Below are 57,671 nucleotides of genomic sequence, written 5' to 3'. Positions count from 1 at the left end.
ATTCACACGGTATTCTTCATCAGTTAAATTATTAACATTTAAACCAAGACTTATATCTTTTGTAGCTTGATACTTTGCCATTAAATCAACGACAGTAAATGATCCTTGCTTATTGGCATCATAAGCTGCTCCAGTTAGTGAAGAGTCAACAATCTCACTTTGCCATCTAATACCACCACCGACTTTTAAACGTTGCTCTAAAACTGGTAGTTGGTATGTTGTATAGAGCTTAAATTGCTGTTCTGGCATATCTAATCCAGTTCTATTCCCTTGGGCTTTTGTCTTCACCTGCGTATAGCCAGCATGTAGATTCCAGTCAGGTAAAATTTCCCCACTTGCCTCTAATTCAAAACCACGTGTTTTAGCTCCACTTATCCCAGTGTAATATGTTTCATCTTTATGATCACCAGAACTAAATGTTCCCGCTTTTTGAGCAACATTATCAAGTTTTGACTCAAAATAAGCTGCTGTAAGATTTAGCTTGTCATCATAAAAAGAAGACTTTAGACCACCTTCATAACTGATCCCTTCTATTGGATCTAAAACTTTATAATTGATGTCTCGAGAAGATTGAGGCATATAAATATTGGTGTAGCTCGCGTAGGCTGTAACGAATGGATTAATGTCATATGTTATCCCCGCATAAGGCGTTACGGCATTTTTTGAGTAATCAGCTGTCAAATTATTCGCGCTAATGTCCTTAAACTCATAACCTAGACCTCTGGCCCCAACAATAATATTTAGCTTATCAAGAGGATTAAATCGTGTGGCCATGTAATAACCATATTGGCTAATATCTGTTTTATTACGAGTACCATTACTTGTGTACAAGCCATCAGGAACTTCAATATTCCCATTCCATGTATCAAGATCAACCCACTGAGTCCCTGATTTTCGGCCGTAATTTGGGTCATCAGATTGTACGTTTTGATAACTTGCACCTACCATCAACTGATGTTCGCGTCCAAACAATTGATATGGTCCTACTGCTGAAAGATCAACGCCATGCATTTCAGGCTTTAATTCCTGATAACCAGCTGTGACTGAACCTGTATTATTTAAATAGTTTGCAGTTCCAGGACTAGTAGAAGATGCAGCAGCACTTCCAACCACAGCATATACAGCATCGGTATCTTGCGTAAGATAATTATAATTACCCTGTATTTTCCATCCGTTATTGAATCGATGTTCTAATTCCACAAAAGCATTTAATGTATCTACATCACTGTATGCCCATCTTGCAGCAGCATTATCTTCACGAGTACGTGTACTTGCTACGCCATTACTATAATTAGTAAAACCATGCACGGTTAAACCGTTTGATTTAGCACGTTGAAATAGTGCCCCCACATTTAATGTAGTATTTTCCCCTAAATCTGCACCAAGCGTGCTATAAAATAATGCAGACTGTGAGTCTCCCCAATTCATAAAAGAATCGTAATTATTATAAGATAGTACAGTTCTTCCTCGGATCGTCCCTGAATCATTTAAAGGACTTTGCACATCAACAGTAGTACGGTAACCAGCCCATTTATCATCAAAAGCTGAAGTACTAACGTTTACATTTCCTTTAGCTACATTTGAATCTGCTAGTTTACGTCTCAAATTAATTGAGGCACTTGGATTACCAATACCCGAGCTTAACCCTGTCGCCCCTTTAACAACTGTTATATTTTCATATATCGCAGGATCTAAAGTACTTAATGACATTCCTGTACGTCCACTTGTAACAGGTGCAGACACTACGCCATCAATAAGAAAATTATTTATTTTTGATCCTCGAGCATAGTAACTCGCATATTCCCCACCACTCCCCACAGCACCAGTTGCCCCATATCGTTGTTGATAGATACCTGGTGTCTGGTCTAATACTTCACCTAATGTTTTTAATTGCTGGTCTTGAATTTGTTCAGCTGTGATTACGCTAACGGACTGCGGTGTTTCCTTTAAGGAAAGATTCAACTTTGTAGCAGCAGCCGATTTCTTAACGGTATAACCATTTTGATCCTGTTCAGAAGCTTTTAATTTGATTGTAGGCAAAACAACTTCTGCATGCAGGAGAGTGCCAGTACTTGCCAACAGCATAATTGAGGATATTGCTTTAACTAGTTTCTTTTGTTGTGTAATTAACATACCACTTTCCATGGAGAACAAAAACGCAACAATAGTAAACTAAATGATAATCATTATCACTATGTTTTAAATAAAATACATGTTCTATTCATCGGATATTTAATTCTCAGCTAAGCCCAACAACACAAAAAATAGGAGGCTGTAGCCTCCTATTCATATTTAATGCTCATCCGAATAAGCATTAATTGAGTTTAATATCTCATTTCGAGCTTTTTCCACATTCCCCCATCCTTGAAGCCTCACCCACTTACCCTCTTCTAGATCTTTATAATGTTCAAAGAAATGTTGAATTCGATCTAGAATCAATTTATCTACATCATGAATATCCAAGATATTTTCATAAAGTTTAGAAAGTTTCGAATGTGGTACGGCAATAATCTTTGCATCGATTCCGTGCTCGTCTTCCATGTACATAACCCCTACTGGCCTACTTCTAATAACAGAACCTATGGCAACAGGATATGGAGAAAGCACTAAAACATCTAAAGGGTCTCCATCTTCACTAAGAGTCTTAGGGATATACCCATAGTTTGCAGGGTAAAACATAGAAGTTGTAAGGAATCGATCAATAAATATTGCATCAAATTCTTTATTCATTTCATATTTGACTGGATCAATATTCTGGGGAATCTCGATAATGCTATAAAAATCTTCAGGAGGATTCACACCTGCTGGAATGTTATTGAAGCTCATAATTATTCCCCTTATTGGTTTCCGACCACACCAAACTGCATAGGTGTTTTTACATAAAAAATTGAAATATTCTGACTATTGAGATAGTCAAATAGTTGAGTAGTTTCTGCCTCATCTAATGCAAACTGGATTTGTACAGGTTGATCAACAGCATCAAAAAAATGCATGGAATGCAGTTTACCTGTGTGATCAATTCCTTCTGAACCATGCAACACCGTGACGCCTCTTAACCCTAACTCCTTGGTTAGATTTACCAACCACTCATGGATAGGTTGATTATGATAACGTTGGTTTAATTCAGTATAAAAAGTTATGAGAAATCCGTTCATATCTTTACTCCCTTAAAATTCTTTAATGCAAAGTTAAAGGGGAATTTTTCAAAGACATCATGGAATGAGAGTTTATTAACCCAAAATTTCGTTTCATTGGAGATATTTGAGTTAATAGGAAATAGTAAAATAGACATAAACTTTCTCCTATTACCAAGAACATAGAGAAAATTCAAATAAAGCAGGATACATTGAAATTAGATACTTCATTGCAAGACTCCGATTTAAAAAGCAGAGCACGCAACTACGTACCCTGCTTAGGGTAACGTAGGTATCATCAGCCGATAATGGCGGTTTGTAGAAGGAGGATAGCCATCTCCTTTTCTAAGATATTAATACTTTTTTAAAAAATTGCAATTTCAAGTTATCTGAATCGTAATATTTAATAATTGTATAAAAGCCCTCCCTAGAGAGCTCTTAAAGACGCGGGTTCAACTCCCGCCATCGCTACTGAACATTAATTTCTATTCAGCAAATGATAACGATCCATTGGTGGTAAATGCCAAGGATGAGTATCTATACGTTTATGTAGCTCTGCTCTCTTATCTTTTTCAATGAATGACCAAGCAACAAAGCCACCATCATTGAAATAGTCATGGATTGCTGCGGCCATGTGTGGATTGATTCCTCTTACAGCAGGTCCAAATTGCCTCCACCACCCGCTTAACCAAGCTAGGTATATCGCCATGGCTCTAACATTGGTATCTAATCCTGTATTACCGTTTTTATTGCTCATAAAAGCAATTAGGTGGTGTACATATTCAACTGCTACAGGAATCATGTCGTACGGAATCTCCTCAATGTGATCTATATTGAACCGCTGATGAATTAACTTCCATGCATCACTTGAGCTGAGGTGTTTTGTCTTAGCTACAAGAAGAGCATGTGCATCATGTAAAGAGGTACGTTCCGATTTGTGAGTTTTCGCAACGGGAGCACCAACTTCTTTATCTAAAACATCAAGTACCCATTTCCTGAACTGTTTTGCTACGGATGTGCGTGCAAAGAAGGTAATAAGGTGACATCCCCGCGAATTAAAAATCCTATTATCCATTTCTACTGAACCTGTTTTTCTAACGACACTCATTTTGAGGGTCGTTGTCATCTCGCTGGTAAACTCATCCTTATTGCGCTCATAGATTTGAGTTACTGCATCTGTTTTTGCATATCCAAGTGCTTTTGCTAACTCACTTGCTGTCAGCCAGATTTGCTGATTGTGTTTAATAGGTTGAAAATTTACATCGTTAAAGCTTAATGCTAAACTAGCCATAGTTCATATCTCACTGTTATGACTACATCAAAGCCCCATCCGCCAAGACTGTGGGCTTTTTTGTTGCCTATTAATTTCATGCTTTTACATTCTCTTGTTTAAGAAATTGTTCAACAGCCTTATTAATTAAATAATTCATTGAACGCTCTTCTTTTACCGCACTCTCTTTCAAACGCTTATGCATTTCAGGTGGAATACGAATTGCAACCTGTGTATCTGTACGTGCCATTTTTCTATTGACTCCTTGTGAAGCACCGTGATCACATTAAAGCACAGTGATTTATTGATGTAAAGCACAGTGATGCAATACTATCTAATATATATTAGATAGTGGATTTCACATGGCGCGTAATGATCCCCAGATGAACCTTCGTGTTCCAGTAGAACTAAAAGAAAAAATTGAGAAAGCCGCATTTGATAATGGGCGAACAATTACTGCGGAGGCTGTCTTTCGTCTTGAGGAAAGTTTTCTAGCAACTACAACCACAAATAACACCTCACAAGCCGATGTTAAAATAATCCCATTAAAAGATGGTAAAAAGCGTGTCATTTATGGGAAATTGCTGAATACACTTGATTTGGATTACACACAGGAACTTTCAAGTCTTCGTGATGATATCCATCTATCTCTGGAAGTTTTGAGTAACTCTTCTTTCTGGAATTCATTGAAGTTTTTTAATAAAGACGTTCTGGTTTATAAAGGCAACAATCATATTGACGTTGTAGATAATGGTAAAAAAAGTCTTGGTTGGTTGATTGTTGAAGATCATTATGTACACCCATCAAAAAAAACTGAAGAAAACTAACTTTAGTTAGAGTTTAAACAAATATTTAAGTTAGTTTTATAGTTTTAGAAAAAATGTAAAACTAACTTAAAATTATATTAAATACAAAATAGATATAAAGGGAAAAGGTTTGGATTTCTATAATCTCAATTGGACAGCAGTAGTTGGTATCGCGGGTGCTATATCTACTTTGACAGGTGTTTTAATTACAAATTTTTATAACTCTAGAAACAATGATAAAAAAATTAATTTTGATTTAATGGATAAAGATAGGGAAAGAAAATTTAATCTGAGAAAAGAAATATATTTAGATGCTGTAGATTCGATAGTTGAATTTGAAATTATTCTAGGGAGTGTCTCCCAAGCTGAATCCTTAGATTCTTTCAATGAATTTCAAAAAGGTTTAACAAAGAAGCTTAAAAAACTAGAATTGATAAGTGATATTGAAATATCTATAAAAGTTGGAGAGTTAAGTTTACACTTTAGAAATTTGATTAATTACATTATTATCAACAAATTACCTTTAACAAAACAACAAATTCATCTAAGTGATTTAAATGCTGAATTTAATGAAATTATTAAAGATATTAAAAAATTACAAATAGAACTATCCAATGCATCTAACTCTAAGGAGGAAATTAGTATAGAAAATAGCCTAAAAAGGTTATTTAGAATACATTCACAATTAGAATCCAACCTAACAATACAAGCAACTAGTCTATACAATAAACAAAAAGAGTTTGGTGAGTATATACTGGGAGAATTTGAAAAATTAGCTTATATTATTGGAACTATTTATAATGGTTTCAGAGTTGATTTTGGTTTAGATTTATATGATAAGGAAAAGCATGACTTATCTGGTTACAAAGCAATAAAAAGTAAAATTAATGATGAGTACAATAAAGCTATTAATGGAAAAAAATAAAAATATATTGTACAAATAAAAGAAAGTGCCCTTAAGCACTTTCTTCTACAATTCTCAGCTTAGGTCTTCTTGGAATATCTAATCCAACTAAATTTTCAAGAAAATCTGCGTTTACATTCAATTCAGTAGCAATATCTTCAGCAAAGATTTTCTTTTTTGCGAGCATAACAAAGCAAGCTTGAAGGAGTTCAGGCTTCTCCTTAGAAATTAAGTGATCTTCTTTCTCCGTAATTGCCTCACCTGTTTTCTTCAGGTAGATCACTCCACTAGTGTATTGCTCTTGCGTCAATAAACCCAATTGTTTAGCACGATATAAAATGGCTGCCTTACTTACCTTCCAAGTTTGTTTAAACTCACTCAACTTAGTCCAGTTATAACGACCATTTTTGTACCAAGTCGGAAAGTGCGTACGCATCATGACTTGAGGAATTAGCAAAGCAGAAGCAAAATGATTGGCCTGAGATTCTGTTAATCGGTCTCCAGTAACAATACCATCATGAAGTACAAGGTGGCCAAGCTCATGAGCCAGATCGAAACGCTGACGGCAAATACTTTCTTTTGCTTCATTGCGTACAAAAATCGGACGCTTTGTAGCTAATGATAAGGCATCTACTTCATTTGATACCGAAGGGAATGTAGTTACGATAATGCCATGTAATTCGCAAAGACGAACCATATTACTTATCGGCCCTAATCCTAGTCCCCACTTTTCACGACATTTTTCAGCAATAGACTCAATGACCATATCTTGAGAAACAGGTTCATCATCTGAATTATGGATATCATATTTTGGTAATCGTAGCTTTGAATCCAAGTATTCAGTTAATCGCTTTATGTACTCTCCTCTAGCAATAACGATCTGTTTATAAGAATTTTTTGCTGTGCGGTTACTTCTAAAATGAATCTGCTCTTCCTGTAAAACAGGTTTTAGTTGCATAAAAAACGACTGTGGCACATTAAAAAAATGCGCCATTTTATCAATAAATTGATCATTGGGTTGAGTTTGCCCAGTTTCAACTTTATGAAGATATTGACGTGTATAGTCTAGCTTGCCACCTAATTCTTCTAAAGATAATTCATTGAATTGTCTAAGAAGCTTTAGCTCCAAACCATTAAACTGTGTGTTCATGGCTATTCATCTTACAATTAGTTGTTTACAGCTTCGGAATCATCGTCATCTTCTTTTTCATTATCCATATCAGGATCTTCAACTAATGGTGAACCTAATTCTACTGGTTTAGGTGTCTCAGGCTCAATTAAATGAATATGATTCAAGCCGGCAATGCTACTAGAATCCCAATATGCCACGACCTCATTTGCCAAGTTATAACCTACAAATATCACCAATGGTTCATCATCTAATGTTTTTGGTTCATTTAAGATAAAACGCCAATAGTGAGGCTGCTGATCATCAAGAGGAAATAAACTCATACTCTGCAATTGCTGCATAAAGTATTTCTTTTTCTTTGGATTCTCGAAGTCATCTTTTAAAAATCTGATTGTCGCGCTTCCGATTTGGAAAATAAACTTTAAAGACCCATTTACCAAATGAACATCTACTGGGCATTGTTTTGTCATGATCAAATTTAAAAAACGATTATGGGTACGATCAAAAATACTTGTTCCACGCCCATAATTTGAATCATCTTCAGTGCTAAGTAGATAGAGAATATCTCTATAGATATTCAACATATGTTGAGCGAAGAAACTGATAACCTCATCAGTTAACTGTGGTTCAAAATCAGAAGGATGACGCCATTCCATAAAAATTTATCCGCAATAAATGGTGAAATGTTGGGTTAGGTTTAATTTATTGCTATTTTTTAGATCTGTCAACCAACTTTTATTGCTAAAATTAAAATTTGTCAACTAAAAGTACTTTTATAAGAAATAAGACAAATTAGGAAGGCACTTTAGATAACTACTCTTTCGATCATCTAATAAATTACTAAAGCCCTCACTTGAGGGCTTTTACGATTTCTATCAGTTCCAAACTATCTGCATCCTTATTTATTCAGATGCTCTTGTACAATAAGATCACTTAAAAGTTTAATAACTTCTGAGCGTTCATCTAAGGAAGTTTCACTCTTTCTCACATAAATGCTGATAAATACAGGTGCGTGAGTTTCCGACCATACCATTGATGTTAGACCTCTAACACCATAATCACTGGCACCCGTACGATCTGCAATTTTCCATCCTTTAGGCAAAGCGGCCCTTAACATATTGTCAGCTACTTTGTTTCCTATCATCCATTCTTTTAGTTGTTGTTTTGATGCTTCAGACAGTACATTACCCGTTAATAACTTTTTCATACTAGCATTCATAGCATTAGGGCTAGTTGTATCTCGAATATCACCTTCGGGATTAATGACAAGATCTGGTTCATATCTATCTGATCTTGTAACTTCATCACCAATTGAACGCATGAATGATGTTAAGCCTACAGGTCCACCTCCAACTTTTATTGCAAAATTTGCTGCTGTATTATCACTGTATGCAGTTGTGATTTCACACGCTTGTTTGATTGTTAGTTTTTTATTCACATAATCTTTGACAATTGGCGAATAAGTAACGAGGTCTTTTTCTTGAATCATTTTTGAATGATCTAAAGTCAGTTTTTTTGCATCAACTTTCGCCAACACATTTGCACAAGCAAGAGCTTTTACAGTACTATCTAGCGGAAAGCGTTTATCTCCATTGATAGAAATCAATTTATCGTCCATATTCAAGATAGATACACCAATCTGCCAACCCTTTTCAGATAGTGTTTTGACCTGCTCTTCAAGGGTAGCAGCCATTGTTACTGACATCGAAGAACCGAACAAAACAACAGTCATAATAGATTTCAAGAACGATTTCATTTTGCATCCATATATTAAGAATTAAGCGCTATGAAGTATACAACTAGAAGTTTTATTATTAAGTTAATCAAATGTTTTTTTAGCCATTATTCAAAAACTTAAATGCATTCAATAATAAAGCCCTCATCAGAGGGCTTTTACACATATTCCAACATGAATATTGTTGTTTATAGTGTGAGCTGTGCAACCAGATAACAGAATACACAGCAAAACCAGAAACTTCATAGTAAAACCCGATTAGCGATCCAACCATAAAAGAATTGCTCTTGCGTGGGATTACGTTCATAGATTCCAGTACCAAGGTGTAGGGCCTACAATTCAAATAATTCCTGATTTATATAAGCCCCTCAGAAGTTTTCTACACAGATACCTACAATTGCATTATTATTTTAATTGAAAAAAGTAAGTCTTATGGTTTCAGGGATATTAACCAAAATATGCAAGATAAAATATTCCTCTTTAATCCCGTCACATTAAAGACCAGCACTTTGATCTAAAATATTTGAAGTAGACAGCCCTCTTGCACACATCCCTGCAATCTTTTTAGCTTTTGCAGCCACATCGTGATGAGATCCGTCAATTGCTTGTAAATTTATGATATTTGACGTCCAAGATAATTGAATCAACTTGTCATGAAGTACCTTTTGAGAAACCCAAGGCACAATACGGTCATTTAAATCCCCTACTACAAATACTCTATTCGCTGGGTGCTTTGGTGTAAGTGCAGTTATCGCATCTACAGCTTCAAATAGTCTTGGGTCAGGTGTCTTCCCCAATGCTTCAGCCAGTATTTTTGGTGATGAAGGGGCTGAACTTGGGACAGCGCATAATATATCAGTCCTTTTTGATAATAAGGCAGATACAATATGACCACCACCACTATGTCCAACTAACACATAGTTAAGGATTTGATGTCTTTGCTTAATTTTGTTTAATGCTTCAGACATTAATAGAGATTCTAATGGTTTTCTAGCACCATTATGTACACCAGATGATCCATAAATTCCTGGACGAGCTACAAATATATATGGGAAATTATATAACGCTGTTGACTCAGTGACAGCATTATTAACCATGTCCTGTGGTTTTTTGCTAGTATAGAATGTTAGTTCGTTGTCTCCTACAACTGCTACATCACCAGAAAAATACGCAATTGCTCTATTATTGGTTTGGTTTTCGAGTAATCCAGCAGAATAATACCGTATACATTCCTTATATGAGTAACCATTTAAATTTACTTCAACCCAAACTGTTCTTCCGATTCCCGAATTATCCAATTGTGTACATTGTTCTTGAGTAGAAGTAACAACACTATACGCATCATTTCTGATAAAATTACCATTAGTTAAGTCAATACTAACTGTTGCAGCGAAAGTATGATTAGCAGCTAATAATAGAAAAAAAAGAATTAATTTTTTCACTGGTTACCTATTTTTTTAAAAGTTAAAATTTATAATATCCTTTTAAATAACTTAAAAATATTCTTCAAAAATTTTTCAGCAGATATTTAAAAAAAACCTTACAAATCAATACTAAAAAAATAATTATTATTAAATATGTTTTAAACCATTTAATTCTTAAAATTTGCTATGTTTTACCAATAAATATTAATTATAAGTCATGGCTTGAATTTCATACTAAAAATACTATTAATTATTTGAGCTGCGCCTCCTTTTCTCAGGTTGCACAGCAATGTGATGACTGAAGCAATATTTTAGCGTTTACAATGAAAGACTTTCATTTTAGGAGATACGATTGCTGATCCAGCCATAGAAAAATTGTTCTTGCGTGGGATTTTGCTCACAAATTTCGATGTAACGTTGCCCTTGCATAATATTAAGAACTTGCACAAGGACTTTCTCACCTTCTTTACCACGTTTGGCCAAATAGATTTTAAGAGCATTTAAAGTAGCTGGTCCATAAATTCCATCGACCGTAAGGTCTGGCCAACCTGCTTTACTCTGGTTATTCAATAAGTTTAGTGCACGCTGTAAAAGAGGTTTCGTAAAACCGGTACCACAATTTACGCCAGTATCTAAAAGCTCCTCAGCAACTGCAGAAGAAACGGCATTCACCTGGTCAAAACGCGGAGCCGTCCAATAGTTTTTGCGATAAATAGACTTAGCCATATCAAGCGGCAAGTCCTTCATGTTTCCTTTAAATCCGTTTGCTCGAGCAACTGCTTCAGTAATGCCGTACTTAGTTGCACCGCCACGATCTCCGGGGTTATTTACATAACCACCTTCACGCTTGATGAGTTCTTCAAGATATTGTTCAATATTCATTTCAGTTTCCTCTAGGTAATAAAAAACCTCGCTAATGCGAGGTTTAAGGCTTTTCAAAATTTATTTAGCTAAGAAGTCTTTCTACATTCTTTTCAATTAATTGTTTGCTTTTATTGTTAAGTAAATAAAAGTAACCAATCAATCCGAAGAATACTGCAGCATAAAGAATGACTACCCATATATACTTAAATATGTTGTCAAATAACATATGGTTCATCATATCCACATCAATATTGATTCCAAAGTTGTGTATGTATCGACTTAAGAATAAGGCAACACAGTAAATCAATACAGGAACAGCAAGAATCCCTGTCCAAACATTGATCTTATTTTTCTTAAGCTCAAGTTTTCCAAACTCAGTTTCACCAAAATATTTTTCAACCTCGATAACCTGTTTATTCAAATCATCTTTTAGTGATATTGGTAATCTCTTGTCCTTAATATGATATTGAACATCCTTTAATATTTCTGCATTCTCTAGCGTTTCACCCAAAATTCTTAAATTTCCCATAAAAACCGTAATTCAATCAGTAAAACTAAGGATTCTAGGATAAATAATGTGATTGAAATCACTTTTTAACATAAAAGTAATAAATTGAGTTTAGATAAAAACCGCCCGAAGGCGGCTATTGAGAAAAATTAGTTAATTCAATTTGCTTTTTACAAGGCTACCCCACAAATATCCTTGGCTCCAGTAGGATAAGTAAACTGCATTTTAGATTTATCTGTAATCAATTGAAGGCCTACACTTTTCCCAGTTAAAGCAGAGTTAGCAAATGGATTTTGATTAATTACACCAGTAAAGCTGATATTACTTAATTTGTTTTCCATAACAATATTTAGATAGCCATAGTTAGTACCATTAATTACATAACCAACTTGTTTGCTATTTTGGTTTACATAAATGCCTACTCTGACCTTTCCATCAGTTGGTATTTGTACAGGAATATTTGTGCTAGCGGCACTTAAAGGTGCTAGATAACCTGTACCATCTGATTTATTAGTTACACCCAACACAGTAATAGAATTACCATTTATCGCGCCTGAATAATTATTTGCTTTAACAAAAATTACATTTAAGGCTAATTCTATTTTGCTCTGAGAAGAACCCGTGACTAAAAAACCGTAATTATAAATTTGCGAAGTAGTACCAAGATTGACTTGCAAATTACTAACATCAAAAACAAATTCTTGGACAAAGATATTAGAAGTAACAATAGGTTTATCCACTAAAATAACATTATCTGGAGTTTTAAGATGATACTGGGTTTTAAATTGAGCATACTTTTTAGAAGCTAAATATAAATCAATATTTTTATTTGAGTAATAATTTATAAGATCATAACCAGATTGATTAGTACTATTTACATTGGCAACCTTCTCAATATAACGGTAATTTGATGTACTTCCACCTACTGCTGCTTCTAATGCTTTCAAATCCTGTAAGGTTGCATCAAAGCTATAGGAGCACTCTGCAAAAGCACTACTTACTCCACTGAAACCCATTACAGTTGCTAAAATTATCTTTTTCACGGCGTTATCCTATTTTTATTTTGAACATTTAGTATAAACAAGTCTTTAAATCATTTGATTAATTCCGACAGATGACAGAAATATAATTAAGCTATTTAATAATACCGCTCGAAGGCGGTTAACTATTTTGAATATCATCTTTGGCTTTTTTAACTTCTTTAATTACTTCGACAATTGTCTTGCCTTCTTGTTTATCAATAAAGTTAAAGATCCAACGAACCAGAGCCCAACCAGGAATACCGCATATGAAGAAGAAGCCCCCTAAAGCAATCATTCCCCACAAATCAGTAACCCATTCATGAAGCCCCCACTTCACAATAATGAATGAGCCACCTGCTAAACTTGATACGACTGTGCAAATGAGCCCAACGGCCCATTCTTGAGGTGAACGCGGCATACGTGTCATCAATACTACTGCTGCAACTAAAGCGACAGCTAAAGTCACCATAATTGCTGCACCATAAAATTTTAAAATTGCTGTTACACCACTAGTGGAAACTGGTTCCATTTATTTCTCCAGAAATAGAAAAACCGCTAGAAAGCGGTAGTTGTTCGTTGTCCAATCCATCATTGGGCCAATCATAAAAAAGCACCCGAAATGGGTGCTCTAAGTTGTTTCAAAGTATTAAAGGGTTTGTAAAATTTTCCCTCCGTTTATTAATTTAGTTGTGAGTGGCGCTACTCCAACAATTGCAGTTCCACCCGCTCCTGGTTGGCCTTCGGTTGTACCGTGGTAATTCCAGTTCGAAGTTCCACTATTTGTCGACTTGCTACCACGTTGCCCCCAGCTTCCTCCATCACCAGATAAAGGTGATACATAACCGTCACTATTTGGAGTTCGATATCCTTTACCCGGTATTTCAGCTTCAGCATCAGTAACTTTTACAACCAACAAATAGCCACCATTCAAATACCAGCGCCAATCCTGAGTATCATTGTAGATCGGCTGCCCTGTCATAACTCTTCCAAACGGTGCACCAGCTCCACCTGGAACACCCTGTACTCCATAGCCAAGTTCTGGGTAGATACCACTTGGTGTAGCCCCGCCTCCAGAGCCACCTCTAGCTAAAGTGCCTCCGTCAATAATCAGATTTAACTTGCTATGCCGGTTCATTAAACCTGGTGCACCTTGGAATCCATCACGACGTGTTTTGGCAAAGTTATAATCGGGATCACTTGACCAGGCACCAAAAGCAAGATGAGGCAAACCGCCATCACCGCCGCGCCCAACCACAGAACCTTTAATCGTAAGATTTACAGTAAGACCAGGAGGAAATTCCCCTGTATCAATGGCTGGAAATTCAGGAGCCGCTGGAATAATAAACTCCTTTTTTGCTGGACTAGAATTATGGTCGAACTTATAAACCATTCGTGTTTCTGGCCGAAGTGAACTAGAACTCGAAACCAAAGCACCAGCTTCAACAATAAAGCTAATTTCTCCGGTTGTTGGTAGGTCACCTCGTTGCATCTGATATAAGCGAGCCAAATTAATATCTAGCTGGTCGTATCGAATGTAAATCGGTGAATCATCAACTGGTACATCAATGAAATCTTTATCGTTGAGGTAATACCGCACATCGTAATTCACTGCTGTAATGGTATTTGAGAACTTATCAACCGGATCCTTCTTTGCTACCAGATAAGGCAATGAGTCTTTTGTATCGTCATTAACAACCGTATAGATCGTATTAACAAAATCATCTGAACTTAGTTTGAGTGCATCGTTTGGCAAACGGCCTAAGACCACCTTATTCTTAGCAGATCCAGCGGTAATCGGAATTAGATCAACGCTACCATCTCCCATTTGCAAATAAATTACGTAGCTCTTACCAGCGATGAAATCAACTTCATGGCTAAGAGTAAGAATTAAGCCCTCTTGTTTCACCACATCACCGCTTTGATGGATGCCATTTCGATAATCAGCTACAGCAATACGGTCACGTAATACCAATAATTCCGATTCAGGTGCACCATCAAAAGTAATTGATTTACGCTGGAAGCGGAGTTTATTCCAGAGCCGGTACGCATTAAAACGAGCTTGCCATTTATTACGCACACCTACCGATTTAACTTCTTTGGGGTTCTTGGCTCCTTTATCCGGTAGATAGATATTTATGCGGGTGTCGTCGGCAGGATCCGTATATTCATATATCAATCCATCATAGTCATCCATCATGCCAAGCGTGAGATCATGCTTATAACTATCAGGAATGATATTCCTGAAGTTAAATAGCAAAACTGAGTTATCTGTTGGCCGTTCAAAGTAGATCTTGAGCTTGTTGTTTTGACGATAAGCAGTACAAAACACAGCATCACAAAGGTTGGTGACCAGCTCCTCAAAAGAAAGATTAGTATCATCAATGGTGGCACAGAACTCAGCCGCTAAAGGTGTACCGAAGTAATCGACAATATCGTTATAAGTACGGTAGATATTTTCAATATCAATCTCGTCGATCGTACGACGGCCAATCTTGTCATCGAGCGCCATTGAAACTAGCGCATCTGCAAAACTAGATGTTGGAAATAGCTCAGTCGTTATTGCTCCATTTTTATATGTAGGCAATATCCGCTGAAGATCGAAATTGATCTTGCGCGACTTAACAGATAAAGCTCCTGTCGTTGCATATGTACGTGCACGGAAAACCGTTTCATGTTCATACATCGTGCTTTGCAGCGGAAATGCACCGTATAACGCTTGCCACTTCACTTCATCAACTACAGTTGTAACTGCTGGAGTCGGAGTTAATCGTCGAGCACGTACACTACAACGCCCCTGAAATGTGACCATATCCAGTGTTACACCAACTGTTTGGCGTGACTTAGCTGAACCCTTGAGAATGATCTGCTTTAACATCGGGTTGCCAATCGCTGCGCCAGACTCATTAACTGGAGTTACTTCAACTTCAATCGTGATATTGACTGCCGCCTGATTACCCCCTGAAGAAACTGTATAAAGTCCATTGTTGGCCACAAAGTTGAAAATGACGCGACTACGTTCAATATTGTCCAGGATAAATGGACCAATCCATTTTTCACCAATGGATGAGAGCTTTGGAGATAAAGCACCAGTTTGCTGGTTTGTGAGTTCTTTGAGCTTTAGCCAATTCGGGTTTACTGCTGCCGGATTTGATAAGGCCATTCGGTCATCAGCAACAGATAAGACGCTGTAAGTGCCGTTTAAATCGTATGTTTGCCCGTTATAAGTAAAAGAAGCATTAGTAATTTCTACACGGTCATTACTGACAAATTTAGTCGTTAAATCGGTATTGTTAGCAGCTGCTCGTAAGATTTCATTGGGGTAAGCAAAATGAAGATAATTGGTGCCTTCCAGACTTTGAGTATCGGCTGGTCTCAATATCTGGCCATTAACCGAGTTTTGGTGCTGAACAGTTAAAGGCGGCGTAGTAATTTCGCTACCGAGCGAAAAATAAGGTTGGCCTGAAACAATATCAACACCAGGACGAAAGACTTCGACCGATGCCCCTGCAATATCGACAATATTGGTTTCACCATCGTAAGCACCTTTAATGTGATATTGGCCACGGCCAATACAGCCTACGACATGCTCAACTTCAACATTATTTTCATAAACCTTGTAAGGCACAGCAATTAGATCAGATGTATCCCAAGCAGCACCATAAATATCAGCAATACGGCCATTCACTCGCATTTTGTTTTCGCGATTTGAAAGCTCATTATTTGCAGATGAGGATTGGTTGTTATTCTGGGTGGTTTGGGCAATTGACGGCGCGGGCATTAAAAATGCAATCGCCACACTTAAAACAATAGAAACGATAGCAGCAATAAGCGCAGGCATACCTTTCGGGTTTTCAATCACAATGAAAGTACCCGGCAAGAAATCGAGCTGCTTTAAGTCGTGAGCATTCTTCGGTGTAACTTCATTAGCAAAAGAGATTTCCGCATGATCCATATTGCTTGACGTATGAAAAATACGGACATGTTCAGGCAGATATTCATATTTTGAAGTAAGCCATTGCCCGATAGTTTCGGCATGTTCAATTGTCTTCTCTTCAGATAATGGATCTTGTTTATAAATAATCTTAATCATAATAACTAACCCGACTAAACCCCATTGCTTTAATGACGTCTTCAGCTATGTACAGCACAAAGAAGGGTCAGGCCAGTTCTACTATGAATATTTACCATTAACGATTCAAAGATCCGGAATGTTAGGTGATCTGGACCAGACTTTAACTGTCTCAGTTTCTGGTCTTGGCGATATATTGCCGGATGAATTTGAGCGAGTGTTGGAAGGCCAATTTGCAGATGTGAAACCTACTGTGAATTATCGGCTCTATAGTTCAGACAACCTTAATACACCAATCCATTATTTGCTTGGCCTTCAACTTGCTGGTGTTTCAATGAACAATAAAGCCGTGACATTTAAAGCTGAATCCCCTCGTTTAAATACTTCCAAAACTGGTGACATTTTCTCACTGGATCGGTTTAGTGGGCTGAAGGGGGCTGTATGAAAAGTCATGATCATTTGCTTGATAAGCAATACGACGAAGAGCACTACAACTGTGTTCACTTTGCACATGAAGCAGCTCTAGATCTATATGGAGTAGACCGGAGTGAAGCTTTGGATTTATTCATGCAACCTAAAGGCCATATCGAATTTAAAGTCTCACGATTAAAACTCTTAAATCCGCTGCCCATGCCCAAGGAAGGCTGCATAGTCGCCTTCCATCCAAGACAAAGAAACAAGCCCCCGCATGTGGGGCTTTTTCGTGGGCAGAAGGTTTTACACCTCATGGAGAGTGGAGTCACTTATTTAGACACCTCTATCGTCATTACGAACGACACGATAAGTGTTTAGAAAAGATGGGTGTGATAACTCAATACACTCCAGTTGATAGATATCGACTTTACGATTGAGAAAGAACTTGGCGTATTCGTTGAGCGGCCAGTGAAAGACATCCCTAAGGATGAACGTGATCAGTTGATTGGGCAACTTGATGCCAACACCACATTTAGAGAGTTCTTCAAGAAGACAGATGATTTCTTCCAAAAAGAATGGCTCGGTCCAAAGCGTTATAAACTCTATAAAGAAGGGAAATTTGATTTTGATAAGTTCTTTGATCCGGAAGGGCGTTTATATACTTTGGATGAGTTAAAAAAGTTGGATGAGAATACTTTTAAAAAGCTTGAACTGTAATCATTGCTCTTAAAAAGTGATTAAGTTTATTAAAATTTTATATATCATAATGTTAATATAACTTATCACTTATAGAATAAATCATAGAGTTTAAATTGAATGACAAAGATCTTTCTAAAATCACTACTCATTCTATCTTTTATAAATCTTATTTCTGGTTGCGATGATTCTAAATGGTTAAAGCAAAACGATTTATATGAAAAGGAAGCTGAATTTGTACCAGCACCAGGCAGTAACTGGATTCCTTCAAAATATATTGAGGAGCAAAGTGGAAAAGTTACTTATAACTTGGCAACTGCAAGTGAGCTTTTAAATACCACAGCTGAACCATATTCTAAAGATTCACGTTTAATATTCCTTTATAAGCAGGAATCTAATGATAATAGTATTTTGTTAACCGTAACTAGAGGACTAGCTATTTGTCCTGAAACTGATTGTGACGTCATATTCAAATTTGATGAAGAAAAACCTGTAAAAGTTAAAATGTTTGTATTAGATGATTTTGATGGACATTCTTTTCAAATTAGAAGTGCTCAAGATAAGGAAGAAATTATTAAGTTGCTTAAGAAAAGTAAGCAGTTAAAAGTAGATATATCTTTAATCAATAATGGAATTAAAACAGCACAATTCGATATTTCTGATTTTAGCTATGTTTTAGATCGTTTCTTGAAAGAAAATAGTCAAAAAAAATGATTTTAAATTAGATAATTTAAGGCACTTAGTCGGTCGAGACGTCCACATGCCTATATTGAAATTAGCTAAAACTCATGACTTGTATAAATGCGGGATAGGTTATTCGATATTGCTGGAATGTAACTTGATTAAGTCATAGTTTAAAGTCTTGACAGCAGAAGCAGTTTTGGGCTAATTTTCACCACAATGAATAGTTGTGCAAACATCTTGTTTTTATAACAAATATGCACCAACTATTAAGAAATTCTAAACCACCTCTCGAGGTGGTTTTTTTATGCCTGAAATTTAAACTTCAAACTAGAAAAATCTAAAAAGCTATAGGAGTACCAATCCTTAAAACATGACCACCGACTCGCTGTACGCCGTTGACTATGTATTTACAAGTTGAAAGCATTGGACGGAGTACTTCTTCCCACGCAGCCCACTTACAATCTGCCCATTCATCAATAATAAGAAAAAATAATCCAGATCCACGAAGGTCATCATAATTGTCTAAACCTACAACGCGGATAACATGGCCACTTCTTAATGTAATTGAGCATTCGGTTTCATTTGGCTTACCAGCTCGCCATGATGCTGGGATTGCTTGTTTTAATCGCTTCCAGAAAACCCGTTTAGCTTGCTTAAAGGTTGGCGCTGCATACCAAATCTCATCCTCGACAGAAACATTCCACTTTGCTGCTAATCTTGCGGCTCTTCGCATTTCCGCTTTAGCTAGAAAAGTCTTACCAAATCGTCGGCCACAAACAGCATCACGAAATCGGGCTTCTACTTGCCAGCCCCACAAATAAATATTTGCCTGCTTTGGCGTTAACTGAACTGAACCTTCAGGAGGATTAAAGAATTGGCTCATTAGGTATCTCCTCATCTGGATTCAAAACAAGTTTGTAATCCTCTTCAGGTGGGCGATACTCTGGTGGATTCACTTCACGCTGTAACTTCTGAAGCTCAAGCTTTTTAATCTCAAGCTCCACCTCAGCTTTTGATTGTCCTTCTTCACTACTACTTCCCCCTGTTATCACTTGACGGTTGGTATATAGTCCACCCATTTCCTTTGCAGCTTGTTCAATCCATTTAGGCATCAATACTGGATTGTCAGGATATTTTTCAACTAGACCCTGCAAGAGTTGCAATCTATATCTTTTATTGGCAAGTGGTATGGCTTCAAGCTCTTCATTGGCTTTACGACGAATCTCAAAAAATAGCTCTCTAAACTCCTGACTTAAGTCTTTTCCAATCTTCTTTGTTGGATCGTATGCTTCACATTGTTGAGGGGTTACATCTACATTAAATATTTCTTTAACCGTTTTAGCTGCCTCAGTGGGTGTTTCAAATTCGGCAAGCATTCTAACGATGAATAATTTCACCTTCTTATTAATACGTGCCATTTCAACCATTCCATCTAAGTACATCTAAGAAGAATGGCAAAAAAATTTAAACCACCTTCAAGTAACAAGTGCCACAAGCATAGTGAACATCTGCTCGCGACATCTCAGGTCTTGTATTTGCTGCCTCAACCATTCTTTTAACATCCTCACTTGCTCCATATCGACGAACTACACCAATGAATTCTTCAACATCATGCCCTTGTATAGCTAATTTAGGCATGCCTGTTTCCCTGTTATATGCTGGCGTTCCCCACTCGTCTTTCTTATGCGCTATGTGATAAAGCTCATGCTCAACCAAAGCGCAAAAGTTCACATCACTAGCAATCCGAGAATAGGAAGCATCAAAAGTAATTAAGTATTCAGGTAAATAATTGAACCACTGGATGTATTGTTCTTCTTGTCGTTCTTTCTTCCAGCCGCCAGCATTGATCATTACTTTTTCAGAAGTACCAATGACTTGACGGCCTTGCTTTTTAAAACCAGACCTAGCCCACATCACTGCAATATCGGGATATCTAAAAGACCTTAAATGCATATGATCAGGATTAGATAGTTTTGATTTAGGGTCTAGAAATACCTTCCCTATCCATTCCCACATTTCTGGAGCTGGCGCAAAGTTTGGCGTACCCATTTCAAAAAGCCATTCTGGAGGCATTGGACGAACAGGAACATGAAAGCCGACTTCATTTTTCATATTTCACCCATAAAAAAATCCCCATATAACGGGGATTCTAATCAAGAAAAAATTAAAGCGTCGATAATAAGGAGTCAATATCTTATAAATCAGCCAACTTATTAATAAACATCGTAGCTTCAGGATTAAAATAATGACATGATTTTTTTGATAAATTATCATAGATTTCAGAATATTTTATTTCTGATTGATTCACTTCTTCATCGTACACAAAATTTTCTTTATTCTTTGCTACAATTTGTGCAAATGAATAAAATTCTCCGTTCAAACTCGGTTTAGCCCAATAATATATATCACCAACTTTAGCAGCTCCCGAGTTGTTGTAATCTAGAATAAATGCTTCTGTATCCTTATATATAGAAACCTTTTCTCCCTCTAATTTTCTATTTTCCCACCATTCTTTAATTGCATTTTGATCAAACGGATCAACATTTGGTTCTGGGTACCTTTCTAAAGTTAACACATCACTATTTTGCTCAACTGATATGAGCTGAATACATTTTGATCCTACAGGAAAATTACTACTATATAATTTTTTATATAATTTTAATGCAGCAAGACCATATACATCATCAAATAGTGGGACTCCATTAAATCTAATTGATAGATTAGGATCAACAGTATCAAGAATATTTTGGCCTGCTATATCTAAGACCTTGTACTTAGTTATTCGATTAAATTCACCTGTTCCATTTAAGAGTGTTGGAGAAAAAGTCCATTGATTAATAGTGGATGTATTAATTTTTCCTAAACGATCGCCATACTCTTGATGTTTTTCATTGCTGCCATAAAAACCTGTATAAGTGGCATAGCTAGGTGTCAATCTTTGTTCTTTTTCATTTAAGTTAAAAAAATCTTTTTTTTCAAATAAATCATTACCATCAATTGTTAAAGTGGACCTTATTGTTGCAATTACGTACTTAAAAGGAGCTTCTTCTACTCCAGTACCTATACTTTTTTCAGCAAAATTAAAACTTGACCATTGTTCAAAAACTTTTGGTTTAGGTTCTTCAATATTTTCATCTGAATCATTGCAAGCCACTAGCAATAGACTTGAACACATAGCGATCAATATTTTATTTTTTTTTAACATTATTAAAACTCCATTATTCAATTGTTAATTTTATAAAATAATTAACCATTAAGATAATTGGATTAAAGAGTACAAACTAGTATTTAATTCATAGTTAAAAATTAAATACATAATTTTTTAAAAATTATTTTATCGATAACAGATATGCGTATACTTGTTTTTCACTACCCTTTAACTTAACAACAGCATCTGTTTCATCATTTAAAGTAAGGTTAAATATCATCTCACCATCGTAGGATATTTGATGTCCCATCCGAAATTCTGACTTCATTGATTCAATGACTATTAAATTTCCATTAATATCTGAAGCTACATAATGGTTGTTATTACGATGAACATATCTAATTGTATATATCACCACATAAATTCCATTTAAAATTATTCATCTTATAAAGTCATAAAAAAACCCATCTCTTCTTCTCAATCAGAAATGGGCATTGCAAAAAATATGCTTAAAACCTGAAATAGAGAGTGTATTAGGTCATCTCTCTAGTCTCATAATTGCACAAGATTTAGATAGCATCAATATGAATAAAATTAAAAAATAAATTAATTCAAACGTTTAAAAACCATAAATATTTTAATACACACAACTTTAGTTCGTACTTAAAGATTCTATTTTCTAGTTAATTTTTTTTGTTTTAAAACATATAGACTAACTTCTGATTAACAAAAAAGCCCATCTTTCGATGAGCTTTTAAATATCTTGTGTGATCTTTATTTGCACTTCGACCACTATAACGCAAAAATAGCATTTGGCTTGATCAAGGTCAAGTTTCGTATAGCATGATTTAATATTTGCTGTAGATGTCTGTCCCTATATAAATCCTACCTATTCATTTAGTTCAAGAATCCAACAACCCTATTCATACTCAAATTCCAGAATATTTATTTTAATATTCATTAAGAGCAAAGCTTATAATTTAGCTCTCATATTTATCATAACAACCTTAATTCTAGCTAACAGCTTGTTTATGTTATCTAATTCAATATTACATTCGTCTCGTATAATTTCTAATGATTCAATTTTATTGATCTCAGTTCTAAAGCGATCAAACCGTTTGTGTATTGAGTTAAGTTTAATTGCTTCTAGATGTATGCTTTTTAGTTTATAGCCAGTAACAAACTTAAAATCAAATCCTAAGATCATCAAATTATTGGCTTCGTACATATAGCTATTATTTTTAAATGTATTATAGCTTAACTCAAAAACTTTTCTGGCATTTTCAATTTCCTTTTCACTCTCAGCAGATAACTCTTTTTCCCGCAAAGAAAAGTAGTCATCCATTGAAACCGCAAAAGAAATTAGTAAATTTGCCAAACACTGTTCTTGATCGTAAAGTTTATCTCTAATGAATGAATAATTTTGCTGTTTTCTCCAGGTTCTCCATATTCTAAAAGCAATAATTAACCCTAAAATAGTTGCAAGATTTGCAATAAGTGAAACCCATTGTTGAAAATCATTTGGCATTTTTATTTGATTTAAAATAAGCTAAAAGCAAATTCTATCTAAATTATCATTAATATATAAGCAAGAACTCACCTTTCGATATACTAACAAGGTAATTTTCATGAAGAAAAAATAACTATCTTCATCAACTCAAATAAAGAGAACTCCATAAATGAATAAAATTTTCCTATCTGTCCTATTATTATCGTTATCAGGCTGCGCTGTTTTAATTCCTCCCGCTTATAATCCTGGTGCTGTCATGTCACATTTCAGAGAAGGACAAGCGAGTAAAGACTCCTTCTATGTAAGCTACAAAGGTGACCGTGGTAGCTCTCCAGAACAAGCAAGAGATTTTGTTGTTCTACGCGGTGCTGAGTTAGTCATGCAAAATGATTTTCGCTACTTTAAGATTCCAAAAATGAATCAAGGTACTCTTGTGACCTCAAACTATCAAATTGCTTCTGGGGTAAGAAATGATACCTATCAACCTATGGTTGAAGCTCAAATCGTAGGAGTCAAAGACCCTGGAGCAGATACTGAAGTCTTAGATGCCATTAAGGTAGCGAAAGCCTTAAGAATTAAATATCTACTCAACTATAAATTGACACCTTTAGAGCTAAAATATAGTCACTAATTTCTTTTAGCTAACTATTTTTAAATACTTATGAAATCTCTAGAAGTCGTTGCTGCAGTCATTAAGCACCAGGATAAAATTTTATGTGCCCTTAAAGGTGAGCATAAGTATCCCTATTTATCAAATAAGTATGAGTTTCCAGGTGGCAAAGTCGAAGCTGAAGAAACACTCGAGCAAGCACTCATTCGAGAAATTAAAGAAGAACTCAATTTAGATATTGAAGTAACAAAGTATCTATTAACTGTAGAGCACGCCTATCCCAACTTTAATATCGAGCTGGCCACTTTTATGTGCGCGACTAAGACTATTGAAGAATTGGCTTTAAGTGAGCACCAGGATGTACAATGGTGCACTATCGATGAATTAGAACAGCTTGACTGGGCTGCTGCTGATATCCCCATCGTGAAATACTTACTTGATAATAAGACTGCAGCATGTTGAAAGATTTTAGACAATTAAAACCAGGTACCATTTTAGATAATGATGGATTACGCGATTACTTCCTTTGCTCACCTCAGGGCGGAATGCGTAGATCTCATAAGACCAACACCCTTATCATTGTTTCCAACCATGTAGAATCCGTCTATGAAGATCGATGGATCGGTGATGAGTTGCATTACACCGGCATGGGCCAGCTCGGTGACCAGGGATTAATAAGTCAAAATAGAACACTAACTGAAAGTAATAGTAATGGTATTTCTGTCCATCTTTTTGAAGTATTTGTTGATAAGGAATATATCTATCAAGGTCCTGTTACTCTCGTAGCAGATCCATATCAAAAGATCCAACCTGATGCCAATAAACAAGATCGTTTAGTCTGGATATTCCCTGTTAAATTGTCTGATTCAAATACAGCGGTTAGTGTAGAGACCATAGAGCGTACTAGTCAGAAAAAGCAGCGTAAGTATAAGAAGAAATCCATTGAGCAATTGATGGCAGATGCTCATGCTACAGCACAAACGCAAGTCAGCTACCGTAATACCAAAACGAAATACTTTATTCGTTCTATTGCAATTGCAGAACTTGCGAAGCGTTTAGAAAATGGAATTTGTCAGCTCTGTGAACAACCTGCCCCTTTTAAAGACAAAAGTGGTGAGCCTTACCTGGAAACTCACCATATTGAATGGTTGGCACATGGTGGACCAGATACCGCTGAAAATACGGTAGCACTTTGCCCGAATTGCCATAAGAAAATGCATGTAGTGAATGCTGAAGCAGACCGGGAGAAACTAAAGATAATGAACTCTAAGTTCTTAGAAGCAGATTCATTTAAAGAATAAATAGAAACTTTAGAAATTGGTATTTTTATGCGATTAAGAGAAACCATTTTGGCTTTGATGATACCCGCCCTATTAGGGTATCTATATGTATCTGGCCGTTATTTCATTATAGGTAGTGTTGAGCAGACAGGTTACGATTATATAAACCTGGGTTTTGACTTTCATGATTATGTATTTCAAGGTTTTATAGCCAATTTTAGGGTTTCTTCTTTCTTAGCACTTATACTAGCTCCACCATTAACTCTTATATTAAGACATTTTTTTTACGCAAAAGAGCCTTTTGATAAAATAAATATTAAATTTTCCTATTTTATAGTTTTATTAATCCATAAGTTTTTTAAAAGAAATAAATACATCGATAAAAAGGAATTATTGAAAGAAGAAGAAAATAAATATTTTGAAAGAAAAGAGAAAGCTGAAAAGAACCCTCTCTCAAAAACACTATTAACCTCCTATTATTTATCAATTTTCTTATATCTTTTCCTTCTTGCTTCCTTGGTAAAAATCTTAGATTTTTATAAGCAAGGTAAAGAAAGTGCTCAATCAAGCGTATTAGGTAGCATCACGTATATAAAGGATGATGACTCTCAACGTTTCAGAGTTATTTGTGGAAAAGAAGTTTGTATATATGCAAATAAGAACTTTGACTCTTTCAAGAAATTAAAAGAGGATGACTATCCCGATAAAGATCTACAGCAAATTGATAATTTAGCTGAAAATTCACCATTTTTATTTTTTCTATTATCTGAAAAGCAACTTTCACCAATAGAGAAAGTTGTCTATGTACAGATTCATTCAAAAGAAATTAATTTACACGATGAGAATCCATATTTCTTTAGAGCATATACCCGGAAAGTGCGACCTTATCTTTCTAACTTAAAATTTGAGAAAGGATGTTATAAAGATATTGAAAATGATGAGATTAAAGCACTGAATCAAAAAGCATCTGAAAATAAAGAGAAGTTACCCTATTTTGTGGCATTTAAAATTCCTGTTGAGCAAAGTATTGATCATATTGATATATTTGATCCAAAGAAAAATATCCAACAGTACAACTTTTGCAAGCAACTCTATTAATATTAGAAGGCTAATTTGATAGCCTTCTCTTTTCATATTTATAAAATTTAAACTAAAGTATTTTAGCTATCTCAAAGTGCATTCCATCTGGCTTAGTAAATAGACCGCCCCAATAGAACCCATGATGGTAGGCAATCTTTACTAGCTCATAAACACAACCTTTCTGATCTGCTGTAGCTGGAACTGCTCCATACGGATTCCATGCTGCATTGATATCGAAAGCTGTCCCAAAAGCATGATTTGATAATATTTGTTCCTTAGCTTTACCACGTATGAATCTTGGATTGTAAGCTCCATCATAAGTGAGAATTCTATTTAAAAGCCCCTCTTTCTCCCATTCAGCCCAAAGACTTCTCAGCTGCTCTTTTACTGCAGTATGAAAATAAATAACTCCTGATTTAGGCGCTCCTTTGATTCCAATCAATTGAGGTATCTCTACAGGAACGATTTTCTTTTTTGCAAAATCATTGGTAATTCTGATTGCTTCTCGATTCGATGGAGTTGGAGCAGGTTCAAACTCAAGAGGACCAAACATTTTTTGTCTTGTATTCGTACCTACAATTGGTTTGAAATCAGGCTTCTCTGGAAAGGCTAGATTAAAGTCATCTTTAATTTCAATGAGAGGATAACCTAACATGCCGGCCTTACCAAAAGTCTGGTTTCCTACAAGTCCATCCACATAAAGCTTATTCTTTTCCTGGAATTTTTTAGTAGCAATATCAGTTAATTCATCAAATTCTCCAGTGACATCTAAATGATATCCCTGCCCTCTAAGAAAATATTGCCACTTCTCGACCTGATTACCAGTTGAACCTAATTTTAATGTTTTCATATCTATTCTCCTTAAAGCTTTAGCATTATTCGAACTTACTTATTCCCTTATGCTTAAACTTGGGGGTAATTGAGAATTCTTTAACGTAGTGCTAGGAACACTTTTTTGTGCTGGTTGGACATCTTGTTCCAAAGCCGGATTTTCTACTTGTTGAGGAGGTCGAAGAGCTTCAGGAACAGGAGTAGTTTGTTTAACTGCATCTAACATTTTCTGACTGACCACACTAGGAGCAAATCTGCATTGACTTGCCATATTCATCGCGGTCATTACTGCAGCATCATACTTTTGTTGCTGGATCTGCTGTTGAATGGTGATGTTATAGATATGAACGAGTTCCTGAATATTAGTTAAACTAGCTTGAGTTACAGTAGTCACCATAATGTCATTTGTACTCGCCTGAAAGGCGTTACTCGTTCCGGATAATCCAGAAAGCCAAGTACTGGCGGTACCAGTTGTTGTGGCTCCTGCTACACCAAAGATCGTTCCTACAAAACCTACAATTCCTGAATATCTTTTTCCTCTTACTGTGTGCCTATCAAATTTTTGATATAGATTCACACAATATTCAGTCGCTGTAGATAAGGTATTAAAAGCATCATTAGGACCACAAGAATAATTTTCACCTGTACAGACAAGCTTATTATCTTTCCATGGCCATTTAATATCTTTAGAAAAAGCAGTAGTTGGGTTAATAATTAAAGCCGATAAAATCAGCATTACAAAGTTTTTATTCATGAGCTTATTCCATTTATTATTATCTTGCTCTTATATAATATTCCTCACACCAAAGACCAACAACTTTTATTATTAAGTATTAACAACTTAAATTCAATTATTAAGAAATCCTAAACAATAATATGTATTAATATAAAATAAGTCTAAATAATTAAATATATAACGTGATTTTTTAAAACACTCATAATATATTTTAAATTTACTATTTGGTTTATTTTAAACCAACTGGTAAATTATTTTAAATATGACCTTCATTATATTTTATAAACGGATAACGACAGTGCTATACAGCCAGCCCACATCGAATATCATACTTGGCTTCCATAACAGTTCTTTCTGGGGTTTGTAATTTTGACCAAGAATGTCTCTCGAAGTAGCGGCATATGATGACATCCATCCACTCGAGTAGAGCTTCCGAATCTGTATTGTTAATTACATCTAATATAAGCCGCTGCACTGCTCTTGCCTCATCATCCGTAATTTCACACAATATTTTATTTTTCCCACGTACCTCTTCAATTGACTTAGTTGAGGCGGAAACTCGAAATCAAATTATGACATATTACTGGAGTTTACATGATGAGATCCCCCAGTCATAAAAAACAGCTTTTACCCGATATTATTCAGGCAACAGTGAATCAGTTGACTAAAGCAGCCAAGGGTACTTTACTTTTTTTATTCCAGAAATTAAAAGACCATCTTTAGATGGCTTTTTTATAACTATAATAAAACTTAGTCTTTTATCTGATCCATTACTTCCTGAACTTGAGGTCTTGTTAATGGCTTCATGAATATATTCATACAGCTATTAAATTCATCCATTCTATTGTCGAATTTTAAAACCTCTTTACTAAAACATGTATCATTTTTACACTTTGTATTTTTTACTTTAGTTTTAAAATCTTCAAATCTCAATATATCTGCTTTATCAGTTTTTAAAATAGAGAATAAATTATCAATATAAGCAAGATATTTGACTTTGGTTTTAGGGGTGGTAATCGAATCTGGATCTTCTCCAAAAATAGAATCAGCTAAATGACCCGTAGCAGGACCATAGGCCACCTCTTCATTAGTCCAGAATTTTTTATGTGTATGTGCATATGTATCTCCCAAACTATGTATCAACAGTCCAGCTTTCCAAATATCCTCAGGTTTTTTCAAATTGTTCTTAATTGCGTTTTCTACTTCAGTCCTTCTTTGTTTAATTTTTTCACTACCTCCACCATGTAAGGAATGGAGTTTAGTCACAATATCATTAGTAAACTTGTTACTTTCAGATGGGATTTTATTCTTTGCAGCATTAACAATAGCATCTAGCTCTTTATTAGCGTCGGGATATTGCGAAAAAAATGTCAGTTCATGAGTATTTACTATATCTTGTCCTGCTAGATCAGAAATTACATAAGTAGTTTGAGCATGTCCAACTATATTCAACTTTTGCTCATCCAACTGATTCAATAAAGAAGCTACACAACCTTTGGAAGCCTCAGTTGGGCTTAAAGTCTTTGGAACTGCTTTAGGCAAATTTTCTGATTCTAATGGTTGAACTGCAATCCCTATCTGAGATATGCAAAGCGTTATTGCCCCAATACAAGTCTTAATGTATTTCATGAAACCTACTCACTTTTAATTATTGTACCATTACTAAACTCCTTACCAATCTTATCGTCAATTAAAATTTGATGGTTATTTATAGTTTTTTTCTATGATTTAGAATAACTTAAAGATGAACATGGATTGTTAAAAAACCACCCGAAGGTGGTTTAGATTATTTTGCACAACTCCATCTTTTTTGAAGTGCTATTGAGTGCTCATATAGTATCGCACATCAGTATCTAATGCTTCGTTGTTCGAGCCATTGTCTTCTTATACACCTCATTCAAGAATATATCATCTATATAAGCCAGCTTAAAATTTAATACCTCTCAGCAAACTGTCTAACTTTTCTTAAATCATCAGATTTATGGAAAAGTAGTCCTAGTTTCATTAAGTTTTCTTGGGTTAACAATCGATTTCCACGTTTACAGTAACTTTGGAGTTCAGCAAGATTATGTTCATACTCTCTCAAATCATAAATTAGCTTCTTAAACACATCATTTGGCATACCAGCCGGATCTCTAATCTCACGATGTATTCTTTCAAAATATGTCTTAAGTTTCTCTGCTTCGTACCATTGAGCCATCAGACTATATTCATCAATAGTTGCCAGTGTAACTGTCTTTGTGTCCCTAATAATTCTCGTTTTACCCCATTCTTGAAGATATATTTGCTCTTCAAATTCTTTTTCTTGTTCAGTTTTAAATTGCTCTTCTGTAACACCACCATTCGGTGTAATACGATTTCTAATGTCCTGCTTCATCCAATAATCAAAAGCTTCATCTTGTAGGCCTTTGATCCCCTTTTTTATTTCAACAAAACTAAGTCTCCCAGATTGAGTTAATACCTCTTCAAATTTCAGTTTTAATTGTGGCAATTTTTCAAAGGTATCTTTCATGGTTTGGAATTGTTCAGCATGAATTCGTTGAGCCTTAAATTGTCGCTCTTTATCCGTAAAATCAACACCAAAATTTTTCTTACCACAAACATGCCCAATAATAATTTCCGTATCATCCGTAAGCTTTACTACATATCCTTTCTGGTGTTTAGTTCCACATTGGGCAATCCCACATTTAACTTTATCTTTAAATTGATAGTGGCCTAACAAATCTTTAAGTTTAATCCCTTCATCTTCTGATGAAATATGAGCAGATTCAACAAAATGTGGTCGAGCTAAAATTTCATTAAAATCATATATCAGCTTAAATTTTTCTTCAGACCTCATATTCATTCCTCTTAAACTGTACCTTTCACATACTGAATAAATGGATAGCGCACATGTAATACTGCCAAACCACAACGCACATCATATTTCGCATCCATTACTGTACGATCTGGTGTCTCCAGTTGTGACCATGACCTATCGTTAAAGTAACGACTAATAATGACTTGCATCCAGTCGAGTAAAGCTTCGCTATCAGTACCATTTATGACATCTAAGACTAATCTTTGTATAGCTCTTGCCTCATTATCAGTGATATCACACGTCATCTTATGTCGCTTTATTTTTGGTTGTTCCTCTTCACAAAGATAATATGCAATCAGTTTTGCTCTTTGAGCTTTACTTAATCTCACCTTTGCTTTTTTCATGGCAACAGCAATCGGGTTACTCGAGCGATAGCTATTTCTACAGGACCTCTGCCAAGCTCCACATTGACTCAACCACCCTGGAAGATCATATTTAGACCAATCCATAGTTTGCATTACATGCTTCTTATCGATCATTAGTACGATTTCCCCCAATCATTTTCTCTATCTGCTGAACCGCTAAACCTGACTTCACTTGCTCTGTACTGAACCGTAAAACTGTAAAACCCATCATTGCCGCCGAGTTATATTTCTCCATATCCCCGATGTAACCTTTACCTCTTGTGTGACGTCCACCACTCCAAATCCCGCCTTCTACCTCTACCAAAATCTTTGTATTCGTAATCAGAAAATCCGCTCTCCATTTGCGTTTCGGATGGAATTTGTATTCCTGCTCAAAACTGATCTTGCATGCTCTTAAGTGTGTTGCCAGAACCATCTCACCTTCACTTACCAGCTAACCTTTATCGTGGTGATGGTAGTGCATGGCGCTACCGCTACCCTGTAACCGGTAAGTATCATTCAATGGGTTCAGATAAATCAAAAGCGATTACAGCAGCTCGAAAACTAAATGAATTACTTATCCCGTCAGATGACTTGATTGGTAAAGTCATGGGTGGAGTATATTTTGGAAAATTTGCAGATGAGTACTTAGCGAATAAACGACGTAAGGATGGTAAACCTGTTGCAGCGACTACACTTGAAAGTTACAAGTCGTATCTTGAGAGATGCAAACTTAAATGGCGTGATTTACGAATAGACCAAATCACCCTATTTATGGCAAATCAGCTTTTAGACGATATGACAGCATCATCTAGCAATGGATGTCGTGGAGTTTTAATTGATCTGTTTAATGTCGCTGTCAGCAAAGGATTGTGTCCAGATAATCCGATTGAAGCAACTATGCCTAAACATACAAAACGGCAGCGTAGAAGACATACATTGGAAGGCTTGGAGCTTGTTCGTAAGCACTCTCCTACATGGCTTCAAAATGCGATTGATTTGGCCTTGCTAACTACGCAGAGACGAGTCGATATCCTGAAAATGAAGTGGACAGATATTCAAGATAGTTACTTGCATGTTGCTCAGGAGAAAACTACTGATAACCCTGAAGATGAGTTTGAGATTTCTGAAGGCACCGGTTATGTGAGGATTAAAATTGATAATGAGCTGCAGCAAGTTTTAAATCGCTGTAAGGATAAAATTGATAGTCCTTTCATTATTCACCGTGTTCCTGTGAAAGAAGGTAAAAAGAGAAAAAATGAAAAAGAGCATTGGGCCCAAGTTGATAATCAGTATTTATCATCTAGCTTTTTAAAAGCAGTTAAGAAGTCAAATGCATATCCAAACTTAATAGGTAGACAATTACCAACATTCCACGAAATTAGAGCACTCGCTATTTTCTTGCATAAAAAAGCGGGTAAATCTGCTCAAGCATTAGCTGGACATTCGAGTAAGAAAATGACTGAACATTATGAAGCTGGACATGAAATTATCTGGAATGATGTGGACGTAGGTATTAAATTACCATTTGCCGAAATGACATAAGATTGGGCTGCAAAACCCTTTCTTAAGTTGTTGTTTTCTAATAATTCTATATGTTCGAAAAGTTCTATAATAATTAAAATAAAAAATATAATAAAATGTATTAAAATCAATGGCTTTAAAATAAATGCTATATTTAATTTGTCCGTAAAAATATTAATTTTCTAGCTTTCCTATGGCGCTTTTAACTATTGAAATTCATCTTCTGAAATTACTTGTCTAATAGGTACAGAAGAGTCCGATCAACTTTTCTCTCTTTTCTTTTTTGCTCAAGTTCCTGTTGATATTCTTCTTCTGAAATTACTTTTCTATTAGGTGTAGATTCAATGTGTGGAGAATAACCTCTATAATTAGCAAACTTATTTTCTCTGTAATATTGTGATTTATCATAATCCGTCATATTTGATGTTTGGAATAGAACATCTTTATCTCGCTCAGCCCTTCTAAAAAGTTGATTTGTACGATCTATTTTTTGTTGCATTGTTGACTCAAAAAAATCAACTTTCTCACGCCTGTTATTATTTTGAACCTCTTCATCTTTAGCAATTAAAATAGAAGGTTTTTTTTCGAAAAAATCATCAGCACTGTACACTGGACTAATAATCAATAAACTTATAAAAGATAATAATATTCTATTCATAAAATTAATGCGCTCAATACAAAATAGTGGAATACGTAAATTTTATATAACTTTAATAAAAAAATATTGCTCCGTATCTTATTCTTTTAGTGTTTAATCTACTACTAAATAAAATCATTTAGCTTTCGGTAACGGCGTATCAACTGAGATGTTAGAAACCGACTTTTGATATTTTTATAAATTATATCAACTAGTCCTAGTTCTTAAGTGCAAACCTGCATATAAAATAAAAAAAACCGCCAATAATCGATATTTAGCGGGGCTCGTTTGTACCGAAATACGCTCGGCTATATTAACATTGTTAATTTAAAATTTACGGTACAGGGAACAAGAACCACTCATCTCTTTCATCATTCGTTTGCGTTGGTGATGCGTATACTTGATGTGTATCCCAACGATCTTTGGCAACACCCGATTTTAAGTAGTATTCTCTACCATAAGAAGTATCATCGCTAACCTTAATAAAGTAGCTAATTGGTACAGGATGAGCATCCTGACTATGTTCTACTGCTTTTTTCCAAATATCAAATTCTGTTCGGCTCTTTCTATCATTATGCCATTCCGATTCACCATAAATAGTGTAATCCCCCTGAGGATCCAAATCTGCTCCTCGGAACAAATAGAATTCTTTTCCAGGATCACGTTCATTTTTAAGGTAATAGCCCTCTTTTGCTTCGCTTATATACCATATACATTTTCTATCTTTCATCCATTTATCATAATCATTTGTTTCATAAACTTCAGCAATTACATCACCTACAGAGTCCAAGCCTGTTCCTAGGCACAATAGTCCGTAGTTATTACAATTAATAATTACACATCTTCCTTCGTGATTATTTATGATTTCATCAAGTGATACTGGTTTATGTGGAATACTTTTAGTCATAATATTTCCTATTTATATATTATAAAGTGTTTTATTTTGCTATTTTTATAGCAAACCCAATATATCAAATAAATCATTTATTAAAAATCTTTAATTTTTCTTAATAATAATTAAATAGCATATTAATAATTTAAGGTTCAGTTATTCAACTTAGCAAATAAAGTATAAGGCCCCGCTAATAATCGAAATTTAGCGGGACTTCCCAAAGGTTACTCTATTTATCGGGGAAGGTATCTTTTAGAACCCGTGCTATTAAGGCAATAATGTCCACCTCTAGGCCCAACACAATATGTACCAGAAGTACAATAACAAGAATTATTAGTAGTTTGACTATAGGTTCTTGAAGTATGAGTAGTAGAGGTACTTCTAGTTTTAGTATTGCTATACCTTTTAGACTCACGTTGTTGAATTGAGTAAATAGATTCCCTGTTATTAAAACTACTTTTAGCGTTTCTATAAACAATTGGAGGAGTATAACAACTAGAAAAACTACATAAATACTTAGTATCAATCCACTGTTGTCTATTAGAATTTGGATTTATTAATGCCCATTCGTCTTGATATCTGAACACATAAACTTCGCTCCCCCCTTTCAACTTAAAGATTTCATTACCATTAGGTATATCTTTAACTGAAGCAGAATCTACACTAATCCAATTCTTAACTGGATTAAACCGTTCAACTTTTTGCTGTGAATAGTCGATGTTTGGTAATGCCACACATCCCGTTAAACCTAAAGCAGTAACTAACCCTATTAAATAATTTTTCATTTTATTAACTTCTAAGAAAGAATATTTTCCTAATGAAGTAAACAATAAGCTAGCTTATAAATACAATATATACTTTCAGCTAATTCATATAAATAAACAAGGAATTAAAAAAAACCTGTTTCTAAAAGCTGTCTCCCGCAATAAGCATTTGAACCCAACTTGCTTGGATACGGTTCCCGTTATTTGACCTGAGCTGGATCCCTAAGTTTTACAGCTATACATGCTGCGAGTTGATCGTAACTTTCCGCTTCGGCTGCACACTGGCTTGCGAACTCATAATGTTGTGAGAGTTTTTGAGCGAGGGTATGAATCTGTTTGTCATTCAAATAGCGTAGTGCGCTTTAAAAATACTAAAACCCACTCATTGAGTGGGTTTTTTATTACTAACCGTTTTGCCTGAGGTGGTCTTGGAACTCTTGGTCGTGTATTTTGTCGTAATTAACAGGGTCGTAAACGCATCCAGTTAAAACAACAATTACAGTAAGTACAGCAACCAACTTTTTCATTGAGACAACTTTCCTTTTAACGCAAAAGATTTGCTTTAAGTATACTCCTCGGTAGTCATCTTGATTGAACATAATTAAGCCAAACAATTGTTATTTTTAAATTATTGCCGTGCTTTAGCATACCATTTGATTGTTTAACAAAATCAAATCAAAGGCTAATGCCAAACTTAAGCCTCAGTCGCTAAATACCAATTTTTCCAAGAACTGGTTCCTCTGGTTTCAAGAGGCACTGTAGGAATTAATTTCTCTTTTAATAACTCAGTTTGTTCAAGGGCTTTAGCAAGTCTTGCTTTGACTGAATGAATGCATTCACGGTCACCAAATTCGCAGCGGTCTAAAGTTGTACCGCCACAAGGCCCGTTGGCTAAACCTTTTGGACACGTTTCAGGGCAAATATATAAAGTATCGCTTAGGCGACACTGACCACAGCTTTCACAACCGACTAGGCTGTGTTTACTCAGTACTTCCGTTTTAAGTAAGACTTTGGCGACCAAAGCATTTTCCCAAAAAGATGCCTTGAAAATAAACCGTCCAACGCCTTTAGCAATTTTTGATCCAAACATTGCTTCATGCATAACATGCAATTGGCGATATTTAATTATTTGTTTAGAAGTCGGCTGACGTGAAAAACGAGCAATTTCAGGTGAAAACTCTTTGCCTGACGTGACTTGCCAAAGTGAATTCCAAAGCTCTTTTAAGGCTTCAAGCTCCAAATGTCTGTATTGCTCAATGTAGCTTTCAAGCAGCATTTGCTCTTCTGGCTTATGGCAGGCAGATAAGTGAATTCCTGCAAACCCTAAATGTTTACATATTAAAATCTGTAAAGCGCAGCGTAAATAAACGCGGTCTGTATGCCCTGTCTGTTTTTCTTCTGCCAAGACTTTTAACATGTGTGGGGTAATTACAATACCCGCGACTTTATGCTTCACCATAAAATTGGCACGACTTAAAGTCAGTGGCATGACACAAGCCAGTATTTGCTGCGCATAACTATGTTTTGTTAAAAATGATTTAGCTTGTTTTAAGGCTTCAATGTCATAGCCCAATTGGGTAATGATAAAGTCAGCACCTGCTTTAATCTTCTTATGCAGTTTTAAGTACTGCGCATCACGCTCAGCTTCAACATATTTAAATGGGTTAAAAGCAACCCCAATGCGAAACCCACCGTGTTGCTTGGCAGCCATTACGGCGTTTACCGACTCTAAGTATCGACTACGAGGCTGTCCATCTCGACCATTATGATGTTCTTTGAGTTTATCGCCTGTAAGCAATAACAGATTTTGAATGTTGGCTGCTTGGGCTTTTTCTAAAAAGTGCTCGAAGTCTTGTATGTCTCGCGCCTTACCAGAAAAGTGTAAGACTTTATTGATTGAGTCAGGGTAACTTTTACTGGCTTCAAGCGGTGCAATATCATGATCTGAATGTACGCGATCTGCCAATGTCATTGCAGCAGGATATCCTGCAAACGCATGTTTCACAGGATAAATTTCATGCAGTGAAGTGAGATATTCCACCAATACAAAAAACTGGTTTTGCTGGAAGCAGGAAGAAACGTGTGACATAGGCAAAATGCTGATCAAAACATGACATCAATCATAAGCGCGGCATTATAAATCAAAGTACATCAAGATGCGCTAGTCAGAAAGCTCAATGTTTTGCTTATCTTCACCCTTTTGATTTCTTGGTAACTCGAGTGAGCGAGGAAATATAAAATCAAAAGAATCGAGTGCATAGCGGTAGAGCTGAGCTGGTCGTTTCCCTACAATTTTACTGTGGTTGGTTTCTTCAACTGCACCTGCTTCTATCATACGGCGTCTAAACGCTTTTTTTTCTAAGGATTGCCCAAGAATAATTTCATAAATGGTTTGTAGCTCGGTCAGCGTAAATAATTCAGGCATAAGGCTGGCTGGCAATGCGGTATAGCGGGTTTTATTCGTGAGACGCTCTAATGCCAAAGTCAGTAATTCATTGTGATCAAACGCCAATGCGAACTCTTGTGCTTTTGTCACTGGCACCCATTCGCTGTATTCAGCCAATGCTTGATGTTGATAGGCATTAAAATCAATTAAAGCAAAATACAAAATGGTCACGGCCCAACCACGCGGGTCACGTTTTGCATTACCCACAGAGGCAACTTGTTCCAAATAAGGCGAAGCGATTCCTGTTTTTTCGACCAGCTTACGATATGCCGTGGCCATCAAGTCTTGATCATGCTTTAAATCGGCAAAACCACCCGGTAAAGCCCATTGGTCTTTGGCTGGAAAGTTTGGTCGCTTAATGAGTAGTACCTGCAACTGACCATTAAAAACCGAGAAAATAGCCATATCGACCGTGAGTAAAGGTGCGTCATAATCTCGGCGATCATAACTGGCAAGGAATTCTTGTTCAGTTTGAATAGTCACGTTCAGCCTCTCAATAAAAATGATGAACCGATACACATGCAACGGCTCATCTAAACTTAGTTATGCGATGGATAAACGCTCACGTATTTGGTCCAAAGTACACTCATATTGAAGTTTACCATTTTCAAAGACTGTTTTTAGCGCTCCACTTTGTTCTTGTTCGGCCGTTTGCTCATCGAACAAGGTAAAGCCATTTTCACTTTCTTCGATGCGTAATAGACCTTTCGCAGATTTTTTTACACCTGAGTCTGTAATCGGGTCTTTAAACAACTCGCGGCCTACACCATTCACTTGGCCCCAAGTTGCTTTCACAGCAAACCCAAAGGTATCTCGAGTTAAATAGTTATAGGTAAAGCTGCCTATACCAAACACCAAGTTATTTGATGCAAAACCTTTGGCTTCTAGCCCTTCTAGAATGCGCTGTGCACGGTCTAGTGTAATCGAGTCACCGTAAATTAAACCGACACGCTCATTAAGTACTTTATAGCCTTGCTCAGTTGTTGTACCGCCAAACACTTCCCATAAACATTCAACTGCGCCTTTATACGCTGGGCTGCCAACTTTGGCATCTGGGTCACCACAAATAATTTTAACAGGGTCACCAGAGTCAGGACGGAAAACCAATTTAGCCAAGCCTAAAGCATTAGGTTGTCTTGCTAAAATTTCAGGTTTTAAAGCCACCGTAAACTCTGTAATCACTCGCCAAAAATCCCAAGTATCAGACACGACACTAACAACACCAGACGGGTAAAGCTCACAGATTAAACGCTTAAATGTTTCTAGCTCACTGTTTTCTGTGCCCATACACATCACACTGTGTTCGGTCGCTGGTACAGATACTCCAATGACACCTGTGGCATTGTAATATTCTTCTGCGTAATCAATTGAAGCAACCGAGTCAGTTCCAATAAAACTGGTTAAGTGACCGACACCAGATTGTGCCGCATCGTAAATTCCGCTCATGCCACGGCTACTAAAATCGTGTCCTTGCACAGGTACAAAATCAAGTGGTGCTCCAGTTTTTACGGCATATTGAGTTAATAAGCGTTTGTACTCATAGGCAATCGTTGCAGTAGTACAGCTTTTCCAAAGCTCAGCACTTAACACGGTTTCAATATAATTCGTTAACCAAAAGAAACGCGGGTCGGTATTAATTACAGTAAGCACGGGTACACGCATATTGACACGGCTGCCTTCTGGCAATGCTTTAATGCGTAATGGCAAATACCCCAAGTCGTGTAGCGCTTCAATATGATCAACCGATACAGCACCTTCACCTAGTGAACTATCCATACGGCGTTTATATGCAGCCACTACTTTGTCTTTCGGTTGTTTGAAAAAACCGTCATTCCATGTATCGATTAAAAAGTGTTTGATAAAACCCTGAAGACCAAAGAACACAACTTTATCGTCGAAATCAGGCAACATTTTAGCGAGTCGAGATGAACGCGGCGTAAAGTTTGCATACACGTACTCTGTACCTGCCGGATACTGACGTCTGTGATCAGCTTTATAAAAATCGATAGCGTTTAGTGGATTAAGTTTAATCGTCATCTTTGTTCTCTTTATTCTGCTGCAAAAGCAATTACTGAAATTTTGTCTGTTAGTTGTTGTGGAAAGCTGTCTGAGGTAAATAGCTGGTCAAGCAGCCCATCAAAAACCGCTATTCCTTTACTAAAAATACCGTGGGTCACATATAGAACGACCTTATGGCAATTGAGGCGACGCAGTTCTTTGGCAATACCAATAAAGGTTGCACCACCGTCACAAATGTCATCGGTAATGACCGCTGTTAGGCCTGATAAATCATTCGCATGTACATGTGTACCCAGAATTTTGCCAGTCACTGGGTCGCGTTTTTTATCACACTGAACAATAGTGATTGGTTGTTTGCGCTCGCCATTAAAAGCGTCTGCAACCATTTGTGTGCGTGCTTTTGCGCCTTTGTCTGGGCAAATCAGTACTGTTTTTTCATCTTTTAATAATGTGCTTAGCGCTTCACTCTTAGCGATGATGTCGACTGAACTCACATTTACAACTTCGCTAAAAGAAGTATTGGCAGCGAGCAAGGCTGTTGTTACTTCACTATGGCAGTCCCAAACAGTCACCTTGCCTTGTTTGCCCGCTTTTTTATCTGCATTGATGTTAAGTAACTTGGTCATTACATCGAGTGAGAACGCTTGGCCTACTGCACAGATACGATCCTGACGTGCATATGGAAAATATGGAATTTCTAGGTCAACAGTTAGCCCCTGATTCAGCAATATATTTTCAAGTAGTAAATAGTCCATCACATCGTGACTTGAGGCCATGTGTGCACGGACCAATACCTTGCCAGATAGTGAACCTAACGTTGTCTCATCAATTTGAACATGACGCTCTCCACCAGAAAACTGCGTGAATTTCACTGGAATTTCATTTCTTGCCGCATCTAAAAGCTGAATAGCCATATCATCCTCTTTTTGTCTGATGACCTTCGATGAATATATAGTGTCATAAAGCCACTATATATTTCAAGTCTAATTTTTAAACTTTTTTAAAGTCATTTAAGACATAAAAATTGGGGGTTTTAAAGCATTTAGAGATTCGATATTTAAGAGAAATTATTCTTCAACCTATTGAAATAAAAATTTAATTTATAAAAATCATGACAATTAACACCACCATCAAAAGTAATGGATACAACTTTGCCCGCCATAAATCCGGTAGTTTTGAAATAAATTTTTCTGAAAAATATAACCCAATCCATGTTCCAGCCACCAAGAATAAAGCAGCTTCAAACCAGATTAGGCCGATAAATCCATTGGGTGCCCATGTAGATTGCCAAATTGACAATACACAATAGGTCAGCGTTGCAGTTAAAGATAAAGGTAGCGTGAGAATATTTGCAATAGCCGCGGCCTCTGCCATAGAACTACCCCGCCGCCGTAATAAAGGAACTGTCATTACGCTTCCTCCAACCCCTAAAAGTGCTGCAACCCAGCCGATAACTCCGCCTTTAAAAAGTTCGCTGTTCTGACCATAGTTTTGCTTTTGCCTTGATGTCACCATAAACCCAGGTCGGTAATAACAATCAATAATGGTTATGAACACATAGCTCATAAATATCCAGCGAAGCCAATTTCCATTAAACAATGAGGCCATTACTGCACCGACAATTCCACCAAATGCGATACCAGACCATAAAAAGCGGATCTTCTGCCAATCTATATGTCCCGACCGATAGTGCCTGAAGGTTGCAAAACTTGCCGAGCAGAGCATGACAAAGGCGGATGTGGCAACTGCAATTTGCATAGCATGTATGCCATCACTACTTTCATTGCTCCACCTTTGAATAATGACGGTATAAAGCAAAGGTACAGCAACAAAACCGCCACCAAAGCCAAATAACCAAGTGGTGATTCCTGAAAGTAGTCCAAATAAAAATAGCTCATATAGCATGATCATCTTCCTCATAGTTATAGAGGCATGATATAAAATAGCCCTATGGCAAACTAACGTAGAAAAGCCATATTTTTATTTTTTTCAGCCAAAAATATATGCGTAATATTCCAATTAACGAGGTAGACCATCTACCTCAAGCGGTTCTAGCATTAGGATCAGACTATCCTGCTGATACTTTGTTAGATACGCATAGCCATCGCCGTGCTCAGTTCTTATACGCACCCGAAGGCTTGATGAAAGTTGAAACTGAAGATGGACAATGGCTCGTGTTGCCCTACAGCGGCGTATGGATACCCGCTGGCAAGCCACATCAGGTATGGCTATCTAAGGTCAGTACCTATAGTTTATATATAGAAGTGGACTATGCACCACGACAGACAGCATATTGCGAGGTTGTGCAAGTTTCACCGTTACTGCATCAGTTACTGATTCAGGCAAATCAGCTATCTGTGGACTACTCGCATTCAGGGCGTGGCGGTGCTCTTATCGATTTATTGTTATATGAATTAGAAGCTGCACCAGCCCTGCCTCTGTTTATTCCATTGCCTCACAACACATTATTATCTAAACAGTGTGCTGATTTTATGGAACACCCCGATATTCATAGCAGTCCTAAAGCTTGGGCACATGACCACAATAAAAGTGACCGAACATTTCATCGTTGGTTTAAGTCTGAAACGGGCATGTCATTTCAAGAATGGCGTAATCGGGTCTGCATCATCTATGCTTTAAATGCGTTAAAAGAAAATACCTCAATTACTGAAATTGCTTTTAGTTTAGGCTATGAACACTCGGCAGCTTTTAGCACAATGTTCAGTAAAATTATGGGCTATCCGCCTACGCATTTTCAAAAAAGATTTCATGCTCAAAATGAAACGCTATAAATATTTACTCATGTGAATGGTGTCATACTTATCAATCCATTCTCGTTTAATAACGTCAAAACCTTGGAGCCGCCAAAACTCTTCAGCGGCAGGTAAAAATGGATGGGTATGCAAATACAAAGTGGTAATTTCATTCTTTTGTGCATGGCTAAACAACATTTTACATAGCATGGTTGCGATGCCACTACGACGGTATTCAGGTAATACAAATAATTTGACGACCTCAACCGTATTAGACGGTAAGTTTAAATCAAAACGATGGTCATACGCCCGATATGCAATCGTACCAATAATACGATTATGGTCTTTTACCGTAATGAAGCAACCCAATGGATCATTGACATAATATTGCTCAAAATTTTGTAAATCTTTGGAGACTTGCCCATGATAGATTTCTGGGAATAAAAGCTGTCTTGTATAAAGTGCAAACTCTACCGCAGACTCATAGTCTGTTTTACCCACTAGCTGATAATTCAACATATTCATAGCCAAGAATGATCAGGTATCACAATCGTTTTGTCTTGAATCATGGCTTCATGGAACTCAACATCGTAGACACTTTTTAAAAACTTAGGATCGGTGATTCGAGTTTTTGACTCAGGCTTAACCACCTCATGTTGGCGCATAAAAAACAGCTGGTCTGCAAATAAAAAGGCCAAGTTAGGATCATGCATAATCGCAATCACCGTAAAATTTTGCCGCGACAACTGACGCAATTTTTTCATTAAATAAGACTGATAATAAACATCGAGATGGTTGGTTGGCTCATCAAGCAAAATGACTTTCGGTGCTTGCACTAAAATACGCGCAATCATAACCAATTGCCTTTCACCACCTGATAACTCGGTATAAGGACGATCGCGCAAATGCTCAATGTCTAAATCAAGCAAAGCTTGGTCTACACGTTCCCAGTCCGATTTTGAAGGTCTATATCGGCTAAAAGCGGCACGCCCCGTAATCACCACATCTTTAACCAAAAATGGAAATACAGTTTTATGAAACTGCGGTAAAAAGCCGAGTAATCCAGCCCGATCTTTGCCTTTAAAGTCCGATAGTGGTTTTCCTGAGTAACGAATCAACCCGTCTTTTACGGGTTCTAGGCCTGCCATCAATTTAAAAAGTGTCGATTTCCCACAGCCATTGCGCCCTAAAATGACGGAAAACTGATTTTCAGGAAACTCCAAATGAATATTTTTAAGAACCTGTTTGTACCCATAGGCATAATTTAACTGATCAATTTGAATCATGCCCAATGAGTCCTCTGTGTTTTCATTAATAATAAGAAAAATGGTGCACCAAGTAGCATGGTAAAAATACCAATCGGTATTTCAAATGTCAGTAAAACCCGAGAAAAGTTATCAATCATCAGTAGAAAACTGCCACCCAAAATCATATTGGCAGGAATACTATAGCGGTGATCTGGCCCAACCAACATTCTCACAATATGCGGCATAAACAGCCCATATAAACTAATAATGCCAGCCGCTGCCACAGAAGTTGACGTACATACAGTCACCAACGCAATTAAAAGAAGCTGTTCCCACCTTGGGTTAACACCAACCGCCTGCGCTTCTTCGGCACCGAGGGCCATTAAGTTTAGGCGCCAACGCATTGCAAATAGCCCAGCAAGGCCAATACAAATCGGCAGCACGGCGTATTGAACTTTTTGCCAAGAAGCCTGATGTAAGTTACCCATCGTCCATTGCACAATCGCTTGCAGTTTAAATGGATCACTTAAGTATTGAATGACTGTAAGTCCTGCCAAAAACAGTCCTGAAACAATCATGCCTGATAAAATTACCATGACTAAAGATGTCTGGCTTTCATGTTTTTGATGTGCAAATAAATATGTTAAGGCAACAGCACAAACACCAAAAATAAAGGCTGATAGGTTTGGTGAAAGCCAACTTAAAGAAAGTGCTAAAGCTGCACCAAACGCCGCACCAGATGAAATACCAAGTACATAAGAATCAACCAATGGATTACGAAACAATGCCTGTAAACCATTTCCCGCGGTTGCTAATGCAGCTCCCACCATAAAGGTCAGTAAAATTCTAGGCAGCCTGACATTGACCAGAATATTTTGCATCAGTCTAAATTGTTCCGCATCAAAATATGGTGTACCAAACACCGCTTGCACCCCCCACCGCAAATAATCCCATGCACTCAATGTCTGCGTTGGCCCTATGAGCAGCGAGATAAAAATCATGACGAACGGTAACGGGTAAAACCAATAATATTTCAGCTTTTGCATATTCATTGCACCAACGCTTTGGCAAGCTGCTCACCATACAACTGAGTTAAAATACGCTGTTGTAAAGCACTTACTGGCAAATCAGACTGTTCAGGATAAATACTGTGATTCAAATAAATCGCCGTAATAATGATTTTGATGGTATGTGGGTTATATATAAATGCAGGGCTCAAATTAAATACCTTACGGTTTTGTACTGCACTTAAGCCTTGTAATTCTTTTCGTTCATAAATCAGTTTTGGGTTGGTATTCCAAAGCACAATATTGTCAGGGTTCCACTCAATTAATGTCTCGGGGTTTACATTGGGTTGATTGGCATTGGTCTGAACAATGTTGTAAGCACCAGCGAGTTCAATAAAGTCATTGGTAATTGACTGACGTCCAGAGGTAGAAAAAATTCGCCCTCCTGACCACGCGTAGTAAATCGATTGTTTATTTGGCTGACGTGCAGTTTTGGCTGCGACCTCCGCCACAATTTCATCCGAAAAACTTAAAATTTCTTGAGCACGCTTTTGGGCACCGCTCAGAACAGCAATTTCAGATAACTCTTCTTTTACTTGCTGGTAAGTACCTGACTCCATGACATATACAGCAATGCCAAACTGCCGTAACAGTTCAATCGTTTGAGTCTGCCCGCTCCCTACAATCACCAGATCAGGTTTTAACAATACAAGACTTTCAATATTGGTTGCATTTGCCCCTTGTGAAGGTGTTGCAAGCTGTTTATTGGCGATACGCTTATCTATTTTTGAATAGGCATTGAATAATAAAGGTTGGATGTATACTTCGGCTGGTATACCAATCACTTTGTGACCTTGCCCTAGCATATATAAGCCATCTAAACCCGACTCAAATAAAGAAACAATTCTTTGTGCTGGTTTATCTACACAGACTTTTGTATTTGTACTATCAAAAACACATATAGAGTGGGCTGTTAACTTTTCTTTAGTTTTTCTACTTTGTTCAGATGAAGAGCATCCACATAGAATGAGTAAACTGACTATTAAAACCAATAGCTTCATTACAGCATCCAACGCACAAATACAGTGCATAATAAAAAGACGTGCTTATTTGGTGCATTTTTCATGTGAAAAACACACCATAAGTGATCAAAAGTGTTTGAATCATAAGTAATGAAGCTATCAAATCAAGTATTGGGCTGAACATAACAACGATTAAGCAATAAAAATGCCAGAATTACAAAATAAACTTAATAATCATGCAATTGCAATCTGTATTTTAAAAGTCAGAAGATAGATCATTATTTCGAAATCTTAGAATTTACACATTACCCATCCAAATAAAAAATCACTTTTCAATATTTATAATTAATCATAAATTTTTAAATTTAATATTTTATACAATAGTGAGACTTTAGACATAAAAATTCTAAAAAACAAAATATATTACACAAAAATATAATTAACTTTATTTTAAAATATTTTTAATTATTAATAATAAATATATTAAAAACAAGATACCAAATAATTAAGTTTTTCTAAAAAATTACAAGATTTAAAATTAAATTTTTTCATTATTAATATTAAATATAAACCTTTAATAAAAACTATTTTATATGCTAGATTAGGTTAATAATTACCCAAACAAAGGTAAATTCATACATTACAAATAATCAAATATAAGAACATTAAACATGACAAGGATTTAAAATTATGAAGAGAAATTATTATATTTTAGGCACTCTCTTATTTAGCATGAGTTTAGCAACTCATGCTGACTCACTACGAATGAGTGCTACGGAGTTCGCAAAAGATCCAGCCAAAGTAAGCGCATTACAAAAGGGTTTGGAAAAAATGCGGGCAAATAATAATGCTCCCCCTTTATCACCGGAGTTTCGTACAAGCTTTAATTACTGGGCCAATACGCATGGCTATTTTGGTACAGGCACACATGCAACAGACAAAGATTATTATGTTAATCAATACCGTATGCCACAGTGTTTACAGATATATAGTAAAGCAATATGTGACAGTTACTATAAGCATATCCAAAATTCACCAGTCCCAAACGATGGCTTTACCGATGAGGTTTGGGGTACATGCCAACATGGCAATCTAAATTTCTTACCTTGGCACCGTATGATGCTTTATTTTTATGAGCGAACAGTACGTAAGTATGTTGGGCAGGATTACTCTCTTCCTTATTGGGACTATTACCAAGAAAAAGCGGCTAATGGTAAAGGCTTAGCATTACCTAAACTGGTCCGTGGTAAAGAAGCAGGTACTTTATATGATCAGTTCCGTACCCCAGGTTTAAATACAAATATCAGCGCCATAGATCCAGATAATGCCAGCGCTGCTCAAGCCTTTAAATGGGATAACTTCACAGACTTCTCTAACCAATTACAGTCTCAACCCCATGGTGTCATGCACTGTGCAGTCGGTAAAAACTGTGTGCTACCAGATATGGGATTTGTACCTATTGCAGGCTTAGACCCCGTATTTTATATGCACCATGCAAATATCGACCGCTTGTGGCAATGTTGGTTAAATAAAAAAGCGAATGGGCAACCGATTACGCTTGAATGGGCCAAGAAAAATTTAGGTATGCCAGATAGTTGGTATGACACCCGATATACATTTGCAGATGAAAACGGCAACAAAGTTACCATGACCATTGCCGATGTATTCACCCCCGGTAAAATCCCAGTGCGATATACCAATGAAAATGCTTGTAAAGTTGAAGCTACAGTCATGGGTAGTAAAGGTGCTGAAAAAGCAAACCTATTTAAAATGAATCATAAACCAGTCAGCAGCAATAAAACCATTAAGCTTATGGGTGTAACTCAAAAAGTAGCTTTAGCCCCTCAAACTGCAAGTTTCTTAGAGAGCTCTAGTCAACTTTCTCAAACAAAGCTGTCATCAGGACAAACCTATTTGATCTTAGATAATGTTCAAATGATTGGTAATCCAAATCTAACCTATAAAATTTATCTATCTCCAAAAAATAAACCTGACCAAAAAATTTATGTTGCCACAATTAACTACTTCGGTGTGTTAGATCATGACCACGGCGGACACCCAGGTCATATTGGTCAATTGGTCTACCAAGTCAGTGATCAAGTTAAGCAATTAGGCATGGCTGCTGAAGACTTAGAAGTTCAGTTTGTTGCTACTGATTTAACGCTTGATCAAGTGAAAGAAAAAGTAAGCTCTCAAGGCTTGAGTATTTCTCAGGTTCGCTTAGAAACTTCAAAATAATAATTAAAGGAGAGGCCTGATTTTTTCAGGCCTATATTCATTATGAAAATAGCTCATTTAATATTATGCACACCTCTAACTTTAGTGAGTTGGTGTGTATCAGCAAATGATTCTTCTGAACGTATATTAGAAGACCCTCCCGATATGACTGTGGCTCGTAATCATGTCGCATTACTTGCAGCACCGAACCCAACAGTGCCATCAACAAATGCGCCGCAAATGCAATCTTCAAATGAAGCATTATTTACATGGGAAGTTAAAAAAACGAGGAACAAACTATGGAACCCTGCAACAAATCGTTATGATGAAGTTGTGTTACGTAGTTATCAAGGTACAAATACGCAGCCCAATACGCCTTATATTGCTCCGACGATTGAAGTATTTCCCGGAGAAACCGTACGGGCAAATTTAGATAACCAACTTGATATAGATCCGATTACTCACAAAAAATTTCCTAAAGACCCAAGTTGTACTGGCGATCATTTTGATGTGAATAAACCTCATTGTTTTGATGGCACCAACATGCACACTCACGGTTTATGGATAAATCCAGCAGGAAATAGTGATAACGTTTTAGTTTCAATTAATCCGGGTGTTAATTTCCAATATGAATACAACATCCCGCCCGATCATCCAGCCGGAACGTTTTGGTACCATCCACATCGACATGGTTCAACCGCAATTCAAGTTGCAAGTGGTATGGCAGGTGCTTTAATCATTCGTGGATATCGTCAGCCCACCCCAAATAAGACAGGTGATTTAGATTTACTTACTTATGGTTTTAAAGAAAGAACGCTAGTTTTTCAACAAATCCAATATGCTTGCTATGATGCTAACGGAAAAATTGAAACTGATAAAAATGGCAACTATATTTGCCAAAACAATCAAATGGGTGAAATTAGGGATTATCAGGGTTTTGGTCCGGGTGATTGGGGGAAATCAGGACGATATACAAGCATTAATGGTGAAGTACAACCTTTCATTACCCAAGCGGTTGCAGGACAAGTTGAGCGTTGGCGAATGGTACATGCAGGTGTCCGCGACAGTATCAACTTAAGCGTTCGTCAAATGCAAAATATTCCGTCCAAACTCGATTTAACCCCAACGGGTGAAAAGAAATTATTAAGTGAGAGTTGTACAGGACCTATTGTGAACCAACAACTGATTGCAGCCGATGGCCTGACCTTTAAACAGGTCATGGATAAAACAGTCACCGTCTTTCAACCGGGTTACCGTTTCGATGCATTAATGCAATTCCCGCAAGAAGGTCGTTATTGTTTAATTGATGAAGCAGCGTCGGCTTCAGCTAACGTGGACCGTACATATTCACAGAAACGCTTACTCGGTATCATTCAAGTCAATAAAGCTACTTCAGCACCTCAGTCTTTAACAACAGCTTTAAGTAATAACGCAACACGCAATATTGCTCCAGATATGCGTCCCGCTGTGCTTCAAGATTTACAACAAAATCTGAAACTCAGTCACTTTGTTCCTCATCAGGACCTACCAGCGACTCCGTACAAACAATTTTTAGAATTTAATATTGATACTAAGGCTAATCCAATTCAGTTTCAGGTGAATGGAAAACCATACAAACCAGACCGAATTGACCGTACGCTCGAGTTAGGTAAAACCGATGAATGGATACTTACTTCTAAATTAGCCAGCCACCCTTTTCATATTCATGTAAACCCATTTCAAGTGGTGGCAGTGTATGACCCTAATGGTAAAGATGTCAGTGATATAAACGCCGTGGATGACTATGACAAAACGGCTGCCCCTGACCCACAATACCGCGGTCTAAAAGGGACATGGAAAGATACAATCTGGGTTAAAAACGTAGACGGAGCCAGTTATAAAGTCATTGTTAGAACCAAGTATCAACGCTACATCGGTGACTTTGTATTGCACTGCCATATTTTAGATCATGAAGATCAAGGCATGATGCAAAATATTCGAATTAGTCTTCCAGATGGAAATGGTGGGGTTTCTCAAGGCCATCATTAATTTGGAACTGTAATACAACTTTATTCTAATAAAACCGTTTATTCTAAATAAGCGGTTTTAAAATATTAATTCTGATATTTACATATCATCCATTCTTGTAGAGAAACACACTATATAAATCAAGATTATTTTAAATAATAAGTTATGCAATTATTAAATATGCTATATAAATAAGATCTTAAAGAGCACATAAAATATATAATTTACCAAGTAATAAAAACTGTCTAATTAATGGACCCAACAGTATGCTTTAACATTATTTAAATAATTTAATAATGTTTACAGCTCAAGCAACATCAAGATAAATAAGTCGTTATAATCCAGCCCAACACCTGATAGACATTATCTTCTGATGCTGACCCATTCATCCTTCTGGCGTAGTCTTTTCCGTTTAATTCATATTTATGCTGGTATTTTTATTGCGCCCTTGTTATTGATTGCTGCAATCACTGGCTTGCTCTATGCCATTACACCACAAGTTGAACAGGCGATTTATAAAGATGTTCTATATGTTGAACCACTGAATCAAACGCCACATAAGCTCAGTCAACAAATTGAAGTTGCAAAACAAGTGATGCCCAAGTCTGCTCAGGTCATTGAAGTTAGACCAGCCCCAAGCGCTGACCAGACAACACGCGTAATTTTCTCTGACCCTATACACCATTTTAACAGCGAAGCAGTTTTTATTGATCCTTTTACACTTCAGGCCAAAGGTCATCTCGCTGTCTATGGTACCAGTGGGCTTTTACCCTTTCGAACGATGCTCGATCAATTACATAGTAATTTATTACTAGGAAAATGGGGTCGTTTTTATAGTGAACTGGCAGCAAGTTGGTTAGCCATTTTGACCTTAACTGGATTATATAATTGGTGGAAACGTCGTCAAAATCTTAAAATTAGACAAACAGAAAAAAAGAAATTATTGAGGTGGCATAGCACGTTAGGTTTAACCCTATTTCCTCTCTTATTGATCATTGCTATTACGGGTCTTACATGGTCTGAGTGGGCTGGAGATAATATACGGGTTGCTCGTCAATGGCTCAGCTGGCAAACCCCAACATTGGCAACTTCTCTTCAAGAAGATAATTTACCTACAGTGATGCACCATGAACATCACGACATGCCGCACAGTGAAAACATTAACTTAAATATTGTTCCAAGTGAATATGATACCGCTCTTGAAATTGCCAGAATACATGGCATTGACGCGGCACAAATACAAATCAAACCACCCACCAGTGGCAATCAAGCTTGGGAAGTCGCCGAAATTCAGCGTAAATGGCCAACTCAAGCAGACAGTATCGCAATTGATATGGAACACCACAAAGTCATCGATCAACTTGCATTTAAAGACTACTCGCTAGTGGCAAAGCTCACTCGTTGGGGAGTAGATGCCCATATTGGTATTTTATTTGGCTGGATTAATCAATTAGTTCTCGCACTTTATGCGCTTGCACTTTGTATGATGATTATTTATGCATATAAAGCTGCGTTTAAAAACTCGAACTTAAAACTCATGACGAGTCACTTTGTTGGGCAAAGCTTATTAATTTGGAACCATGCAACTGGCTCACAAAAAATATGGTTAATATTGGTGGGTCTCGTGTTAGGGCTAAGCTTACCTGTTTTTGGTTTTAGTATTTTATTTACGCTATTTATCTTTGCTATGCGTAAATACATACCTTCTAAGCCATAAACCTTAAAAAGGAGCTAGGCTCAAAATTTGCCTAACTCCTTTTTCATCAGAAGTTCCAAGTCAAAGATAAAGTTGCCTTCAGCGGCTCTCCGGGTTGTACCCATTCATCCGTATAACTCGAAACGTAATAGTCCTTATCGAACACGTTATCAATATTTAATTGTGCTCGTAAATCAGGATGAACTTGTATATAGCCCCCAACATTCACCACTGTAAATTCCGGTAAACTGGTTCCATTGTCTATGTAATTAGCACTACGCTTGCCAAAATAGTTAATTGTGCCGACCAAGCCAGCCGCTCTTCCTAATAATTCAAACTGGTAATCCGCATTTAAATTTGCCGTGTGCTTCGGAATATTTTTAAGACGAGCACCTTTTGTATCAACTTCACTTTCAATCACCGATGCTTTTGTAAAAGTATAATTTGCTCCCACACGAAGATGATCATTGAATTGATGTTTTAATTCGACCTCTAGCCCATGACTCTGTACACGTCCACTATCGACATAAGCATCTGTTATACCTTCGGTCAGTAGATGTTGTTTATCTAAATCAAAATAGGTAAGTCCAAACCAACTTTGCGGTAGATATTCGTATTTTGCTCCAATTTCCCAACTTTGAGTTTTCTCTGGGTCATAAAGTTGATTTTCTTTATTGAGTCCTGTATTCAACTCAAAAGATTTGCCCCAATTGCTATACAAAGCAAGCTTTGTCGTTGGTTGATAATTCACTCCAATGCGTGGACTAAACGGGGTAAATTTCTGTTGAGCCGTTAGACCTGTCTTGTAATCATTAATTTGTTGGTCCAGACGATTAAAACGCCCACCTATTAATACATTCCATTGATTATTCAAGAAAATCTGGTCTTGTAAGTTCACTCCCAGCATATTTTGAGTTTCTTTCGTATTTTTTGTTGTTCTAGCCAGCGCTAAAATATTTTGACCATATACGGGATGATAAATATTAATCGGGCTTGATGTGCCCACTGCATTACGAAGCTGAATTTGATCGATTGTATAGTGTCCAGCTTCAACATTTGCAACGAGTTCGTGCTTTAGCAATCCTGTATTAAATTTGCCCCGAAGAATCGATTGGAACTGAATTGTCTCTGTTTCAAATTGACGGTAGCGCCTAAAACGGTTTGCTGTTTGCCCATCATCAGCAATGCTCGAAATTTCAGTGGAGGTTCCTGCTCGCTCCCCATGACCATAGCTTAAAGCTGTAGTGTTATTCCAGTTTTCATTAAATTGGTGATTCAATCGTAATTGATACATCTGGTCTTTGACTTTAATGTCACCATCCGATGGCTCACCTAAAAAGGTCTTTTTATTGACAACAAACTGCCCATTAACCATCGGAATACCACGGTCAAATACACCCTGATGTTCTGAAAATTCAGTATCCAGATTGAGCTGTGTTTGATCCGAGATTTTCCATGCAAGCTGAGGAGCGATAAAGTAATGCTGACTATCGACATGGTCTCTAAAACTCTGGTTATTTTCATAAGCCAGCCCAAGTCTATAAGCCACCGCATCGTTTAATACGCCTGTGCTATCTAGAGAAGCCCGATATTCTTCTAATGTGCTACCACTTAAACTCACCTGATTTTTTTGCATCCACTCAGGTTGTTTAGTTGTAATGTTCATAATGCCACCAATAGCACCTTGCCCATACATAGCCGCCATTGGACCTTTTAAGAAATCAATTGCCTGAATGTTTGCTATATCCCTTGGGGTGTGAATGCCACTTAAAGCGCTCAAACCATTACGTAAATAGCTTGTACCCATATTGGGATCTGTACTAAAGCCACGAAACGAGTAATTATCCCAAAAACCTCCACCGTAGCTGTCCTGATAAACCACACCATTCACCAGTGACAATGCATCACTCACACGCTGAATATTATTATTTTGGATATCTTGAGCTGATACATGGGACTTGGTAAATGGAACACTCAATAAGCCATGTTCAAATTGAGTTAATGCTGTTGAAGAAATAGAGGTCTCTGTAGCATCTTCCGCTTTGATCGTGATTTTTTCTAACTCAGCAACCTGTTGATCAGTTTGGCTTTGTGCCATTGTTGGCATAGAAAATTGAGCAAACAAGATACTCCACGCCAGTGGATTAAGTAAAAATTTAGACATGACAAACTCTGTTTAGTAATGAAATAGGAACAGATACGGACCTAGTAACAAATTAAGCAAAACAAAGTTGTTGAGGTGGAGCCCGCCCTTGCGGTGAAAGAAATAGGCGCCGTAAATAAAATAATATATAGCTGATTGTTGCCAATATAATTAAGCGAACAATCACACCCACTTCAAATAAAGATAATTTAAAGCCATCAATTGTTGCGATGTGACTGTATAGATAACAAAAATGACAACCTGTGTTTGAATCGTGATGAGTGCTTTTATCTAGAAGCTTTTTATTAGAATCATTTTTAAAATGATGAGATGAATGTTGCTCAGAATTCATTTTTGAATGGTTCATCACTTCTACAATTTGTACACATACCGTTTGCTGATGCATTTCATTGGGTAATAGGCTTTGCCAGAACACAAGGTTCTGTAGCAATATTGCTAGCAAGCCAATTATGGTCCCAAACCGATACATGAAAAATCATTCTCATCAATGTTGAGTGAAAAATAACATAATTCTGCTTAGAGAATTAGCGTTTTTTTATTTGAACCCGCACTCAAGCAAGAAAAGAGCAATATCACTACAGCAATATAATCAAAGAATTACATAGTCTGCACCAAAAAATAGTTCAGCAATCTTTCTCTGTCATCCACACTATTTGAATCTAAAAGCTGGACTATTGCCCCATCAATCACAAACAAGAACATATGTGCATCTGGCTTTGTAGCATTTTCATTAGCTGTTAAAAGCAGTTTATAAATTTCATTGATCAACCAATTTCTATAATCAATGACAAGCTGATAAGCCTTTGGATGTGTTTTTGCAATTTCAAAAATAGCTTTAAATGGCAAATGGTAAAGCCCATCTAAATCTGCATGCAAAAAGTAAATTTTTCGAAGTTTTTCAACTAAGGTTAATTCTGTTTGAACATTAATAATCGACATGACCTCGTGTTTAAGGCCGTCTTTTTGAAAGCTTAGGCTCATTTCAATGAGGCGTTCTTTTGAGTGAAAGTAGTTATAAAAGATCGCTTTGGGAATTTTTGCCGCTTCAATAATTTGGTCTACACCGACATTGTGAAAGCCGTATTTGTTAAATAAATATCTTGCTGAATGAAGTACGCTTAAAGCACGAAATGGAAGATCTATATGTGGCATATTTTTACCGTTATAAAAAATTATTGTTGTATATAAATGAGATATAAAAACCGCTGCCTTTGGGAGAAAAAAAGGCATAGCAAAGCCGTAAAGACTGTGCGCAGCACATCTCAAGTTTTAATTGTCTAAGTTTTAAGTAATAACGAACTAAAGCCTGAAAAAGCCTTACGGCGATCAAGCTGCGTTAAATGTTTTTAAGCTGTGTCGTTATAGCTTTTGGCAATGACTGCCAAGAAATAATGAATATGCATAGCCAACTCCTTTTTATTGGGAGTTCTGCCAAAACATTAGAAATTATGGTGGCAGAACGGAAGTGGGTTGACAGACTGGTAGGACTCCAGCACACCCGAAGGTGTCCCACTCCCGTCCTACCGCTACGGGAGGGAACGAGGTGTGCACATGAGACTATCCCTCAGAAAGGAATAAGTCTGATGCGGTCCTATGTGGTCTGTCAAAACCACCTGGCAATGTAGGCCAGTCCGCAAATGGTAATCTTCAATATTTAAGGTGTCAATGTGAGATTGGCTAGAAAATATTTAAATAATTATTGTTTTTCATTTAATTACATAGTTAATGAAACTCTTAAATATCAGCTTAATAATACTGCCTTATTTAGAGAGTTTTTTGAGCTGTGCACCCTAATGACAGAATACACAGCCAAGTTCAAATAAAATTAATGATCAGATAAAGTTTTCATATCAATCACAAAACGATATTTCACATCACTCTTTAACATACGCTCAAAAGCTTCATTGATATTTTGCATATCAATCATCTCTACTTCAGAAACAATATTATGCTCACCACAAAAATCGAGTAACTCTTGTGTTTCTTTAATTCCACCAATCACCGACCCTGCAATTGATTTTCTTCCTAAAATCATAGGTACTGAATTTGCGCTAATTTCACCTAAATATCCGACCAGCACAATTGTTCCATTTAAAGCTAACGTTGGAATATAAGGCTTCAAGTCATGGTTATAAGGCACAGTATCAATAATTAAATCAAACTGATTTAACACTGATTTCATTTGAGCTTCATCTGTTGATAACACAACATGATGCGCACCAAGTTGTTTTGCATCCTGCTCTTTGTTTGCTGAGCGGGTAAATAATGTCACTTCAGCACCTAGCGCATTGGCAAGTTTAATCGCCATGTGTCCTAAACCACCTAAACCGACAACCGCAACTTTACTGCCCTTTCCAATATTCCAGTGACGCAGCGGTGACCAAGTGGTAATGCCAGCACACAGTAATGGTGGTACAGCTTGAGCATCCAGATTTTCTGGTACTTTTAATACAAAATCTTGGCTACACGTAATGCTTTTAGAATATCCGCCATAGGTTGGTCGTTGATCATGACGATCAACACTGCCATAAGTCTGGATGTTACCTTCTTCACAATATTGCTCTAGTCCTGAATGACAAGCTGAACAAGTACGGCATGAATCGACCATACAGCCAATGCCCACTAAATCACCAACCTTATATTTTGTGACTTTGGCACCGATTGAGGTTACACGACCTACAATTTCATGGCCCGGAACTATCGGATAAGCACTAAATCCCCAATCGTTTTTAGCTTGATGTAGATCTGAATGGCAAACACCACAATATTCAATTTGAATAACAACATCATCTTCACGTGGGGTTCTACGTTCAAACTTAAACGGAACTAAAGGAGTTTCTGATGACAGCGCGGCATAACCTAAAACTTCAATTGTCATATTTTTTCTCTCATGTTTAATGGGTAGAATGGGGGTTCATTTCTGAATTTTTATTCAGAATTACGCCTACAGTTGCGGTAAAAAAATTGGTGTTTCAAGCTTATTTAGGCTTACTAGCCTCTTTATATTGTTCATCTGACACAGGTTCTAACCAGTCTACATTTTTGCCATTTTCATCAGTTGCAGTTAAAGCAAGATGAGTCATAGCAGAATGGCTGCTTGCCCCATGCCAATGTTTGATACCTGGCGGGCAATAGATCACATCTCCTATGGAAATCTTTTCCGCAGGTTTACCCCATTCCTGCACAAGCCCTTCTCCTTCTGTCACAATCAGATATTGGCCTTTAGGGTGGGTGTGCCAAAATGAACGGGCACTCGTATTAAAGCTTACATATGCACTTGCAGCATTTATCCCTTCAGTTACATCAGTTAAAGGTTTAATTGCTACTGTTCCTGTAAAAATCTTATCAGTGCCTTCAATCACTTGCTGCTGGTTGGCTTTTTTGATGGTTTGGGATGCGATGACTCGTTGTTTATCCATTGCGGGTACTCCCATTGAGATAAATAAAGTGGTCACGAAAGTGACTGTTTTAACATTCATCTTTTTTCCTAGATTGGTACCAACGCCCTCCGTTTAAATAGAAGACTAAGGATGAAGCATTGTTAAAACAGTATAAAAATGAAAGTGGCAGACTGTTGTTCTATTCCTCTCACAGATTTGCCTAATCCTCCGAATTGCTGCACTTCTCTCTATTTTTCTTATTTGAAATGCCTACAATAAAAACACAGCTGGTAATCGGTGAAATCTGAATGGCGAATAGTTCTCTAAACCATAATCAAGAATTAGCTCAACTTGTCGATCAATGGACACGTGAGAAAGGTACATTCGAAACATCTATTATGGGGCTGACTTTATATCGTGCAGAAACATTGACCCAACCAAATAGCAGTATGATGGATGCGAGTCTATGTATGATTGCTCAAGGGAAGAAACAGGTAACTCTTAGCGAAGAAACCTATACCTATGACTCTAACCATTTTCTTTTTACGGCAATTGACCTGCCTGTAATAGCTCAAGTTCTTGAAGCTTCAGTTGAACGGCCTTATCTTTCAATAGTGCTACGATTAGATCCCTATGTACTTGCCCAAATCATGCTTGAAGCCCATATTCCTTTTAAAGACGTAAATACTGAAAAAAAAGGAATGGCTGTTGGAGTAGTCAATTCAGAACTGAATGATGCTTTTATACGGTTAATAAAACTACTAGATACGCCACAAGACATTCCCATCTTATCTCCTCTTATTATTAAGGAAATTTTTTATCGTTTGTTGATGAGTCC

Annotated in this window: 56 protein-coding genes, 5 pseudogenes and 1 riboswitch (2 of these 62 running past the window's edge); of the genes and pseudogenes, 17 read left to right on the top strand and 44 right to left on the bottom strand. The window is 36.7% G+C overall.

Annotation, left to right across the window (positions count from 1 at the left end):
• The 5 genes from MMY79_RS09180 to MMY79_RS09160 form a co-directional block, all read right to left on the bottom strand.
• Window positions 1-2,133, bottom strand: the 5' portion of a protein-coding gene (locus MMY79_RS09180; protein ID WP_252613241.1) for a TonB-dependent siderophore receptor. The gene continues 63 nt to the left of window position 1, outside the view; the window shows 2,133 of its 2,196 coding nt (coding positions 1-2,133); it begins with the start codon at window positions 2,131-2,133; its stop codon lies off the left edge, out of view.
• A 159-nt stretch (window positions 2,134-2,292) separates the two neighbouring features.
• Window positions 2,293-2,826, bottom strand: coding sequence for an inorganic diphosphatase (gene ppa / locus MMY79_RS09175; protein ID WP_252613240.1), 534 nt, complete (start codon window positions 2,824-2,826; stop codon window positions 2,293-2,295).
• 11 nt (window positions 2,827-2,837) lie between these two features.
• Window positions 2,838-3,155: a DUF190 domain-containing protein gene (locus tag MMY79_RS09170; protein WP_252613239.1), complete on the bottom strand. Its 318-nt coding sequence runs from the start codon at window positions 3,153-3,155 to the stop codon at window positions 2,838-2,840.
• 261 nt (window positions 3,156-3,416) lie between these two features.
• A riboswitch (Fluoride riboswitch) is annotated at window positions 3,417-3,484 on the bottom strand.
• A gap of 128 nt (window positions 3,485-3,612) precedes the next feature.
• Complete coding sequence (locus MMY79_RS09165) at window positions 3,613-4,425, bottom strand: BRO family protein (RefSeq protein WP_252613237.1); 813 nt, start codon at window positions 4,423-4,425, stop codon at window positions 3,613-3,615.
• Window positions 4,426-4,501: 76 nt separating this feature from the next.
• The gene (locus tag MMY79_RS09160) at window positions 4,502-4,654 is read right to left on the bottom strand and encodes an Arc family DNA-binding protein (protein WP_252613235.1); all 153 of its coding nucleotides are present in this window, start codon (window positions 4,652-4,654) and stop codon (window positions 4,502-4,504) included.
• Window positions 4,655-4,766: 112 nt separating this feature from the next.
• Between MMY79_RS09160 and MMY79_RS09155 the strand changes: the two genes are divergently transcribed.
• Window positions 4,767-5,231 carry an Arc family DNA-binding protein gene (locus MMY79_RS09155; RefSeq protein WP_252613232.1) on the top strand — a complete coding sequence of 155 codons (465 nt, stop codon included), beginning with the start codon at window positions 4,767-4,769 and terminating at the stop codon, window positions 5,229-5,231.
• A 109-nt stretch (window positions 5,232-5,340) separates the two neighbouring features.
• Window positions 5,341-6,135 carry a hypothetical protein gene (locus tag MMY79_RS09150; RefSeq protein WP_252613230.1) on the top strand — a complete coding sequence of 265 codons (795 nt, stop codon included), beginning with the start codon at window positions 5,341-5,343 and terminating at the stop codon, window positions 6,133-6,135.
• A 31-nt stretch (window positions 6,136-6,166) separates the two neighbouring features.
• Here MMY79_RS09150 and MMY79_RS09145 read toward each other — a convergent pair whose 3' ends face one another.
• The 9 genes and pseudogenes from MMY79_RS09145 to MMY79_RS09105 all read right to left on the bottom strand — a co-directional run bounded on the left by MMY79_RS09145 (window position 6,167) and on the right by MMY79_RS09105 (window position 16,886).
• Window positions 6,167-7,264 (bottom strand): XRE family transcriptional regulator, encoded by a 1,098-nt coding sequence (locus MMY79_RS09145; RefSeq protein WP_252613228.1) that lies wholly within the window; start codon window positions 7,262-7,264, stop codon window positions 6,167-6,169.
• Between the two features lie 17 nt (window positions 7,265-7,281).
• Window positions 7,282-7,899 carry a hypothetical protein gene (locus tag MMY79_RS09140; protein WP_252613226.1) on the bottom strand — a complete coding sequence of 206 codons (618 nt, stop codon included), beginning with the start codon at window positions 7,897-7,899 and terminating at the stop codon, window positions 7,282-7,284.
• A gap of 242 nt (window positions 7,900-8,141) precedes the next feature.
• Window positions 8,142-8,999, bottom strand: coding sequence for a class A beta-lactamase (gene bla / locus MMY79_RS09135; protein ID WP_252613224.1), 858 nt, complete (start codon window positions 8,997-8,999; stop codon window positions 8,142-8,144).
• A 506-nt stretch (window positions 9,000-9,505) separates the two neighbouring features.
• A pseudogene (locus tag MMY79_RS09130) lies at window positions 9,506-10,075 on the bottom strand (hypothetical protein); the annotation flags it as partial.
• A gap of 666 nt (window positions 10,076-10,741) precedes the next feature.
• The gene (locus MMY79_RS09125; RefSeq protein WP_252613221.1) at window positions 10,742-11,284 is read right to left on the bottom strand and encodes an N-acetylmuramidase; all 543 of its coding nucleotides are present in this window, start codon (window positions 11,282-11,284) and stop codon (window positions 10,742-10,744) included.
• Between the two features lie 64 nt (window positions 11,285-11,348).
• Window positions 11,349-11,795 (bottom strand): DUF6097 family protein, encoded by a 447-nt coding sequence (locus MMY79_RS09120; protein WP_252613218.1) that lies wholly within the window; start codon window positions 11,793-11,795, stop codon window positions 11,349-11,351.
• A 149-nt stretch (window positions 11,796-11,944) separates the two neighbouring features.
• A complete protein-coding gene (locus MMY79_RS09115; RefSeq protein WP_252613215.1) occupies window positions 11,945-12,817 on the bottom strand; it encodes a DUF4882 family protein in 873 nt (290 codons plus the stop codon).
• Window positions 12,818-12,935: 118 nt separating this feature from the next.
• Window positions 12,936-13,325 carry a hypothetical protein gene (locus MMY79_RS09110; RefSeq protein WP_252613212.1) on the bottom strand — a complete coding sequence of 130 codons (390 nt, stop codon included), beginning with the start codon at window positions 13,323-13,325 and terminating at the stop codon, window positions 12,936-12,938.
• 117 nt (window positions 13,326-13,442) lie between these two features.
• On the bottom strand, window positions 13,443-16,886 hold the full coding sequence (locus tag MMY79_RS09105; RefSeq protein WP_252613210.1) for a host specificity factor TipJ family phage tail protein: 3,444 nt from the start codon (window positions 16,884-16,886) through the stop codon (window positions 13,443-13,445).
• A 46-nt stretch (window positions 16,887-16,932) separates the two neighbouring features.
• Between MMY79_RS09105 and MMY79_RS09100 the strand changes: the two are divergent.
• The 4 genes and pseudogenes from MMY79_RS09100 to MMY79_RS09085 all read left to right on the top strand — a co-directional run.
• Window positions 16,933-17,310: pseudogene (locus MMY79_RS09100) on the top strand (hypothetical protein); the annotation flags it as partial.
• On the top strand, window positions 17,307-17,657 hold the full coding sequence (locus MMY79_RS09095; RefSeq protein ID WP_252613208.1) for a hypothetical protein: 351 nt from the start codon (window positions 17,307-17,309) through the stop codon (window positions 17,655-17,657). The pseudogene MMY79_RS09100 and the gene MMY79_RS09095, both read left to right, overlap by 4 nt.
• A gap of 93 nt (window positions 17,658-17,750) precedes the next feature.
• Window positions 17,751-17,996: pseudogene (locus MMY79_RS09090) on the top strand (phage head morphogenesis protein); the annotation flags it as partial.
• Between the two features lie 99 nt (window positions 17,997-18,095).
• Window positions 18,096-18,689, top strand: a complete 594-nt coding sequence (locus tag MMY79_RS09085) for a hypothetical protein (protein WP_252613206.1) — start codon at window positions 18,096-18,098, stop codon at window positions 18,687-18,689.
• A 319-nt stretch (window positions 18,690-19,008) separates the two neighbouring features.
• Here MMY79_RS09085 and MMY79_RS09080 read toward each other — a convergent pair.
• The 6 genes and pseudogenes from MMY79_RS09080 to MMY79_RS09055 form a co-directional block, all read right to left on the bottom strand.
• A pseudogene (locus MMY79_RS09080) lies at window positions 19,009-19,542 on the bottom strand (terminase); the annotation flags it as partial.
• Complete coding sequence (locus MMY79_RS09075) at window positions 19,526-20,077, bottom strand: DUF2280 domain-containing protein (RefSeq protein WP_252613205.1); 552 nt, start codon at window positions 20,075-20,077, stop codon at window positions 19,526-19,528. The gene MMY79_RS09075 and the pseudogene MMY79_RS09080, both read right to left, overlap by 17 nt.
• Before the next feature lie 46 nt (window positions 20,078-20,123).
• Window positions 20,124-20,771, bottom strand: coding sequence for a putative metallopeptidase (locus tag MMY79_RS09070; protein WP_252613204.1), 648 nt, complete (start codon window positions 20,769-20,771; stop codon window positions 20,124-20,126).
• 82 nt (window positions 20,772-20,853) lie between these two features.
• Window positions 20,854-21,864 (bottom strand): hypothetical protein, encoded by a 1,011-nt coding sequence (locus MMY79_RS09065; RefSeq protein WP_252613202.1) that lies wholly within the window; start codon window positions 21,862-21,864, stop codon window positions 20,854-20,856.
• 124 nt (window positions 21,865-21,988) lie between these two features.
• Complete coding sequence (locus tag MMY79_RS09060) at window positions 21,989-22,219, bottom strand: hypothetical protein (protein WP_252613487.1); 231 nt, start codon at window positions 22,217-22,219, stop codon at window positions 21,989-21,991.
• 561 nt (window positions 22,220-22,780) lie between these two features.
• Window positions 22,781-23,335: a hypothetical protein gene (locus MMY79_RS09055; RefSeq protein WP_252613198.1), complete on the bottom strand. Its 555-nt coding sequence runs from the start codon at window positions 23,333-23,335 to the stop codon at window positions 22,781-22,783.
• 238 nt (window positions 23,336-23,573) lie between these two features.
• On the opposite strand from MMY79_RS09055, the gene MMY79_RS09050 reads away from it, so the two are divergent.
• From MMY79_RS09050 to MMY79_RS09035, 4 genes are read left to right on the top strand one after another with little or no spacing between them, the layout of a single operon-like run.
• Window positions 23,574-23,948 (top strand): hypothetical protein, encoded by a 375-nt coding sequence (locus MMY79_RS09050; protein ID WP_252613195.1) that lies wholly within the window; start codon window positions 23,574-23,576, stop codon window positions 23,946-23,948.
• 30 nt (window positions 23,949-23,978) lie between these two features.
• The gene (locus MMY79_RS09045) at window positions 23,979-24,389 is read left to right on the top strand and encodes a (deoxy)nucleoside triphosphate pyrophosphohydrolase (protein WP_252613193.1); all 411 of its coding nucleotides are present in this window, start codon (window positions 23,979-23,981) and stop codon (window positions 24,387-24,389) included.
• The gene (locus tag MMY79_RS09040; protein ID WP_252613191.1) at window positions 24,383-25,228 is read left to right on the top strand and encodes an HNH endonuclease signature motif containing protein; all 846 of its coding nucleotides are present in this window, start codon (window positions 24,383-24,385) and stop codon (window positions 25,226-25,228) included. The genes MMY79_RS09045 and MMY79_RS09040 overlap by 7 nt, the downstream gene beginning before the upstream one ends.
• A 27-nt stretch (window positions 25,229-25,255) precedes the next feature.
• Window positions 25,256-26,305 (top strand): hypothetical protein, encoded by a 1,050-nt coding sequence (locus MMY79_RS09035; protein WP_252613189.1) that lies wholly within the window; start codon window positions 25,256-25,258, stop codon window positions 26,303-26,305.
• Window positions 26,306-26,357: 52 nt separating this feature from the next.
• Here MMY79_RS09035 and MMY79_RS09030 read toward each other — a convergent pair whose 3' ends face one another.
• Both MMY79_RS09030 and MMY79_RS09025 read right to left on the bottom strand, forming a co-directional pair.
• Complete coding sequence (locus tag MMY79_RS09030) at window positions 26,358-27,137, bottom strand: M15 family metallopeptidase (protein ID WP_252613187.1); 780 nt, start codon at window positions 27,135-27,137, stop codon at window positions 26,358-26,360.
• A gap of 39 nt (window positions 27,138-27,176) precedes the next feature.
• Window positions 27,177-27,872 carry a hypothetical protein gene (locus MMY79_RS09025; protein ID WP_252613185.1) on the bottom strand — a complete coding sequence of 232 codons (696 nt, stop codon included), beginning with the start codon at window positions 27,870-27,872 and terminating at the stop codon, window positions 27,177-27,179.
• A gap of 576 nt (window positions 27,873-28,448) precedes the next feature.
• Between MMY79_RS09025 and MMY79_RS19420 the strand changes: the two genes are divergently transcribed.
• Window positions 28,449-28,577, top strand: a complete 129-nt coding sequence (locus MMY79_RS19420) for a hypothetical protein (RefSeq protein ID WP_289781524.1) — start codon at window positions 28,449-28,451, stop codon at window positions 28,575-28,577.
• Between the two features lie 27 nt (window positions 28,578-28,604).
• Here MMY79_RS19420 and MMY79_RS09020 read toward each other — a convergent pair whose 3' ends face one another.
• From MMY79_RS09020 to MMY79_RS09005, 4 genes and pseudogenes are all read right to left on the bottom strand, one after another.
• Window positions 28,605-29,483 (bottom strand): hypothetical protein, encoded by an 879-nt coding sequence (locus tag MMY79_RS09020; protein WP_252613182.1) that lies wholly within the window; start codon window positions 29,481-29,483, stop codon window positions 28,605-28,607.
• Window positions 29,484-29,787: 304 nt separating this feature from the next.
• Window positions 29,788-30,693 carry a hypothetical protein gene (locus tag MMY79_RS09015; RefSeq protein ID WP_252613180.1) on the bottom strand — a complete coding sequence of 302 codons (906 nt, stop codon included), beginning with the start codon at window positions 30,691-30,693 and terminating at the stop codon, window positions 29,788-29,790.
• A gap of 11 nt (window positions 30,694-30,704) precedes the next feature.
• Entirely contained in the window at window positions 30,705-31,193 is a 489-nt protein-coding gene (locus MMY79_RS09010; RefSeq protein ID WP_252613178.1) for a hypothetical protein, read from the bottom strand.
• Window positions 31,183-31,500: pseudogene (locus tag MMY79_RS09005) on the bottom strand (DUF559 domain-containing protein); the annotation flags it as partial. The pseudogene MMY79_RS09005 and the gene MMY79_RS09010, both read right to left, overlap by 11 nt.
• Between MMY79_RS09005 and MMY79_RS09000 the strand changes: the two are divergent.
• Entirely contained in the window at window positions 31,467-32,603 is a 1,137-nt protein-coding gene (locus MMY79_RS09000) for a phage integrase Arm DNA-binding domain-containing protein (protein WP_252613175.1), read from the top strand. The pseudogene MMY79_RS09005 and the gene MMY79_RS09000 sit on opposite strands and share 34 nt — an antisense overlap.
• 208 nt (window positions 32,604-32,811) lie before the next feature.
• On the opposite strand, the gene MMY79_RS08995 is transcribed toward MMY79_RS09000, so the two are convergent.
• The 9 genes from MMY79_RS08995 to MMY79_RS08960 form a co-directional block, all read right to left on the bottom strand.
• Window positions 32,812-33,240: a hypothetical protein gene (locus MMY79_RS08995; RefSeq protein ID WP_252613172.1), complete on the bottom strand. Its 429-nt coding sequence runs from the start codon at window positions 33,238-33,240 to the stop codon at window positions 32,812-32,814.
• 313 nt (window positions 33,241-33,553) lie between these two features.
• A complete protein-coding gene (locus MMY79_RS08990; RefSeq protein ID WP_252613169.1) occupies window positions 33,554-34,126 on the bottom strand; it encodes a hypothetical protein in 573 nt (190 codons plus the stop codon).
• Window positions 34,127-34,344: 218 nt separating this feature from the next.
• Window positions 34,345-34,896: a hypothetical protein gene (locus MMY79_RS08985; RefSeq protein WP_252613167.1), complete on the bottom strand. Its 552-nt coding sequence runs from the start codon at window positions 34,894-34,896 to the stop codon at window positions 34,345-34,347.
• A gap of 383 nt (window positions 34,897-35,279) precedes the next feature.
• Window positions 35,280-35,402: a hypothetical protein gene (locus MMY79_RS19415; RefSeq protein WP_000737386.1), complete on the bottom strand. Its 123-nt coding sequence runs from the start codon at window positions 35,400-35,402 to the stop codon at window positions 35,280-35,282.
• A 167-nt stretch (window positions 35,403-35,569) separates the two neighbouring features.
• The gene (locus tag MMY79_RS08980) at window positions 35,570-36,964 is read right to left on the bottom strand and encodes a methylenetetrahydrofolate reductase C-terminal domain-containing protein (protein WP_252613164.1); all 1,395 of its coding nucleotides are present in this window, start codon (window positions 36,962-36,964) and stop codon (window positions 35,570-35,572) included.
• Window positions 36,965-37,036: 72 nt separating this feature from the next.
• Complete coding sequence (locus MMY79_RS08975; protein WP_252613162.1) at window positions 37,037-37,804, bottom strand: NUDIX domain-containing protein; 768 nt, start codon at window positions 37,802-37,804, stop codon at window positions 37,037-37,039.
• Window positions 37,805-37,864: 60 nt separating this feature from the next.
• A complete protein-coding gene (locus MMY79_RS08970; protein ID WP_252613159.1) occupies window positions 37,865-39,358 on the bottom strand; it encodes a nicotinate phosphoribosyltransferase in 1,494 nt (497 codons plus the stop codon).
• 11 nt (window positions 39,359-39,369) lie between these two features.
• Window positions 39,370-40,254, bottom strand: coding sequence for a phosphoribosyltransferase family protein (locus tag MMY79_RS08965; RefSeq protein WP_252613156.1), 885 nt, complete (start codon window positions 40,252-40,254; stop codon window positions 39,370-39,372).
• 181 nt (window positions 40,255-40,435) lie between these two features.
• Complete coding sequence (locus tag MMY79_RS08960) at window positions 40,436-41,245, bottom strand: sulfite exporter TauE/SafE family protein (protein WP_252613154.1); 810 nt, start codon at window positions 41,243-41,245, stop codon at window positions 40,436-40,438.
• A gap of 98 nt (window positions 41,246-41,343) precedes the next feature.
• On the opposite strand from MMY79_RS08960, the gene MMY79_RS08955 reads away from it, so the two are divergent.
• Window positions 41,344-42,132 (top strand): helix-turn-helix transcriptional regulator, encoded by a 789-nt coding sequence (locus MMY79_RS08955; protein WP_252613151.1) that lies wholly within the window; start codon window positions 41,344-41,346, stop codon window positions 42,130-42,132.
• Here MMY79_RS08955 and MMY79_RS08950 read toward each other — a convergent pair.
• From MMY79_RS08950 to MMY79_RS08935, 4 genes are read right to left on the bottom strand one after another with little or no spacing between them, the layout of a single operon-like run.
• Window positions 42,127-42,618 carry a GNAT family N-acetyltransferase gene (locus tag MMY79_RS08950; protein WP_252613148.1) on the bottom strand — a complete coding sequence of 164 codons (492 nt, stop codon included), beginning with the start codon at window positions 42,616-42,618 and terminating at the stop codon, window positions 42,127-42,129. The two genes, MMY79_RS08955 and MMY79_RS08950, sit on opposite strands and share 6 nt — an antisense overlap.
• A complete protein-coding gene (locus tag MMY79_RS08945) occupies window positions 42,615-43,379 on the bottom strand; it encodes an ABC transporter ATP-binding protein (protein ID WP_252613144.1) in 765 nt (254 codons plus the stop codon). Before MMY79_RS08945 ends, MMY79_RS08950 begins: the two co-directional genes overlap by 4 nt.
• A complete protein-coding gene (locus MMY79_RS08940; protein ID WP_252613141.1) occupies window positions 43,376-44,386 on the bottom strand; it encodes an iron ABC transporter permease in 1,011 nt (336 codons plus the stop codon). Before MMY79_RS08940 ends, MMY79_RS08945 begins: the two co-directional genes overlap by 4 nt.
• A 2-nt stretch (window positions 44,387-44,388) precedes the next feature.
• On the bottom strand, window positions 44,389-45,408 hold the full coding sequence (locus MMY79_RS08935) for an ABC transporter substrate-binding protein (protein WP_252613138.1): 1,020 nt from the start codon (window positions 45,406-45,408) through the stop codon (window positions 44,389-44,391).
• A 651-nt stretch (window positions 45,409-46,059) separates the two neighbouring features.
• Here MMY79_RS08935 and MMY79_RS08930 point away from each other — a divergent pair.
• The 3 genes from MMY79_RS08930 (at window position 46,060) to MMY79_RS08920 (ending at window position 51,310) form a co-directional block, all read left to right on the top strand.
• Window positions 46,060-47,607, top strand: coding sequence for a tyrosinase family protein (locus MMY79_RS08930; protein ID WP_252613136.1), 1,548 nt, complete (start codon window positions 46,060-46,062; stop codon window positions 47,605-47,607).
• A gap of 42 nt (window positions 47,608-47,649) precedes the next feature.
• Window positions 47,650-49,614: a multicopper oxidase family protein gene (locus MMY79_RS08925; RefSeq protein WP_252613133.1), complete on the top strand. Its 1,965-nt coding sequence runs from the start codon at window positions 47,650-47,652 to the stop codon at window positions 49,612-49,614.
• Window positions 49,615-49,966: 352 nt separating this feature from the next.
• Entirely contained in the window at window positions 49,967-51,310 is a 1,344-nt protein-coding gene (locus MMY79_RS08920) for a PepSY-associated TM helix domain-containing protein (protein ID WP_252613132.1), read from the top strand.
• A 46-nt stretch (window positions 51,311-51,356) separates the two neighbouring features.
• On the opposite strand, the gene MMY79_RS08915 is transcribed toward MMY79_RS08920, so the two are convergent.
• From MMY79_RS08915 to MMY79_RS08895, 5 genes are all read right to left on the bottom strand, one after another.
• The gene (locus MMY79_RS08915; RefSeq protein ID WP_252613130.1) at window positions 51,357-53,453 is read right to left on the bottom strand and encodes a TonB-dependent receptor; all 2,097 of its coding nucleotides are present in this window, start codon (window positions 53,451-53,453) and stop codon (window positions 51,357-51,359) included.
• A gap of 52 nt (window positions 53,454-53,505) precedes the next feature.
• Window positions 53,506-53,922 carry a DUF2946 domain-containing protein gene (locus tag MMY79_RS08910; RefSeq protein WP_252613127.1) on the bottom strand — a complete coding sequence of 139 codons (417 nt, stop codon included), beginning with the start codon at window positions 53,920-53,922 and terminating at the stop codon, window positions 53,506-53,508.
• 128 nt (window positions 53,923-54,050) lie between these two features.
• Window positions 54,051-54,605 (bottom strand): TetR/AcrR family transcriptional regulator, encoded by a 555-nt coding sequence (locus tag MMY79_RS08905; protein WP_252613486.1) that lies wholly within the window; start codon window positions 54,603-54,605, stop codon window positions 54,051-54,053.
• Between the two features lie 673 nt (window positions 54,606-55,278).
• Window positions 55,279-56,331, bottom strand: a complete 1,053-nt coding sequence (locus MMY79_RS08900; protein WP_252613124.1) for an NAD(P)-dependent alcohol dehydrogenase — start codon at window positions 56,329-56,331, stop codon at window positions 55,279-55,281.
• Between the two features lie 100 nt (window positions 56,332-56,431).
• Complete coding sequence (locus MMY79_RS08895) at window positions 56,432-56,932, bottom strand: cupin domain-containing protein (RefSeq protein WP_252613120.1); 501 nt, start codon at window positions 56,930-56,932, stop codon at window positions 56,432-56,434.
• A 209-nt stretch (window positions 56,933-57,141) separates the two neighbouring features.
• Between MMY79_RS08895 and MMY79_RS08890 the strand changes: the two genes are divergently transcribed.
• A protein-coding gene (locus tag MMY79_RS08890) for an AraC family transcriptional regulator (RefSeq protein ID WP_252613117.1) crosses the window boundary here: on the top strand, window positions 57,142-57,671 show its 5' portion. It continues 358 nt past the right edge of the window; 530 of the gene's 888 nt are visible here — the first part of the coding sequence; the start codon lies at window positions 57,142-57,144; its stop codon lies beyond the right edge, outside the window.

Origin of the sequence: Acinetobacter sp. XS-4 (genome assembly GCF_023920705.1) — a bacterium.
GTDB lineage: Bacteria > Pseudomonadota > Gammaproteobacteria > Pseudomonadales > Moraxellaceae > Acinetobacter.
Note: the sequence above shows the minus strand (reverse complement) of the source record. Positions and strands in the feature narration are given on the sequence as shown.

Coding starts and splice junctions, on each gene's coding strand:
- MMY79_RS08915 (WP_252613130.1), bottom strand. CDS start 53,453: ATGTCTAAATTTTTACTTAATCCACTGGCGTGGAGTATCTTGTTTGCT.
- MMY79_RS08935 (WP_252613138.1), bottom strand. CDS start 45,408: ATGAAGCTATTGGTTTTAATAGTCAGTTTACTCATTCTATGTGGATGC.
- MMY79_RS08895 (WP_252613120.1), bottom strand. CDS start 56,932: ATGAATGTTAAAACAGTCACTTTCGTGACCACTTTATTTATCTCAATG.
- MMY79_RS09010 (WP_252613178.1), bottom strand. CDS start 31,193: ATGATCGATAAGAAGCATGTAATGCAAACTATGGATTGGTCTAAATAT.
- MMY79_RS09050 (WP_252613195.1), top strand. CDS start 23,574: ATGTCACATTTCAGAGAAGGACAAGCGAGTAAAGACTCCTTCTATGTA.
- MMY79_RS09045 (WP_252613193.1), top strand. CDS start 23,979: ATGAAATCTCTAGAAGTCGTTGCTGCAGTCATTAAGCACCAGGATAAA.
- MMY79_RS08950 (WP_252613148.1), bottom strand. CDS start 42,618: ATGAATATGTTGAATTATCAGCTAGTGGGTAAAACAGACTATGAGTCT.
- MMY79_RS19420 (WP_289781524.1), top strand. CDS start 28,449: ATGATGAGATCCCCCAGTCATAAAAAACAGCTTTTACCCGATATTATT.
- MMY79_RS09105 (WP_252613210.1), bottom strand. CDS start 16,886: ATGATTAAGATTATTTATAAACAAGATCCATTATCTGAAGAGAAGACA.
- MMY79_RS09000 (WP_252613175.1), top strand. CDS start 31,467: ATGCTCTTAAGTGTGTTGCCAGAACCATCTCACCTTCACTTACCAGCT.
- MMY79_RS19415 (WP_000737386.1), bottom strand. CDS start 35,402: ATGAAAAAGTTGGTTGCTGTACTTACTGTAATTGTTGTTTTAACTGGA.
- MMY79_RS08940 (WP_252613141.1), bottom strand. CDS start 44,386: ATGCAAAAGCTGAAATATTATTGGTTTTACCCGTTACCGTTCGTCATG.
- MMY79_RS09110 (WP_252613212.1), bottom strand. CDS start 13,325: ATGGAACCAGTTTCCACTAGTGGTGTAACAGCAATTTTAAAATTTTAT.
- MMY79_RS08990 (WP_252613169.1), bottom strand. CDS start 34,126: ATGACTAAAAGTATTCCACATAAACCAGTATCACTTGATGAAATCATA.
- MMY79_RS08970 (WP_252613159.1), bottom strand. CDS start 39,358: ATGACGATTAAACTTAATCCACTAAACGCTATCGATTTTTATAAAGCT.
- ppa (WP_252613240.1), bottom strand. CDS start 2,826: ATGAGCTTCAATAACATTCCAGCAGGTGTGAATCCTCCTGAAGATTTT.
- MMY79_RS09170 (WP_252613239.1), bottom strand. CDS start 3,155: ATGAACGGATTTCTCATAACTTTTTATACTGAATTAAACCAACGTTAT.
- MMY79_RS09095 (WP_252613208.1), top strand. CDS start 17,307: ATGAAAAGTCATGATCATTTGCTTGATAAGCAATACGACGAAGAGCAC.
- MMY79_RS08900 (WP_252613124.1), bottom strand. CDS start 56,331: ATGACAATTGAAGTTTTAGGTTATGCCGCGCTGTCATCAGAAACTCCT.
- MMY79_RS09085 (WP_252613206.1), top strand. CDS start 18,096: ATGACAAAGATCTTTCTAAAATCACTACTCATTCTATCTTTTATAAAT.
- MMY79_RS08965 (WP_252613156.1), bottom strand. CDS start 40,254: ATGGCTATTCAGCTTTTAGATGCGGCAAGAAATGAAATTCCAGTGAAA.
- MMY79_RS08945 (WP_252613144.1), bottom strand. CDS start 43,379: ATGATTCAAATTGATCAGTTAAATTATGCCTATGGGTACAAACAGGTT.
- MMY79_RS09040 (WP_252613191.1), top strand. CDS start 24,383: ATGTTGAAAGATTTTAGACAATTAAAACCAGGTACCATTTTAGATAAT.
- MMY79_RS08985 (WP_252613167.1), bottom strand. CDS start 34,896: ATGAAAAATTATTTAATAGGGTTAGTTACTGCTTTAGGTTTAACGGGA.
- MMY79_RS09075 (WP_252613205.1), bottom strand. CDS start 20,077: ATGGCACGTATTAATAAGAAGGTGAAATTATTCATCGTTAGAATGCTT.
- MMY79_RS09035 (WP_252613189.1), top strand. CDS start 25,256: ATGCGATTAAGAGAAACCATTTTGGCTTTGATGATACCCGCCCTATTA.
- MMY79_RS08955 (WP_252613151.1), top strand. CDS start 41,344: ATGCGTAATATTCCAATTAACGAGGTAGACCATCTACCTCAAGCGGTT.
- MMY79_RS09140 (WP_252613226.1), bottom strand. CDS start 7,899: ATGGAATGGCGTCATCCTTCTGATTTTGAACCACAGTTAACTGATGAG.
- MMY79_RS09065 (WP_252613202.1), bottom strand. CDS start 21,864: ATGTTAAAAAAAAATAAAATATTGATCGCTATGTGTTCAAGTCTATTG.
- MMY79_RS09165 (WP_252613237.1), bottom strand. CDS start 4,425: ATGGCTAGTTTAGCATTAAGCTTTAACGATGTAAATTTTCAACCTATT.
- MMY79_RS09025 (WP_252613185.1), bottom strand. CDS start 27,872: ATGAATAAAAACTTTGTAATGCTGATTTTATCGGCTTTAATTATTAAC.
- MMY79_RS09160 (WP_252613235.1), bottom strand. CDS start 4,654: ATGGCACGTACAGATACACAGGTTGCAATTCGTATTCCACCTGAAATG.
- MMY79_RS09155 (WP_252613232.1), top strand. CDS start 4,767: ATGGCGCGTAATGATCCCCAGATGAACCTTCGTGTTCCAGTAGAACTA.
- MMY79_RS08925 (WP_252613133.1), top strand. CDS start 47,650: ATGAAAATAGCTCATTTAATATTATGCACACCTCTAACTTTAGTGAGT.
- MMY79_RS08905 (WP_252613486.1), bottom strand. CDS start 54,605: ATGCCACATATAGATCTTCCATTTCGTGCTTTAAGCGTACTTCATTCA.
- bla (WP_252613224.1), bottom strand. CDS start 8,999: ATGAAATCGTTCTTGAAATCTATTATGACTGTTGTTTTGTTCGGTTCT.
- MMY79_RS09145 (WP_252613228.1), bottom strand. CDS start 7,264: ATGAACACACAGTTTAATGGTTTGGAGCTAAAGCTTCTTAGACAATTC.
- MMY79_RS08995 (WP_252613172.1), bottom strand. CDS start 33,240: ATGAATAGAATATTATTATCTTTTATAAGTTTATTGATTATTAGTCCA.
- MMY79_RS08980 (WP_252613164.1), bottom strand. CDS start 36,964: ATGTCACACGTTTCTTCCTGCTTCCAGCAAAACCAGTTTTTTGTATTG.
- MMY79_RS08930 (WP_252613136.1), top strand. CDS start 46,060: ATGAAGAGAAATTATTATATTTTAGGCACTCTCTTATTTAGCATGAGT.
- MMY79_RS08920 (WP_252613132.1), top strand. CDS start 49,967: ATGCTGACCCATTCATCCTTCTGGCGTAGTCTTTTCCGTTTAATTCAT.
- MMY79_RS09070 (WP_252613204.1), bottom strand. CDS start 20,771: ATGAAAAATGAAGTCGGCTTTCATGTTCCTGTTCGTCCAATGCCTCCA.
- MMY79_RS09030 (WP_252613187.1), bottom strand. CDS start 27,137: ATGAAAACATTAAAATTAGGTTCAACTGGTAATCAGGTCGAGAAGTGG.
- MMY79_RS08910 (WP_252613127.1), bottom strand. CDS start 53,922: ATGTATCGGTTTGGGACCATAATTGGCTTGCTAGCAATATTGCTACAG.
- MMY79_RS09125 (WP_252613221.1), bottom strand. CDS start 11,284: ATGAATATTGAACAATATCTTGAAGAACTCATCAAGCGTGAAGGTGGT.
- MMY79_RS09020 (WP_252613182.1), bottom strand. CDS start 29,483: ATGAAATACATTAAGACTTGTATTGGGGCAATAACGCTTTGCATATCT.
- MMY79_RS08960 (WP_252613154.1), bottom strand. CDS start 41,245: ATGCTATATGAGCTATTTTTATTTGGACTACTTTCAGGAATCACCACT.
- MMY79_RS09015 (WP_252613180.1), bottom strand. CDS start 30,693: ATGAGGTCTGAAGAAAAATTTAAGCTGATATATGATTTTAATGAAATT.
- MMY79_RS09055 (WP_252613198.1), bottom strand. CDS start 23,335: ATGCCAAATGATTTTCAACAATGGGTTTCACTTATTGCAAATCTTGCA.
- MMY79_RS09120 (WP_252613218.1), bottom strand. CDS start 11,795: ATGGGAAATTTAAGAATTTTGGGTGAAACGCTAGAGAATGCAGAAATA.